Annotated in this window: 51 protein-coding genes and 2 pseudogenes (1 of these 53 only partly in view); 24 read left to right on the plus strand and 29 right to left on the minus strand. The window is 59.6% G+C overall.

Features of this window, described 5'->3' with window-relative positions; genetic code table 11:
* Positions 1-1,236: the 5' portion of an FAD-dependent oxidoreductase gene (locus ELQ88_RS22340; protein WP_138967796.1), read on the minus strand. 219 nt of this gene lie to the left of the window's left edge; only the first 1,236 of its 1,455 coding nucleotides appear in the window; it begins with the start codon at positions 1,234-1,236; the stop codon falls past the left edge of the window.
* A gap of 97 nt (positions 1,237-1,333) precedes the next feature.
* On the opposite strand from ELQ88_RS22340, the gene ELQ88_RS22345 reads away from it, so the two are divergent.
* Complete coding sequence (locus tag ELQ88_RS22345; protein WP_128873115.1) at positions 1,334-2,284, plus strand: LysR family transcriptional regulator; 951 nt, start codon at positions 1,334-1,336, stop codon at positions 2,282-2,284.
* A gap of 60 nt (positions 2,285-2,344) precedes the next feature.
* On the opposite strand, the gene ELQ88_RS22350 is transcribed toward ELQ88_RS22345, so the two are convergent.
* From ELQ88_RS22350 to ELQ88_RS22370, 5 genes are all read right to left on the minus strand, one after another.
* Complete coding sequence (locus tag ELQ88_RS22350; protein WP_138967798.1) at positions 2,345-3,304, minus strand: electron transfer flavoprotein subunit alpha/FixB family protein; 960 nt, start codon at positions 3,302-3,304, stop codon at positions 2,345-2,347.
* Positions 3,301-4,089: an electron transfer flavoprotein subunit beta gene (locus ELQ88_RS22355; RefSeq protein ID WP_138967800.1), complete on the minus strand. Its 789-nt coding sequence runs from the start codon at positions 4,087-4,089 to the stop codon at positions 3,301-3,303. Before ELQ88_RS22355 ends, ELQ88_RS22350 begins: the two co-directional genes overlap by 4 nt.
* Before the next feature lie 2 nt (positions 4,090-4,091).
* Complete coding sequence (locus ELQ88_RS22360; RefSeq protein WP_138967802.1) at positions 4,092-5,471, minus strand: FAD-dependent oxidoreductase; 1,380 nt, start codon at positions 5,469-5,471, stop codon at positions 4,092-4,094.
* Positions 5,468-6,292, minus strand: coding sequence for an aspartate/glutamate racemase family protein (locus tag ELQ88_RS22365; RefSeq protein ID WP_128873110.1), 825 nt, complete (start codon positions 6,290-6,292; stop codon positions 5,468-5,470). The genes ELQ88_RS22360 and ELQ88_RS22365 overlap by 4 nt, the downstream gene beginning before the upstream one ends.
* A gap of 228 nt (positions 6,293-6,520) precedes the next feature.
* On the minus strand, positions 6,521-7,477 hold the full coding sequence (locus ELQ88_RS22370) for a threonine dehydratase (protein WP_138967804.1): 957 nt from the start codon (positions 7,475-7,477) through the stop codon (positions 6,521-6,523).
* A gap of 96 nt (positions 7,478-7,573) precedes the next feature.
* Between ELQ88_RS22370 and ELQ88_RS22375 the strand changes: the two genes are divergently transcribed.
* Positions 7,574-8,401, plus strand: coding sequence for an AraC family transcriptional regulator (locus ELQ88_RS22375; protein ID WP_138969561.1), 828 nt, complete (start codon positions 7,574-7,576; stop codon positions 8,399-8,401).
* A 93-nt stretch (positions 8,402-8,494) separates the two neighbouring features.
* On the opposite strand, the gene ELQ88_RS22380 is transcribed toward ELQ88_RS22375, so the two are convergent.
* Together ELQ88_RS22380 and ELQ88_RS22385 are read right to left on the minus strand one after the other, a co-directional pair.
* Positions 8,495-8,935, minus strand: a complete 441-nt coding sequence (locus ELQ88_RS22380) for a CBS domain-containing protein (RefSeq protein WP_138967806.1) — start codon at positions 8,933-8,935, stop codon at positions 8,495-8,497.
* A 170-nt stretch (positions 8,936-9,105) separates the two neighbouring features.
* Positions 9,106-10,113 (minus strand): AraC family transcriptional regulator, encoded by a 1,008-nt coding sequence (locus tag ELQ88_RS22385; protein ID WP_138967808.1) that lies wholly within the window; start codon positions 10,111-10,113, stop codon positions 9,106-9,108.
* Positions 10,114-10,353: 240 nt separating this feature from the next.
* On the opposite strand from ELQ88_RS22385, the gene antA reads away from it, so the two are divergent.
* Genes antA through antC form a run of 3 tightly spaced genes read left to right on the plus strand, consistent with a single transcriptional unit; the run spans position 10,354 to position 13,279 of the window.
* Positions 10,354-11,739 (plus strand): anthranilate 1,2-dioxygenase large subunit, encoded by a 1,386-nt coding sequence (gene antA, locus ELQ88_RS22390; RefSeq protein WP_138967810.1) that lies wholly within the window; start codon positions 10,354-10,356, stop codon positions 11,737-11,739.
* A gap of 1 nt (position 11,740) precedes the next feature.
* Positions 11,741-12,229: an anthranilate 1,2-dioxygenase small subunit gene (gene antB, locus ELQ88_RS22395; RefSeq protein ID WP_138967812.1), complete on the plus strand. Its 489-nt coding sequence runs from the start codon at positions 11,741-11,743 to the stop codon at positions 12,227-12,229.
* Positions 12,230-12,247: 18 nt separating this feature from the next.
* Complete coding sequence (gene antC / locus ELQ88_RS22400) at positions 12,248-13,279, plus strand: anthranilate 1,2-dioxygenase electron transfer component AntC (protein WP_138967814.1); 1,032 nt, start codon at positions 12,248-12,250, stop codon at positions 13,277-13,279.
* Between the two features lie 93 nt (positions 13,280-13,372).
* Here antC and ELQ88_RS22405 read toward each other — a convergent pair whose 3' ends face one another.
* From ELQ88_RS22405 to ELQ88_RS22435, 7 genes are all read right to left on the minus strand, one after another.
* The gene (locus ELQ88_RS22405) at positions 13,373-14,920 is read right to left on the minus strand and encodes a PAS domain-containing methyl-accepting chemotaxis protein (protein ID WP_138967816.1); all 1,548 of its coding nucleotides are present in this window, start codon (positions 14,918-14,920) and stop codon (positions 13,373-13,375) included.
* Positions 14,921-15,019: 99 nt separating this feature from the next.
* Positions 15,020-15,961, minus strand: coding sequence for a transporter (locus ELQ88_RS22410; protein ID WP_138969562.1), 942 nt, complete (start codon positions 15,959-15,961; stop codon positions 15,020-15,022).
* A gap of 52 nt (positions 15,962-16,013) precedes the next feature.
* Positions 16,014-16,556 carry a flavin reductase family protein gene (locus tag ELQ88_RS22415; protein ID WP_138967818.1) on the minus strand — a complete coding sequence of 181 codons (543 nt, stop codon included), beginning with the start codon at positions 16,554-16,556 and terminating at the stop codon, positions 16,014-16,016.
* Positions 16,557-16,581: 25 nt separating this feature from the next.
* The gene (locus ELQ88_RS22420) at positions 16,582-17,820 is read right to left on the minus strand and encodes a styrene monooxygenase/indole monooxygenase family protein (RefSeq protein ID WP_138967820.1); all 1,239 of its coding nucleotides are present in this window, start codon (positions 17,818-17,820) and stop codon (positions 16,582-16,584) included.
* 79 nt (positions 17,821-17,899) lie between these two features.
* The gene (locus tag ELQ88_RS22425) at positions 17,900-18,685 is read right to left on the minus strand and encodes an SDR family oxidoreductase (protein WP_138967822.1); all 786 of its coding nucleotides are present in this window, start codon (positions 18,683-18,685) and stop codon (positions 17,900-17,902) included.
* Between the two features lie 10 nt (positions 18,686-18,695).
* A complete protein-coding gene (locus ELQ88_RS22430) occupies positions 18,696-19,940 on the minus strand; it encodes a dienelactone hydrolase family protein (protein WP_138967824.1) in 1,245 nt (414 codons plus the stop codon).
* 204 nt (positions 19,941-20,144) lie between these two features.
* Positions 20,145-20,855, minus strand: coding sequence for a lecithin retinol acyltransferase family protein (locus ELQ88_RS22435; protein ID WP_228761551.1), 711 nt, complete (start codon positions 20,853-20,855; stop codon positions 20,145-20,147).
* 239 nt (positions 20,856-21,094) lie between these two features.
* Here ELQ88_RS22435 and ELQ88_RS22440 point away from each other — a divergent pair, with 239 nt between their 5' ends.
* Entirely contained in the window at positions 21,095-22,123 is a 1,029-nt protein-coding gene (locus ELQ88_RS22440; protein ID WP_138967826.1) for an AraC family transcriptional regulator, read from the plus strand.
* Between the two features lie 20 nt (positions 22,124-22,143).
* On the opposite strand, the gene ELQ88_RS22445 is transcribed toward ELQ88_RS22440, so the two are convergent.
* From ELQ88_RS22445 to ELQ88_RS22460, 4 genes are all read right to left on the minus strand, one after another.
* Positions 22,144-23,235 (minus strand): GlxA family transcriptional regulator, encoded by a 1,092-nt coding sequence (locus tag ELQ88_RS22445; RefSeq protein ID WP_138967828.1) that lies wholly within the window; start codon positions 23,233-23,235, stop codon positions 22,144-22,146.
* Between the two features lie 315 nt (positions 23,236-23,550).
* Positions 23,551-24,867 carry an MFS transporter gene (locus ELQ88_RS22450; RefSeq protein WP_138967830.1) on the minus strand — a complete coding sequence of 439 codons (1,317 nt, stop codon included), beginning with the start codon at positions 24,865-24,867 and terminating at the stop codon, positions 23,551-23,553.
* A gap of 220 nt (positions 24,868-25,087) precedes the next feature.
* Positions 25,088-26,158 carry an Ldh family oxidoreductase gene (locus ELQ88_RS22455; protein WP_138969564.1) on the minus strand — a complete coding sequence of 357 codons (1,071 nt, stop codon included), beginning with the start codon at positions 26,156-26,158 and terminating at the stop codon, positions 25,088-25,090.
* 152 nt (positions 26,159-26,310) lie between these two features.
* Positions 26,311-27,258, minus strand: coding sequence for a LysR family transcriptional regulator (locus tag ELQ88_RS22460; RefSeq protein ID WP_138967832.1), 948 nt, complete (start codon positions 27,256-27,258; stop codon positions 26,311-26,313).
* A 101-nt stretch (positions 27,259-27,359) separates the two neighbouring features.
* On the opposite strand from ELQ88_RS22460, the gene ELQ88_RS22465 reads away from it, so the two are divergent.
* Entirely contained in the window at positions 27,360-28,676 is a 1,317-nt protein-coding gene (locus ELQ88_RS22465) for an L-fuconate dehydratase (RefSeq protein WP_138967834.1), read from the plus strand.
* A gap of 108 nt (positions 28,677-28,784) precedes the next feature.
* On the opposite strand, the gene ELQ88_RS22470 is transcribed toward ELQ88_RS22465, so the two are convergent.
* The gene (locus ELQ88_RS22470; RefSeq protein WP_228761553.1) at positions 28,785-29,480 is read right to left on the minus strand and encodes a tRNA (adenine(22)-N(1))-methyltransferase TrmK; all 696 of its coding nucleotides are present in this window, start codon (positions 29,478-29,480) and stop codon (positions 28,785-28,787) included.
* An 85-nt stretch (positions 29,481-29,565) separates the two neighbouring features.
* Between ELQ88_RS22470 and ELQ88_RS22475 the strand changes: the two genes are divergently transcribed.
* Positions 29,566-29,865 (plus strand): hypothetical protein, encoded by a 300-nt coding sequence (locus ELQ88_RS22475; RefSeq protein ID WP_128873095.1) that lies wholly within the window; start codon positions 29,566-29,568, stop codon positions 29,863-29,865.
* Between the two features lie 146 nt (positions 29,866-30,011).
* Complete coding sequence (locus ELQ88_RS22480) at positions 30,012-32,138, plus strand: TonB-dependent receptor (protein ID WP_138967838.1); 2,127 nt, start codon at positions 30,012-30,014, stop codon at positions 32,136-32,138.
* A gap of 97 nt (positions 32,139-32,235) precedes the next feature.
* Here the strand turns inward: ELQ88_RS22480 and ELQ88_RS22485 are convergent, their stop codons facing one another.
* Positions 32,236-32,889 carry a TetR/AcrR family transcriptional regulator gene (locus ELQ88_RS22485; protein WP_138967840.1) on the minus strand — a complete coding sequence of 218 codons (654 nt, stop codon included), beginning with the start codon at positions 32,887-32,889 and terminating at the stop codon, positions 32,236-32,238.
* A gap of 107 nt (positions 32,890-32,996) precedes the next feature.
* Between ELQ88_RS22485 and ELQ88_RS22490 the strand changes: the two genes are divergently transcribed.
* The 3 genes from ELQ88_RS22490 to ELQ88_RS22500 all read left to right on the plus strand — a co-directional run bounded on the left by ELQ88_RS22490 (position 32,997) and on the right by ELQ88_RS22500 (position 36,559).
* Positions 32,997-33,422, plus strand: a complete 426-nt coding sequence (locus ELQ88_RS22490) for a hypothetical protein (protein WP_138967842.1) — start codon at positions 32,997-32,999, stop codon at positions 33,420-33,422.
* A 164-nt stretch (positions 33,423-33,586) separates the two neighbouring features.
* Complete coding sequence (locus tag ELQ88_RS22495) at positions 33,587-34,651, plus strand: alpha/beta hydrolase (RefSeq protein WP_138967844.1); 1,065 nt, start codon at positions 33,587-33,589, stop codon at positions 34,649-34,651.
* 369 nt (positions 34,652-35,020) lie between these two features.
* Positions 35,021-36,559, plus strand: coding sequence for a sensor domain-containing diguanylate cyclase (locus ELQ88_RS22500; protein WP_138967846.1), 1,539 nt, complete (start codon positions 35,021-35,023; stop codon positions 36,557-36,559).
* Between the two features lie 74 nt (positions 36,560-36,633).
* Here ELQ88_RS22500 and ELQ88_RS22505 read toward each other — a convergent pair whose 3' ends face one another.
* Positions 36,634-37,716, minus strand: a complete 1,083-nt coding sequence (locus ELQ88_RS22505; RefSeq protein WP_128873086.1) for an AbrB family transcriptional regulator — start codon at positions 37,714-37,716, stop codon at positions 36,634-36,636.
* A 127-nt stretch (positions 37,717-37,843) separates the two neighbouring features.
* Between ELQ88_RS22505 and ELQ88_RS22510 the strand changes: the two genes are divergently transcribed.
* Positions 37,844-38,755 carry a LysR family transcriptional regulator gene (locus ELQ88_RS22510; protein WP_128873084.1) on the plus strand — a complete coding sequence of 304 codons (912 nt, stop codon included), beginning with the start codon at positions 37,844-37,846 and terminating at the stop codon, positions 38,753-38,755.
* A gap of 154 nt (positions 38,756-38,909) precedes the next feature.
* Here the strand turns inward: ELQ88_RS22510 and ELQ88_RS22515 are convergent, their stop codons facing one another.
* A complete protein-coding gene (locus tag ELQ88_RS22515) occupies positions 38,910-40,127 on the minus strand; it encodes an MFS transporter (protein WP_138967848.1) in 1,218 nt (405 codons plus the stop codon).
* A gap of 129 nt (positions 40,128-40,256) precedes the next feature.
* On the opposite strand from ELQ88_RS22515, the gene ELQ88_RS22520 reads away from it, so the two are divergent.
* The gene (locus ELQ88_RS22520) at positions 40,257-40,907 is read left to right on the plus strand and encodes a TetR/AcrR family transcriptional regulator (protein WP_138967850.1); all 651 of its coding nucleotides are present in this window, start codon (positions 40,257-40,259) and stop codon (positions 40,905-40,907) included.
* A 6-nt stretch (positions 40,908-40,913) separates the two neighbouring features.
* Here ELQ88_RS22520 and ELQ88_RS22525 read toward each other — a convergent pair whose 3' ends face one another.
* Positions 40,914-42,137 (minus strand): MFS transporter, encoded by a 1,224-nt coding sequence (locus ELQ88_RS22525; RefSeq protein ID WP_138967852.1) that lies wholly within the window; start codon positions 42,135-42,137, stop codon positions 40,914-40,916.
* A gap of 238 nt (positions 42,138-42,375) precedes the next feature.
* Between ELQ88_RS22525 and ELQ88_RS22530 the strand changes: the two genes are divergently transcribed.
* On the plus strand, positions 42,376-43,299 hold the full coding sequence (locus tag ELQ88_RS22530; RefSeq protein ID WP_138967854.1) for a LysR family transcriptional regulator: 924 nt from the start codon (positions 42,376-42,378) through the stop codon (positions 43,297-43,299).
* Positions 43,300-43,313: 14 nt separating this feature from the next.
* Here the strand turns inward: ELQ88_RS22530 and ELQ88_RS22535 are convergent, their stop codons facing one another.
* Positions 43,314-44,270, minus strand: coding sequence for an AraC family transcriptional regulator (locus ELQ88_RS22535; protein WP_138967856.1), 957 nt, complete (start codon positions 44,268-44,270; stop codon positions 43,314-43,316).
* Positions 44,271-44,468: 198 nt separating this feature from the next.
* Between ELQ88_RS22535 and ELQ88_RS22540 the strand changes: the two genes are divergently transcribed.
* Together ELQ88_RS22540 and ELQ88_RS22545 are read left to right on the plus strand one after the other, a co-directional pair.
* Positions 44,469-45,422 (plus strand): diiron oxygenase, encoded by a 954-nt coding sequence (locus ELQ88_RS22540; RefSeq protein WP_138967858.1) that lies wholly within the window; start codon positions 44,469-44,471, stop codon positions 45,420-45,422.
* Positions 45,423-45,503: 81 nt separating this feature from the next.
* Positions 45,504-45,938, plus strand: a complete 435-nt coding sequence (locus tag ELQ88_RS22545; RefSeq protein ID WP_138967860.1) for an MAPEG family protein — start codon at positions 45,504-45,506, stop codon at positions 45,936-45,938.
* On the opposite strand, the pseudogene ELQ88_RS34780 reads toward ELQ88_RS22545, so the two are convergent.
* Positions 45,914-46,120, minus strand: a pseudogene (locus tag ELQ88_RS34780) (NAD(P)-binding domain-containing protein); the annotation flags it as partial. The gene ELQ88_RS22545 and the pseudogene ELQ88_RS34780 sit on opposite strands and share 25 nt — an antisense overlap.
* Before the next feature lie 156 nt (positions 46,121-46,276).
* On the opposite strand from ELQ88_RS34780, the gene ELQ88_RS22555 reads away from it, so the two are divergent.
* The 7 genes and pseudogenes from ELQ88_RS22555 (at position 46,277) to ELQ88_RS22585 (ending at position 52,683) form a co-directional block, all read left to right on the plus strand.
* Positions 46,277-47,212: a LysR substrate-binding domain-containing protein gene (locus ELQ88_RS22555; RefSeq protein ID WP_121102046.1), complete on the plus strand. Its 936-nt coding sequence runs from the start codon at positions 46,277-46,279 to the stop codon at positions 47,210-47,212.
* A gap of 168 nt (positions 47,213-47,380) precedes the next feature.
* The gene (tcuA, locus tag ELQ88_RS22560; protein WP_138967862.1) at positions 47,381-48,835 is read left to right on the plus strand and encodes an FAD-dependent tricarballylate dehydrogenase TcuA; all 1,455 of its coding nucleotides are present in this window, start codon (positions 47,381-47,383) and stop codon (positions 48,833-48,835) included.
* On the plus strand, positions 48,822-49,979 hold the full coding sequence (gene tcuB / locus ELQ88_RS22565) for a tricarballylate utilization 4Fe-4S protein TcuB (RefSeq protein WP_138967864.1): 1,158 nt from the start codon (positions 48,822-48,824) through the stop codon (positions 49,977-49,979). The genes tcuA and tcuB overlap by 14 nt, the downstream gene beginning before the upstream one ends.
* Before the next feature lie 47 nt (positions 49,980-50,026).
* A complete protein-coding gene (locus ELQ88_RS22570; RefSeq protein WP_138967866.1) occupies positions 50,027-51,328 on the plus strand; it encodes an MFS transporter in 1,302 nt (433 codons plus the stop codon).
* Between the two features lie 202 nt (positions 51,329-51,530).
* Positions 51,531-51,935 (plus strand): DUF6632 domain-containing protein, encoded by a 405-nt coding sequence (locus tag ELQ88_RS22575; RefSeq protein WP_138967868.1) that lies wholly within the window; start codon positions 51,531-51,533, stop codon positions 51,933-51,935.
* A gap of 198 nt (positions 51,936-52,133) precedes the next feature.
* Positions 52,134-52,226 (plus strand): annotated as a pseudogene (locus tag ELQ88_RS22580) (twitching motility protein PilT); the annotation flags it as partial.
* A gap of 124 nt (positions 52,227-52,350) precedes the next feature.
* On the plus strand, positions 52,351-52,683 hold the full coding sequence (locus ELQ88_RS22585) for a hypothetical protein (RefSeq protein ID WP_138967870.1): 333 nt from the start codon (positions 52,351-52,353) through the stop codon (positions 52,681-52,683).
* A gap of 235 nt (positions 52,684-52,918) precedes the next feature.
* Here ELQ88_RS22585 and ELQ88_RS22590 read toward each other — a convergent pair whose 3' ends face one another.
* The 3 genes from ELQ88_RS22590 to ELQ88_RS22600 all read right to left on the minus strand — a co-directional run bounded on the left by ELQ88_RS22590 (position 52,919) and on the right by ELQ88_RS22600 (position 57,419).
* Entirely contained in the window at positions 52,919-54,145 is a 1,227-nt protein-coding gene (locus tag ELQ88_RS22590) for a carbohydrate porin (protein ID WP_138967872.1), read from the minus strand.
* A gap of 211 nt (positions 54,146-54,356) precedes the next feature.
* A complete protein-coding gene (gene pgi / locus ELQ88_RS22595) occupies positions 54,357-56,021 on the minus strand; it encodes a glucose-6-phosphate isomerase (protein WP_138967874.1) in 1,665 nt (554 codons plus the stop codon).
* Between the two features lie 393 nt (positions 56,022-56,414).
* Positions 56,415-57,419, minus strand: coding sequence for a LacI family DNA-binding transcriptional regulator (locus ELQ88_RS22600; RefSeq protein ID WP_138967876.1), 1,005 nt, complete (start codon positions 57,417-57,419; stop codon positions 56,415-56,417).
* Positions 57,420-57,671: the final 252 nt, after the last annotated feature.

Raw genomic sequence — 57,671 nt, forward strand, 5'->3', positions numbered from 1 at the left:
CGGGTAGGCGAAAAACGGGCCGGCATCCAACGGCAGCGCCCAGTTGCTTTTAGGCGGTTGCAGGCCCTCGGTAGCCACGCCATCGAGTTGCAACGGCTTGTAGTCCCCGGGGACACAGGCGGCGTTATAGCGGCTCACTGTGTCTTGCAAGGTGCTTGGGCAAACACCCAGCTTCGCGGCCAGCCCGGCCAGGGTCGCCCCTTCGATCGCGGCCTGATCGGTGCGGATCGCCAGGCGGTAGTTGGGGACGTCCTTGACCTTCTGATCGAGAATGACCCAGGCAATGCCTTCATCCTGCTGGTAGATCTGCCGCGTCACCCGTTCGTACCAGGCGTCCACCGTACCCGGTGCTTCGTCGGTGAAGCGCAGCCCCTGTTTGTTGATCAAAATGCCATAGGGGAACACGAAAATGGACGGCTCGGAGATACCCGAGCGCGGGTCCACGGGTTCGGCGTGATAGCTGCCGTAATCGCCACTGGCGGCGGCGCCGACGTCCAGCGCCATCTGGATGCCTTCACCCCGGTTGTAATAGGCGCCCTTGCACACCGGGCGCAAATACACCGAGCGCGGCCCCAGGTAGCGGCTGAGCATTTCCGTGTTGCCTTCAAAGCCGCCGCTGGCCAACACCACGGCACCGCGGAAAACCAGATCGCCCTGCAGACGTGAAAGGGCCCGGATGCCGAGCACCTTCGCATAACCTTCGGTCAATAATTCGCGCCCGGAGGTTTCATAGAAAAACTCTGCGCCCAGGGCCTCGGCTTTGGCCGCCAGGGCTTCGACGATGGCCTCGCCACCGCCGACCGGCAGCAACCGTGGCTGGGTGCTGGTCAGGAATTGGGTCGGCAGGAAATCGAACTTCACGCCGTGGCGCTTCAGCCATTCAATGGTGCCCGGCACTTGTTCGGCAAAGGTGCCGATCACACTGGCGTCCACGGAGCCCAGCGCGCGGGTCTGCGCCGACCAGTCAGCGCGATCGGCGAGGGTTTCGGCGACAAAATCCGGGTCCTGGTAATAGCCGGAATGCTCGGCCAGGAACTGGTCGAAATCGTCGGTCACCTCCGTATGGCTCTTCATTCGCAGATAGGCCTCGGTGAAGCGGCTCTGCCCGCCCCGCTCTTCTCGACTGGCCCGTTCCAGCACGGCCACGCGCAGGCCGCGCTCGGCGCCTGCCACTGCCGCCGACAGACCGGCGACACCGCAGCCCACCACAATCAGATCGAAGTTTAATTCAGCCATGGGTAGTTCCTCTCTTGGTGGCTGGTACTATAGAAATCGCTGCCCCTGGGTTCGAGCCTGACGCGGCTAATGGGCTATTAGAAAAAGGTGAAAACCGATGGACAGACTCTGGGCAATGCAGGTGTTCGTGCGCGTGGTGGAATGCGGCAGTTTCAGCCGCGCCGCCGAGTCGCTGGACATCGCCAATGCCACCGTGACCTCCAGCGTGCGCAAGCTGGAGGACTACCTGGGGGTGACGTTGTTATCGCGCAACACCCGTTCGTTGCGCTTGACCGACGACGGCGAAGGTTATTTCCAGCAGTGCAACCAGGTGCTGCAGCTGGTCAGCGACATGGAAGCCCAGGTTCGTCAGAAGAAAGGTGAGATCAGCGGACAGTTATGCATCGAGTCGCCGGCGGCGTTCGCCCGTGCGTTGCTGTGCCCGGCGCTACCGGCCTTTACGGCGCAGCACCCCGGCTTGTCCGTGGCGTTGCGCCAGACCGACCATGCCGAAGACCTGATTGCCACGGGCACCGACGTAGCGATCCGCATCGACTCGGTCAATGACGCCGACCTGGTCGCCCGTCCGCTGTATCAAGCGCACTACGTGGCTTGCGCCGCACCCGGCTTGCTCAAACGGATCGGCACGCCCGAACAGCCGCAGGACCTGCAGCCCAAGCACTGCCTGGGGATTTTCGGCGCCGGTCGCTACACCGTATCGGACTGGACCTTTGCCTGCGAGGGCGAGCAACACCAACTGACGCCCCGTGGCGACCTGCACTTCAACAGCACCGACGCGCTGATCCAGGCCGCCTTGGCCGAGCAAGGCGTCATCTATGTGCTGGACGTGTTCGTCAACGGGCTGATCCGCCGCGGCGAACTGGTGGAATTGTTTCCCGACTGGAGCACCGGCAGCCGCAGCTTTTACACGGTGACACCCAAAGCGCGCTTCATTGCGCCACGCACCCGTGCGTTCATCGATTTCATCCTCGCCACCCTGGATGCACAGCGCCGTCCTGCTTCGGGCGCGAGCATCGCGGTACGGCAAGGACGCCGCGGGCTGGTTTAGCGACCCGGTAACGGCTGAAGAATGCCAGTCACTTGCGTGAACTGGCATGTGCCCGGGGCCCTATCGCAACTCGTCCAGTAAAGCAGGCAGCAGCGTTTCCCAAGGGGCCACGATGCCCAGGCTGGCGACCTTGAAAATGTCCGCTTCGGGATCCTTGTTGATCGCCACGATACAGCTGTCCAGGCTGACCCCAGCCAGATGCTGCAGGGTGCCGGAGATACCTACCGCCAGGTAGACCCGCGGGCTGACGAACTTGCCTGATACGCCCACCTGACGCAGCACGGGCACCATGCCCGCATCCACCGCGGGCAGACTGCCGCCCAGTGTTCCGCCCAGGCTCAACGCCAGTTCCTCAAGCAACGCAAAGCCTTGTTCATTGACCCCTCTGCCACCGGACACCACCAGCTTGGCACCCTCCAGAGGCGGCAGGTGTTGGCCGCTGTCACGTTTCTCCAGGGTCAGCGCTCCGGGCAGGAGACCGTGCAGTTCGATGGTGAACACATCAGCGTCGGCTTGCGCATTCAACCGCGCACGACCTGCGCGCAAGCAGGCGAAGGCTGGCCCACGGGTGATCTCCAGGCAGAGGCGCATGCGCCCACCCCATGCCGCGCGTTCCGCCAGCAGCGTATCGCCGTCAAACCCCAGGGCCAGGCAGCGCCCCAACGCCTGGCCATCAAGACCATCGGCCAGCAGCGCCGCCAGCTCTTCGCCTTGGGGGCCGGGTGGCAGCAGCACCAACGGCACGTCGCCGCCCAACCGCGGAATCGCCCTCAGCGCTTCGCCGATCGCCGCGACCAGCACCTGGGGCTCGTCGCATTCACCTAACGCCGCCTGCACGCACTGATACACCTGTCGTGCCCCGGCCCGCATCGCGCACTCGGCATCCCGGGCACTGGGCTGGCTGCTGATCAGCACCGCCGCGAAGCCCTCGGCGCCACTGACCTGTTGCGCTGCGCCCAGTGCCGTTTCCAGCGCCTGAGCGCCCCAGGCTTGGGGAATGACCGTCAGAACTCTGCTCATGGATTGACCCCTTGCTCTTTTAACCAGCTGGACAACGCTTTGGCCTGCTGGCCGACATCCCCGTCCAACAGCCGACACTGCCCCAGACGAGGGATCACCGGCGCGGCGTGTAGCTGTGACAGGGTCATCCCCGTACGTACCGGGGCCGACGCAGCGACATGGGCAAAGGTCATGCGCTTGGCCTGCATGACGTTTTTCATCAGGGGGTGGCGCAGCTTGTTGCGCCGATCATTGGTCACACTCGCCACCAAGGGCTGATCGACCCGCAGCCACTCTTCACAGGTACCGCGCTCGCGCATCAGCCACAGTTGCTCGCCTTGCCATTGGCCGGACTGGGCCATGGCAAACTGCGGTCTGCCAATACTGCGTGCGAGCAATACCGCGATACTGCCTTCATCCAGATCACCTAGTTCACGCCCCACCAGCACCAGTTCGTGCCCGGCATAATCGCGCTCAATCAGCCCGGCCATCTGCGCGGCTGTCTGGCGGGCATCCCACAACTGGCAGGGTTGCAGCGCCAGGCATTGCAACGAATCGGGACGAAAAGCCGCGACACTGCGCAGCAGGTTTTCACTGTTGGCGCCGTCCAGCAACAACACATCGACCTGCGTCGTGGCGCACGCATCCCGCAGCTTCAGCGCGACTTCCAGCGCAGCCTCGTCGAACGGGCTGAGTACACGCCGGGGCGAGCCTTGCTCATCGATCGTCCCCTGGCTATTCAAACTGATGGGGTGCAACGGGAAGCGGATATCCGCGACGCCCGCCAACAGGACAAGAATCTTCATGGTCAACCCTCGCTCGCAGTGCCTGGCCGTGCGCCGGCCAAACGTCCGAACACAGCGGCCTTGCCCAGTGCCGACCCGGTCATATAGGCGGCGCCGTGAAAGCCACCGATCATCTCTCCCGCCGCCAGCAACCCCTCGATGGGCTCGCCGAACACATCGAGTACGCGCAAGTCCGTGTCGACGATCACGCCGCAGTAGGTACCGAACACCGCTGCCGTCGACGGGTAGGCATAAAAAGGCGGGCGCTCGAGGGTGCGCAGTTGGCCGTGATGATGCACCAGATGCCGTCGGCCGAATTCCGGTGGCTGCCCCTGGCGAACGGCATCGTTGTACGCGGCCACTTCGGCCAGCAACACGTCTTCAGGGACTTCGATCAGGCGCGCCAACTGTTCCAGCGTCTGCGCCTCGATGAACAGCCCCTCCTCCAGGCGCCGGGTGAAGTCGAGGATGCGTACCTGGTTGTCGCCACTGTCCATGATGTCCTGGTCCAGGATCTGGTAACCCACCCCGAATGCCTGTTGCATCACCGCATCGCCGAGCAATTTGTAGGACTGCGATTCGTCGACAAATCGCCGACCGTCCTGGTTCACCGCAATGGCGCCTTTGTAAACGGCCAGGCAAGCGTGGTGGTTGTGCTCGTCCATCGGGTGTTTACCGAACGTGCCCTTGATGTAGGGCAGGTCACGCACATCCGCGCCCAAGGCCCAGGCCATGCGCAGGCCGTCGCCTTCATTGCCTTCGCCACCGATGAACACCGCATTGTCGTATTGCGGGACAAAGCGGTGAATCAACTCACGGTCCTGGACAAAGCCACCGCTGGCCAACAACACCGCGCTGCGGGCCATGATGTGCTGCGGCTCGCCGTTGCGCTCGATCGAGGCCCCCGTCACCCGCCCGCCCTCATTGCGCAACAAGCGCCGGGCACGGCTGTGCAGCCAGACTTCGACCTTGCCCGTCGCGAGCGCGGCCAATTGCAGTTGACGCACCATGTCGGCCGGATCGACGTTGTGCACCCGGGGTACCGACTGCCCCGAGGCGGCCTCGATGACATCGGCAAACACCACCCCGTTGTCCTTGAGCCATTGATAGGTCTGCAGTTGGTGGTCGGTGTACAGCTTGACCAGGGACTCGTCGCATTCCCCCTTGCCCACATCGACCAGGTCATCGAACAGCCGCTGCGACGAGTCCTCAATCCCGTGGGAGCGCTGCAGATCGGTGCCGGCGAAGGCCAGGCAACCGCCGCTCATGGCCGACGAGCCACCGGTTTGCGCGGTTTTTTCCAGCACGACCACCTGCAAACCCGCCTGGGCTGCACTCAGGGCCGCGCAAAAACCCGCCAGCCCGCCACCGATGACCAGCAGGTCGCATTCGTAATGATTCATGGCTGTGCTCCCCCTTGCAGGAACGGGGTCAAGCCATAAAACTCGAATACCTCCCGCATCCGCTCAGGTGCCGGTTGAGCCGAGAAATAGCCACGGTTGCAAGTGCTGGTGCCATTGGCGCGGCGCAAGTCCACCATGGCTTCCGCTTGCTTGACCCAGGCGCCGAGCGAATCGAGAACCGGCACACCGTCGACTTCGTTGACGCCATGGGTGGCGAGCAACACGTTAAGCGGAGCTTCCCCGGGAATGATCACCTCGGCACCTTGCGCAATCAGGCCGCGTGCAGCGCTGCGAAAGCGCTCGATCAGCGCAGTGGGATCGGTGAAGGCTGCCAGGACGTCGGCAAACTGGAAGCCGACATGACGCACCCCGGTCAACCGCCCGGCAAGACCATGGCGCACGGCATTTTCAGTGATCTGCTCCGCCAGTTCGTTGATGAACACCAACACCCCGAAGGTACGACCCAGCATGCATGCGGTGAGCATCGCGGATTCGCCATACCCCACCACCGGTATATCCAGCAGGCTGCGAGTTTCCTTGAGCGCCGGTTCCGGCAGCGTGCTGATGGCGTACGCATCAAAACCCTGGTGCTGGGCATTGATGCCCGCCGCCATGAACTGAATGCCATGCAAGTACTGCAGCGCCGAATACTTGATGTCATCGCCGGGATAGTGATTGCGGTAGGTGCCTGGGCGCATCCCGTGCAGGTGGATTTCCGTGCCCGGGCGGGCAACCTTGCGAAAATGCGCGCGCAGCGCTTCGTCGTAAGCCCCCAGGTCGCTTAGAACCGTGAAACTCTGATGCCAGATACGGATGCTCATCGGTGTCCTCATTCATGAGCCAGGCCCCGGGCACCCAACCTTGCGGTCGACTTGCCTGGCCACCCTGGCGAATAGTTGATGAGGAATTATTAGCGCAGCGTCCCAGGGCTGAGTAGGCGCTGGGGTTGAACGGGCCTTTCAAGAAAACCGCAAGATCGCCTTGGAAGGATTGAGGCGTAAACACTTGCGACGCTCGTGCCGAAACACGAGCGCTTATGCTGGCATCGGTCACCGGATCACGTTCGCATACACCGCCCTGTCGACATTCCCGCCGGACAGAATGACCCCCACCCGCCTTCCCGCCATGGCTTCACGTTCCTGAATGAGCGCCGCCAGGGCCGCCGCACCCGCCCCTTCCGCCAGGTTGTGGGTATCGGTGTAATACACGCGCATGGCCTCGGCAATCTCGTCCTCGGTGACGGATACGATCCGCGCCGCCGCCGCACCGTAGATGGCGAAGGCTTCAGGAATCGGCTTACGTACGGCGAGGCCGTCGGCAAAGGTAGTCGCCGTCGCGGTTTCGCAAATCTCTCCCGCCTCAAAAGAAAGTTTTGCCGCTGCCGCCTCGGTGGAAACCACGCCCACCACTTGGGTATCCAGGCCCAGCGCGTCGCGCGCGGCGATCACCCCGCAAATCCCCGAGCCACAGCCGATCGGCACGTAGACGGTATGCAGGTCCGGCGCCGCCGTGAACAGCTCCAGCGCATACGTGGCCACGCCTTTGACCAATTCGGTGTGGAACGGCGGCACCAGGTAGAGGCCCTGCGCTTGCGCCAGGCGTGCGGCCTCTTCCCGGGCTTCATCGAAATCGCGACCCCACTCGACCACCTCGCCGCCGAAGCCGCGCATGGCATGGTTTTTTTCTAGCGAGTTGCCCTCCGGCACCACGATCAGCGCCCGCAAATCCAACGCCCGTGCCGCCAGCGCCAGGCTCTGGCCATGGTTGCCGCGGGTCGCGGTGACGATGCCCCTGGCGCTGGGGTGCGTGCGTTTGAGCCAGTGCATGAAGGTAATGCCGCCACGCACCTTGAAAGCCCCTGTGGGCGTATGGTTTTCATGCTTGACCCACACCGTGCACCCCAACCGTTCAGCCAGCAAAGGCCAAGGGTACTGGGCTGTAGCGGGCATGACCTGGTACACCTGGTGGGCGGCTTGTTCGATGTCGTCGCGAGTCAGTCTGTGCATGAGCACTCTCCCTGAGGTTTTGCCCAGTCTAGACGCGGTGCCCATGCCCCGGCTTTCAGAAAACCGACCTGACTTTTGTGCCCCGTCTTGACTACTATGGTGCTCATGAACCCTCGAAACCGCCTGACGCCATCGCCCCTGACCGAACCGGTCCGCCGTGTCGAGGCCGGGCCCTGGACGATCGAATTGTTGCCCGGCTCCGCCTACGCTGCCCGATATATCGCGACCCATGCGGCGATCGGCTTTGCCTTCGACAGCCAGCAAGGCCTGCACGCCATCGGCAGCGACCGAGTGCTGCCGTTCGTGGCCACACCGAACGGCCTGGCGTTTGTCCCTGCCGGGTGTGACGTGTTGTCCGAGTCGGCCGAAGGCGGTGAATACCTGCGGGTGGTGCGCGCTGACGGTCTGGTGTTGAGCGGGGAGCGGGCTTTCAACAATCGCATCGATCCGCAGGCCATCTGCCTTGCGCGGCAAATGCGCAACGCACTGTTGCACGCCTCGATGGATGACGATTGGGAAGCCTGGGCGCTCGCCTTGGCGGAACGGGCCATGGCGCAGCAAGCGTTGCCGGCGCCGCCCCAAGGCTCCATCACCGCCAGCCGCATGCGCCTGCTCGATGAATTCATTGACGCGGGGTTTGACGGTGCGCTGAGCGTGCAGGCAATGGCCGGACTGTTTGAATTGTCCGAAGGATTTTTCATGCGGGCCTTCAAGCACGCCACGGGCAAAAGCCCGCACAGTTACCTGATCGACCGCCGACTGGCCAAGGCCCGCGCCCTGCTGCGCGATTCGACAGCCAGCCTGTCCGAGATTGCCCTCACCTGCGGTTTCAACTCCCAGGCGCACATGGCGACAGCGTTCAAACAGCGGCTGGGTGTCAGCCCGGCGCAATTACGAAAAGGTTCGAGGCCCGTACAGGGCTGAGTTATCAGAGAGCAAGATAGTCATTGGCGCGGTCAGGCCAGGCAGATAACGCCTCGACCCCGGCGCTGGCCAGACCGTGTCGCTGGATCATAACTAATGGCCGCGAATATACCGTTCAAGTTGCGATATCAAGTCAGCTTGTTCTGCGACAGCTGACTTGACCAGATCACCTATCGATAGCAACCCAATCAGCTTTTCGTTTTCCACAACGGGCAGATGACGAAGATGGCTATCGGTCATAATCCCCATGCAAACTTCAATACTCTGAAGAGCATCCACCGTTATCACTGGCGAACTCATAATTTCCCTAACGGGTGTCCCCACCGATGAGCGCCCTTCCAGTACCATCTTTCGCGCGTAATCCCGTTCACTGATCACACCGATTACAACGCCGTTATCTACGACAGGTAGCGCACCAACGTTGCATTCAGCCATGGTCCTGACCGCCTCCAGAACCATCTGATCCGGTGCAATGGTATGAACGTCGTGGTGATAGTCGGGTTTTAAACGAAGCAGCTGCGCAACCGTCTTCATAATGATTCTCTCTTGTTTTTGTTTAATACAACGCCCGCCACCGGGCGCTTAAATCGAAAAAACAGAAAAACAGAAAACTCGCCAAACTAAAAACAGACAACAACAATCTATTTAAATAACGAATCAACACATTTAAAAGAGTAAGCCGCGCACACGACACTCACTTGAAATCAATGCTTCCGACTCCGCTCAACCGTCTTCGACGGCACTTCTAAAAATAATTTTTTGTAATCGGATGAAAAGCGTCCCAGGTGATTAAATCCCCAGCGCATTGCCACCGCAGTAATATTTTCGTTGGGGCCGCCTTCCAGCAACGCCTGCCTTACAGCCTCAAGCCGAAAACGCTTCAAATACAAAGTTGGCGTAAGGCCAAAGTATTTCTTGAAGTCATCATGGAGTTTGAAGCGCGACACGCCGACCGCCCGGCCCAATTCGTCCAAATCGACCTCATCGCTGGCATGCTCATGTATGAACTGTTTGGCTTTCAACAAATATTCAGGGCACCGACCTTGCGAAAGGCCAGCCAATTCGTTCGAGTAATTATTGGGTTGTGACAATATAAAACCCTTGATCAGCGCTTTTTCAATATCGCGAGCCATGGAAATATGAGCAAAAAAGTTACGCGCTTGATCCATCTCCATCAGCAGGTATTTGACCAGCCGCCACCAGGCTGCGGGCGCGCCCTCACTTGCACCTATTCTGGTTTCGAAGACAATCGGTTGTTGCGTAGGACGCTGCAGCAGTTCTTCCAACACCTGACGCATCGCTGCACATTTGATTGCAACCTGGATTTTTCGACAATTACCGGTAATGGACAGTTCTTGTTGATCGTACGGCGATACGATCAATCCGTTATCGCTATCGGACATCAGCAAGCCACTTGATTTTCGCAGTTCCTGTTCGCCACTGATGGGCAGGCTGATGCTATAGCTGTTGAGTACCGACGCATCGATATCGATAGTGACATCGGTACCATATTCGATATACCCAAGCACCGTGGACATCGACTTCAAGACATTTGCGGCATGTTGAAAGTGCACACGTTGTGGGTACGAAGCCTTGAGCTCGTGGGGACCGCAAATGTTCGCCATCCAGGCCTGCGCACTCTGCAGGTCATGACGCACGGCATGGATGTCTTGGAATTCAACATCGGTCCCCGCATGAGTTTGCAGATTCATCGCAGCACCACAATGGTTACGGATTGGCTACAACCGTACTGCCCGGGCCTCGGAATCGCTATCCGCATAATGCAAAAATGATCAAGAAAACGCACAAAAGCACCTCGTCGCAAGCCCTCGGGAAAAGCACGCCCCGCCCTCCTCGGAAACGGATAGATATCGCCTCGAATCCGGATAGATGCCCCCAGCGGAAAAGCTTTCAATCGGGTTGAGCCTAACACTACAAAAAGGGTGTACCTGATGAACAGCGCTAAAAGCATTACTCAGTGGCAGGACTATATTCAAGGTTGCCTTGATTTCCGGCCGACTGAAGGTATTTACCGCGTCGCCCGCGACATGTTCACCGAGCCGGAATTGTTCGACCTGGAGATGGAACTGATCTTCGAGAAGAACTGGATCTACGCCTGCCACGAGAGTGAAATCGCCAATCCCAATGACTTTCTGACCATACGTGCCGGTCGTCAGCCGATGATCATCACCCGCGATGGCAATAACCAACTCCATGCGCTGATCAATGCGTGCCAGCACCGTGGCGCGACCCTGACCCGCGTCAGCAAAGGCAATCAGTCGACCTTCACGTGTCCGTTCCACGCCTGGTGCTACAAAAGTGATGGCCGCCTGGTCAAGGTCAAGGCCCCGGGCGAATATCCGGAAGGCTTCGACAAGGCAACCCGCGGCCTGAAGAAAGCCCGGATCGACAGCTACAAAGGCTTCGTGTTCATTAGCCTGGACGTCAATGGCAGCGATTCGCTGGAAGACTACCTTGGCGATGCCAAAGTGTTCTTCGACATGATGGTCGCGCAGTCCCCTACAGGCGAGTTGGAAATACTGCCCGGCAAATCGACCTACAGCTACGACGGTAACTGGAAGCTGCAGCACGAAAACGGTCTGGACGGTTATCACGTCAGCACCGTGCACTACAACTATGTCTCCACGGTGCAACATCGCCAGCAAGTCAATACTGCCAATGGCGGCGTCTCCGACACACTGGACTACAGCAAACTGGGCGCGGGCGATGCAGAAACCGACGACGGCTGGTTCTCCTTCAAGAATGGCCACAGCCTCTTGTTCAGCGACATGCCTAATCCATCGGTGCGCGCCGGTTATGCCACCGTCATGCCGCGTCTGATTGAGGAATACGGCCAGCAGCGGGCCGAGTGGATGATGCACCGACTGCGCAACCTCAACATTTATCCAAGCCTGTTCTTCATGGATCAGATCAGCTCGCAGCTGCGTATCGTGCGCCCGGTGGCCTGGAACAAGACGGAGATCACCAGCCAGTGCATCGGCGTCAAGGGTGAATCCGACGCCGACCGGGAAAACCGGATTCGCCAGTTCGAGGACTTCTTCAATGTTTCAGGCATGGGAACCCCGGACGACCTGGTGGAGTTTCGCGAAGCCCAGCGTGGATTCCAGGCGCGCCTCGAGCGCTGGAACGAAGTGTCTCGCGGCAGTGAAAAATGGGTCGAAGGTCCCACACCTAACAGCGAAGTTCTGGGTATCAACCCGGTACTGACCGGCACCGAGTTCACCCATGAAGGGCTTTACATCAATCAGCACGGATCCTGGCAGCGCTTCCTTTTGCAAGGCCTGGAACAAAAAGCCCTGAAGTTGAAGGAGATGTGAAATGAGCGCACTACAGTATTCCATCGAACAATTTCTCTACCGCAAAGCCGAGCTGTGTGACCAACAGAACTGGGACGCCTATCTCGCCCTGTTTGATGAGCAGAGTGAATTCCACCTGCCGCAATGGGAGTCAGAGCATGTGTACACCACCGACCCCAAGCGCGGCATGTCGCTGATTTACTACTCGAACCGCTCCGGCCTGGAAGATCGCGTGTTTCGTTTGCGCACCGGTAAGTCGGCGGCTTCAACGCCGATGCCGCGCACCTTGCATCAAATCAGCAATGTGCGCATCAACGAGTTCGATAACGGGCTGCTTGAAGTCAAGGCAGCCTGGGTCACGCTCTTCACACGACAAGGGTTGTCCGAGCAGTTCTACGGCCATGTGACCTACCACCTCAAACCCGTCGCGGACAGCTGGAAGATCACTCGCAAGCACATCGTATTGCTCAACGACACCATCAACTCAGTGCTTGATTTCTATCACCTGTGAGCTGAGGAGCACGCTGTCATGAATCATAAAGTCGCTTTCAGCTTCGCCGACGGCAAGACCTCGTTCTTCGAGGTCAAGCCAAACGAGTTGCTGCTCGACGCCGCGCTACGCAATGGCGTAAACATCCCCCTGGACTGTCGCGAAGGTGTTTGCGGGACCTGCCAGGGGCGCTGCGAATCAGGCCAATACACTCAAGATTACGTCGATGACGAGGCCCTGTCTGAACAGGATCTGGCGCAACGCAAGATACTCTCGTGCCAGACCCGCGTGCAGTCGGATGCCTCGTTCTATTTCGACTTCGATTCGAGCTTGTGCAACGCGGGGGCCACCCGGTTATTGCAAGCGGTGATTACCGGTGTCGAGCAGGTTTCGGCCACCACGGCGATCCTGCATCTGGATGCTTGCGCCCACCCCCTGCAACTGGACTTTCTTCCAGGGCAATACGCTCGACTGCATGTACCCGGCACCGATGAGTGGCGCTCCTACTCATTTGCCAACCGACCCAACCCCGATAACCAGCTTCAGTTTCTCATCAGGCTGTTGCCTGATGGCGTGATGAGCAACTTCATCCGTGAGCATTGCCGCCCCGGAGAAGTGCTCGAGTTCGAAGCGCCTTTGGGTAGCTTTTATCTACGTCAAGTCAACAGGCCTCTCGTCCTGGTCGCAGGGGGTACCGGCCTGTCGGCCTTCCTCGGAATGCTAGACACCATCGCCGAAACAGGTGGTTGCGGTCACCCGATCCAACTGTTCTATGGCGTCACGCAGGATAATGACCTCTGCGAAACTCAACGCCTGGCTGATTATCGCGATCGCATCGCGAACTTTGATTATCACTTGGTGGTGTCGAAACCATCGGAAAACTGGACAGGAAAAACCGGCTGGATTCCAGATCACTTCGACCGCCAGTCGTTCGAAGCCAATCCATTCGACATCTACCTGTGCGGTCCCCCGCCGATGGTCGATGCGATTAAAACCTGGTTCAGCGACCAGAAGATCGAGCGGTTCCAGATGTATTACGAGAAATTCATCGAAAGCAATTCCAAGCATTGAGAGTGCATGAGGAATATCTGGTGCAAATCAGATATTCCTGTGCTTTTTTCTTTGTCCGCCGCTGCTGCCGATCAATATTCCGCCGTCGAACGCTCAACGATCGAAACGATCTGCCAGGAGCCGTAGCGCTTTGGCCTGAGCTAGCAGATCCTCACCAATCCGCTGACCGTCCAATGCCTTGTCAACGCTTTGCGTCGACAGCTCGGCCACTTGCATAACCTGTTGCGACAAGCTCTCGACCACTTGGGATTGTTGCTCCATGGCGGATGCGATCTGCATGCTCATGCCAGATATCTGGGTCAGTGAAAAACTCACTCCAACCAAATTGCCTTGGACTGATTCCACCTCACACGTACTGTTTCGCGCGAACTCCCGCCCCTCCTTGGTCAGTTGTACGGTACGTTCGGTGGCATTACGCAGTTGCAATAACAGCGGTTGGATCTGCTGTGTTGCTTCCTGCGTCCGGGTTGCCAGTTGCCGTACCTCGTCGGCAACGACACTGAACCCCCTGCCCGCTTCGCCGGCGCGAGCTGCTTCAATAGCCGCGTTCAGAGCCAGTAGATTAGTTTGTCCGGCAATCGAACTGATGATGTTGGTAATAGCGCCAATGGACTCGGTGGAGCTGGCCAGTTGTTGGACCGCCAGTGCAATATCCCCGACCGATGTGCTGAGCTGCTGCATCGCATCAAGGCTCTTGCCTGACAATTGTTCGCCATGATTGGCAAGTCGGGCAGCTTCCTGAGTGGCCAGATGGGTGGCCTGGACGTTACCGGCAACTTCCTGAATGGTGGCGCTCAATTCGCTGAGGGCGGTCACCGACAAGTCGGTTTCATCCCGTTGACGTTCGAGGCGCAGGGTTTCGCCCTGGATCAACCGGGCAAGCTCGACCACCTGCTGTTCTACGACGCCCCCGGTCGTCCCTATTCGTGATAATGCGCTTTGCAAACGACGTTCTTCGGCAACCAGGGCCATTTCCATCAACCCTGCAACACCCGGCGCGCTGCTGTAAATTTTCGCGGTCAAGCGATCGGTAAACGCTTTGGGATGCGCCACAAAAACCTGCTTGACGGCTCGGGTCTGCCGCCAATCCTGAATACCCGCCATAACGAGCGATCCAGCAACAATAAAAGCGCTCTGGGCCATATGGGAGTTCAGTTGCCAAAGGCCTGCCGACAACAGTAATCCGAGCGGCAGGCTCGGTAATGCAACGCCCACCAGTCGATGAATTTGACAGCTCCACTGCAGAACGCCGCCTCCAGATTTCAATCGCGAGTAGAGCTTTTCTGCACGCGCACATTGCGCTTGCGAGGGTGAGCTATAGACAGCTCCATATGCCTGAACTCCATCTTCGCCGAACACTGGTTTTATGTAGGCGTTCAACCAGTACGTTGAACCGTCCTTGCGCCTGTTCTTCAAAAGTCCCATCCAGGGTTTTCTCTGTTGCAGCGCGTTCCACAGGCTACTGAAGATATGTGCAGGCATATCAGGGTGCTTCAGAAGACTGCTTGACTGTTGCAACAGCTCCTTACTCGTATACCCGCTAAGTTTGATAAACGCTTCGCTACTGTGCGTAATGCGCCCCTGCAGGTCGGTACGACATATCAAAACGACATTGTCAGAAGAAGTAGGAGATGCAGGCATGGCTGAAGGTCCCAAAAAAAAAGAAAAAAAAGCCCGCCCCTAGGGGCAGGCAGAAGACCAAAGTAATCGATGCTATGGAGCACAATAACCATGGCAGTCTTAAAAGTGATGGACATACCGCACTTGCACACGACTACCTTCAGGACGGTTCTCGACGTCCTGTTCGAAGTACGCATTCACAAACACATGATCTTCCTTGGAAAAGCTATACATCGCCCCAGGCCCGATTGCCCATACCTTTTCACGACGGCCGGAGACCTCATGACCGTCAACTTTGGTATCGGTGATTTGCTTCAGCCAATAACCATTGATACCCAAACGCAGCTGCGGCGTCACCGCATACTCGGTAGCAAAGTTTGCGTGTAAAGCCTGGCCGGCTTGCATATCGTCGGCGCCACCAAACCCTGGGCCCGGATCATCGTTCTTGCCGTTGTACAGATAGTGAGCACGGACGGATGCCGTCCATTTTGGAGTAAACCAATAAGTGGCCGCCCAATAGGGATCAAACGACCAAGCGTTGGCGCCCGGGTTGATGTCATGTTTGCTGTCGTATTTGCCCGTCGGCAGGTTCACCTGCAGTTCAATGCGGTGCGCGAAACGCGGTCCATCGGGCCCCATGATTGGATCAAACTGAATCATCGGGCCCAAAAGCAGATCGCCTACGCCACTTTGAGCCTTCAGCGCCGCGTTATTAAGTCCGTCATCAACATCCATGCTCGTTACAAAAGGCAGCACGGCATTCATGCCCAGCGTCGCGTTGCCCAAGCGAAGGTCGGAAAAATAGCTGATTTGTGTCACCGCGACCTGATAATCCAACTGCTGCCTGGGCAAGCCCAGGGACTTGCCATTTTGATCGCGAAAACGATTGGCACTGTAATTCTGGAAGTATTCCTGAAAGTACCACCCCGCTCCCGCTGGCGGCGCGCCATCGAGAAAAGTGGTCAAACCCAGATTGACGACTGGCAGGTCATACGCCTGCGCGGTATCAATGCCAAAAAGGCCGGTGCCAAACACGCATACCGAAAGCAGCTTTCTTTTTATTGTCATGACGCTCTCCACTTACAGCAAGGCTAAAGGCGTTCAAGCCCCTGACTTATCGATTGACCCCGGGATGTTGCGCAGCCACTCGATACTGCCCGCCGTGAAACACCAGCGGCTCCCCTGCGCCGTGGCGGTAGTGTTCGATTTGTCCAAGGAATATCAAATGGTCACCGCCCTCATACTGAGTGACATTGCGGCAGACCAGTGTGGCAATCACGCCATCAAGCAGAGGCACTCCGGACTCTCCGGCCTTGAAGGCCACACCCGAAAACTTGTCTGGCGCAGGTCGCGCAAAACGTCCGGAAATATCGTGCTGATCTGCGCCCAGGACGTTGATCGCAAAATGCCCGCACGACAGGTAGTCCGGCAGACTCGGCGCGTTGCGGGCAATACTCCAAAGCACCAGTGGCGGATCGAGTGAAACCGACGAAAAGGAGTTGGCGGTCATGCCAACATTGCGTCCATCGTCGGTACGCGTGGTGATGACGGTCACGCCAGTGGCAAACTGCCCAAGCAGATTGCGCAACTCGCGCGGATCGCAGTCCTGCGCGTTGACAAGATCATGCTGGATGGATTCTGCGGTAAATGCATTCATGATGAACTCCTGGCTCGATGGCGGCTTATGCGGCCTGACGAGTCTTTTCCTGAATGAAGGCCTGGCAAGACTGGGCGTCGAACCACCAAGGGGCAAAGTCGCGTGGATCATCGAAGCCATTGGCGATGGCCGATGCCAGAGGTTTTGACTGGCTGGCGGCACCGAGCAGTTCAAGCAGGTGTTGAGGTGGTGGCGTCAGCATGGTGTTGGTCCACTTGACCACATGCTGCGCATAGCTCCAGTACTGCTCGAACGTGTCGTGCATCCAGAGAGGGCCAAAGTCTTGCGCCCCACGGGCGACAATCGCATCCAGGTAAACCTTGCTGCACTTGGCGGCATTGTTCGACCCCTGGCCGGTAATAGGATCATTGACCACCAGTGCGTCGGCCATGCCGAACACCTTGCGCCCCGAGGGCAGCGTCAGCACCGGTTTGCGCACCATTGGCGTGAATCGCCCGGACAAAAAGCCCTTGTCATCGGTCATTTCCACGGACCGGCAACGTTCGGCCTCCCAGGGTACGTAGCGATTGAGCAGTTCCAGGCTTTTCTCGAGATGTTGCTCGGCGGACGTGATCCCCTGCCAGCAATCCATCGGCCCGCCTGGAACCCCTTCGAAAACCATGATTTCGCAAGGACCGGTGGTCGTCAGGCAAGGGAACACAAAGTATTCGCCCACGCCCGGGATCAGGTTGAAGCTGACCCTGGAAAACGGCGACATCGGTGTCATGCCCTTCACGTAGGTCAATGACAGCGCCCGCTGTGGCTGCTGAAATTGCGTCCGTTCGGTATCTTTTTCGAACAGATTGACGATCTCGCCTTTGCCCGCAGCCAGCAGCACCAGGTCATGACTCGCCGACAACTGCTCCAACTCAGCCACACCTACATCCTGGATAACGACCTCGCCGCCACGCTTCGCGACTTCGTCCAGCCATACCGGCATTTTCAGACGTTGATCGACCGATTGAGCGTAGCGATCCAGCCGGGTACTCCAGCTGAACAGTGGCTCATTCGGGTTCTGTGGATCAGGCACTGCCAGACCGATACCTTCAACAGCCGGGCATTGGTCTTCCCAGAAGTTCAGCCCCAGATCGCGCTCGCTTTGCAGAGCGGTGTTGAACATGCACTGACTGGACATCACTTTACCGTTGCGAATGTCCTCGCCATTGCGATTAGTGGTCAGGGTCACGTGGTAGCCCTTGGCGAGCAAGCCCAAGGCAAGTTGCAGGCCGGCTTGGCCGGCTCCGACGATGGCGATTCGACGCATTGTTATTCTCCTGGTTATCGACGGTTACAGGTGCAGCATTCGGCAGTCGCCGAACAGGGTTTCTTGTGAGTGTTCTGCATTACTCGGCGAGTCGCGGTATCGCTGGCAGGTTCTGCTCCGGTCCCATGACCGAGTACCCCCCGTCGACGGCGTAATCCGCGCCTGTCACGAAGCTGGCGGCGGGTGAACACAGGAACGCCACCACGCTGGCCACCTCGGCGGGTTCGCCCAGGCGCCCCAACAGGTGATAAGAAGCGGCGACCGCATCGGCCTTTTCCCGATTGCCGCCACTGGCGTCGGCGATCACCCGCGACCAGGTCCAGCCAGGCGATACCGAATTGACGCGGATGCCGTCGGCTGCCAGGTCCATGGCCATGCAGCGAGTCAACTGCACCATGGCGGCTTTCGATACCGGGTAAAGCCAGCGCCCGGTCTGGGCGCATTTGGCCGAGATGGAAGCGAAATTCACGATTGCACCGCGGCGCGCCTTGAGGTCCTGATGCACCGCCTGAGTCAAGGCCACTGCAGAAACCAGGTTCACATCCAGTGCGTGCAACCAGTCCTGGCGCGTGGAGGCAAAGCCCTGGTCGCTGTACGTGCAGGCCAGGTTGATCAGGAGGTCGATGCCGCCGAAACGTGCTCGCACCTCTTCCACCGCATGGACAATAAGTTCGTCATCCGTCACATCGAGGTGAAAAAACTCCGCTCGCTCTCCGAGCCCGGCCGCCGCCTTGAGACCCGCTTCACGATCGATATCGAACAGCGCAACGCTCGCCCCTGCGTCCATCAATGCCTGGGCCACAGCGGAGCCGATCAGGGTCGCCCCGCCACTGATCACGGCGACTTTATTCTGTAGATGAGACATGGTTATCTCCTTAAACCGGCTTGTTGGCGCTGGAGGACCAACTCGGCATCAACGTATTGGAAGGCAGCGACTCGTCGAGCAGCTTTTGCGCAGTCACCACACCCGCCACCGGCAGCCCCGTCGGGTCAAGCAGGCCGATCTGAACCAGCACGCTGGCCTGATCCCAGTAGATATGTTCGTGATACAGCTTGGGACCGCGAAACTTGACGACACCCAGCATCGGAATCTCGACATGACGCCCGGTCGGCGCCACCCCTGGAAGCATCCAGTCGATCTCGGTGTCATGGGTAAAGCTCATGATGAATTCATCGACGATCTGCGATGCACCCACCGTGCGTGACAGCGGTGTCAGCGCCATGTCCTTGGGATTGCCATGGACGAAGTGATGCTGGTAGAAGCGGCTCAACTCTTTGGCACCCACGCCGCCAGTCATGGTCGGGATATGGTTGACGTAGGGTTCAGCGACCATGGTCGCCATGGTCGCCGGCACATCGCGAGTGTCGAACTCGTGACGCACGTGCTCGTCCCAGAGATCGGAAAGGTTGTAGTCCGGTCCCAGAACCCGACGTAATGCGGCGATGGTCCGTTCGTGAGCCAACAGCGCCGATGGCTTGTGATAGTGATGACCGTTGGGGCGAGCAAAGGCGTGATCAACACCCGGGTAAACGTAGAGTTCGACACCCGGTTTATTCTGCAAGGCCTTTTGAATCGCGGACCGAGCCTCGGCGGGACAGAACTGATCCTGTTCGGCCATATGGAGCACCAGGCGACCCTGTAGCCCTTCGATTTCCGACAAGGCGTTTTCAATACCCACACCGTAGTAACCGACGGCACAGGCCACTTCAGGCAACCGACAAGCCGCCAGGTAAGCCAACTTGCCGCCCAGGCAGTAACCCACGACACCCAGGTCACCCGCTATACATTGGGGCAAGGTCTCCAAGGCCTTCAGACTGGCGCGGATATCATCAATGCCCAGCGCCTCGTTGAAACCTTGGTAAAGCGCATAGGCACGGGCAAAATCTGCCTCGGTATAACCTAACTCGACACCTGGTTCCTGGCGCCAGTAGAGGTCCGGCACCAGCACCGTGTAACCTTCCTCGGCCAACAGGTCGGCGACTTCACGCATGGCCTGGTTAACGCCAAAGATTTCCTGACAGAGCACCACGCCCGGCCCGCGACTATCGACGGAGGTCGCCAGGTAAGCCTGGAAGTGACCACCGGACGCAACCGGCACGCTGACATATTGGCCTTTCATATCGAATCTCCAAGGGTTCAGGAACGTTGGGGATGATATTGGGCACCTTCGCCGGTGCCGACTATCCGCTGAATGCGATGCCTGTCCGTGGTATGCAGGAAGTTGCACAGACCAAAAACAAAAAAGAAAAACCACGGGGGGCGCCGTACGGGAGGCGAATAAAACCCGTGCAACACAATCGATCTGGAAGGTAAAAGCGAAGCACTAGGCGGTGGCGGTTCGTTGAAGCAGTCCCGGCAGGGCTTGCAGAAGCAGTCGCAGTACCGCGAAAGGATGAGCCGTAAAGTTGCGCACCTGGTCACTGCGGCTCTCGCCGTAAAGGCACCAGTTACAGAAGTGTTCGCAGTTGTTGGTCAGCAGCCGGTATTGATTTTCACCCACCCGGGACAGCGCTCGCCGGATGACTTCTTCGCGTTCGAATCTGACTTGCCGGGCACTCTCGACCCAGAGCCGTTGCCCGGACGCAAACCGTTGCAGTGTCTGAATTTCTACAGGTCCTGCATGCAAACCTGCACAGAGCCCTGAGTAGTGAACGACTCTGTACTCACCCAGGTAGATCCCATGGTGGTAGTAGCCGTTTCGTGAGGTGATGAGGTGGCTCCCAATGGCGACTTCTACTTCAGCCTCCCAATCCCAGTCCTGCCATTGGCTGGTAAGGAATTGCGCTGCAGGAGCGGATTTGCAGGAGATGTTCATCATGTCCGCCTTACTGGAAATGTGGATGAGCGCCGTGGTTGGCACTCCCACCTCAGTGAATTCACAAGCGTTAAGACGATATTGAACATCTGCACCGAACGGGACTATCCGCCAGGTGCTAAACCTGTCCATGGCATGCAGAAAGATCAATGATTCGCAAATGCCTTGCTTTTTCCTCGCGAAAAAACGCCGCACAACCCAGATAAAAACGTTGGACACCTAATGTTTACGGGGGAATCTAGGAATCAACGAATCATGCTTCGCAGCAGCCCCCAACACCTCAAAGCTGTGTGGCATGTCCATTGCTTGAACAGGTGGAAAGCCCCGGTGAGGGCACATAAAGAAACGGACATGCTTACAGGTTATCCGGTTAACGCAGCGACTATCCTTATCCTGCAAAACCTCGGTAACACTCCTGTGCGACATGCCTTGGAACCGTGCATGCAAGTGAGGCAACCATGGGCCTGAATCTCATCCCCGAGCGTGGCGGCAGTCTCTTTGACAGAGCTTCGCTGTTCACCCCTAAAAATCAGTTGTTTCTTCTCAATGACCTGGATGCGATTCGCGACGGCGTCAGCAGCGTCTTCAAAAAACACGAACTGCGCTGTATCCAGGAAACCGACCGCATCAGCGCGCGGATGCACCATGTCAGTCGTGGGCACTTGTCCCTGAACCGTCTGGAATATGGGGCCCGGGTAACCATCGATCCCGGTCGCCTTGAAGATTTCTTTTTGATCCAAGTGCCCATCAGCGGAAAGGCACGCATCATTTGTGGCGGGCACGACTTTATCTCCACGCCCGATAAAGCCTCGTTGATTTCACCCCACCTGCCGTTATCCATGTGCTGGGATGCCAATGCTCCCCAGCTGGCACTTCGAATAGAACGAAACGAGGTTGAGTACCATTGTGCGCAACACCTTGGACATGTGATGGACAGACCACTGGAGTTTCATCCGGAACTGGATCTGACCACCCCAAGCGGAAGCTATTTCCTTCAGCTGATTGGCATACTGGCAGAGGCCATTACATCGGACGAACATCCGCTCCACCATGCCCTGGTGCTCAAGCAATTCGAGTCAGTCCTGATCAATGCATTGGTCTATGGGCAACCCAACAATCTGCGAGATCAACTGGAGTGTGCCAGTAGACCAAAAGCACTCTTGCCCTACTTCGTAAAAAGGACCGAGGAGTATATGCGGGCCCATGCGAATGAACCGCTGAGCATCGAGCAACTGGCCGAGCACGCAGGAGTGAGCGTGCGTACATTGTTTGCAGGTTTCCGCGATTTTTGCGACACCACGCCCATGGCTTATCTGCGTAACCTGCGACTGGAGCAGGTGCATCTTGAGTTGAGCGCACAAAGTCATGACGCTTCGGTCACCGACATCGCATTCAAGTGGGGCTTTGCCCACTTGGGACGGTTTGCACAGGAATATAAAAAACGTTTTGGCGAGGCCCCTTCAACCACGCTCAGATTCCGACGCTGAACCCGGGACTCACAGTACGTTCAGGACTTCACAATCTTGATATTGGCGAATGTTGACTCAGCACGTGCCTGTTCCAGCAAACCCATCTGCCTGGACGATGGCAATGCCTGCCCGATCGGTCTAGCTGTCACTTGCGGTTGCGGTTGCGCCACCAGGCGCTCGTCGCTCGGTGGAATGCCGAAACACTCGCGATAGCACTTTGAGAAATGGGGTGTGGACACGAAGCCACACACCACCGACAACTCCACGATGGAGATCGACGTTTGCTTGAGCAACTGACGCGCGCGGATCAGGCGCAGCTTGAGGTAATACCGCGAAGGCGAGGATTTCAGGTATTTCTGAAACAACCGCTCCAGCTGTCGACGGGACAAGCCGACATAATTCGCCAGTTCATCGAGGTCAATCGGTTCTTCCAGATTGGCCTCCATCAAGGCGACGATTTCCTGCAACTTCGGTTGATGGGTACCGAGCATGTGCTTGAGGGGCACTCGCTGGTGATCCTGCTCGTTGCGGATTCGCTCATAGACAAACATGTCGGAGATGGCCGCTGACAGTTCATGACCATGATCGCGACTGATCAGGTGCAGCATCATGTCCAATGGCGCGGTGCCACCGGAGCTGGTGACGCGGTCCCGGTCGAGCGTAAACAAACTGGAACTGAGGTTCACTCGCGGAAAGGCTTCTTGCATGGCCGCCAGGAATTCCCAGTGCACGCTGCAATCGAAGCCATCGAGCAAGCCTGCCTGCGCCAAGGCCCAACTGCCTGTGCATACACCCCCCATCCGCTTCGAGCGCCGCGCCTGAGCTCGCAACCAGGTAATGTGTTCCCGGGTCACCGCACTTTGAATGCCCGTGCCACCGCAGACGATCACGGTATCGAGCAGCAGTGCGTCATCGATCGACGAATCCGCAGTGATCGGCATGCCGTCGCTGGCCCACACCTGCGCGCCCCCCAAGGTGAACGTGTGCCAACGGTACAGCTCTTGACCGGTCAACTGATTGGCCATTCGCAGGGGCTCTACAGCGGATGCCAGGGAGATCAAGGTGAATTGGTCCAGTAGCAGAAAACCAATGGTCTGGGGAGGAACGGCCCTGGGGGTGTCGTATGCCATCGGAAGTCAGCCTCGCAGCGATCGGTCACGCGTCTTCACACCGGGGCATGAAGTGACACGTCACCTTACGCGGCAGCTCTTCAATGCAAGTAGCCTGAGTGCGCCAGTTGCGAGTCTGATTTCGACATGCACTGGCGATCTTGATGGAAGCAGATTGATTGGCCGCGCGAGGTAAAGGCTGGATCAAAAGATCGCAGCCTCGCTTCGCTCGACGGCTCCAACGGGGGGATGGGCTCATCCGGGAGTCAGTGAATGCCCACGGTGAACGTCAGGCACCGCGTGGGCAGTGCCGGCGTCCGCCGTGACTTGAGGCTCTTACTCGGTCACACCAACGATGTGCTCGGGTACAGGCTCGGCATCGCTGATCGGCGCGTTGAGCAGCAGGTAGTACGCCAGGGCCGAACACAGCGCCACCACCGCGCTGATCATGAACGCGGTATTGAACGAACCCGAGTACTGGATGCTGAAGCCGGTGACGATCGGCGCGACGGAACCGGCGATGTAGCCGCCGAAGTTCTGGATCGAACCGAACGAGGCCACCCGGCGGCTGTCGACGATGGTGTTGACGATCATCCAGGCGGTGGCACTGGCCATGTTGATGCTGAACAGCGCCAGGCACAGCAGGATGATGCAACCGGTCAGGCCAGTGACGAACGACAGCGGCACGGTGAACAGCGCAGCCAGCACCAGGCCGGTGATCACGCCGAATTTGCGGCTGGCCAGGATGCTCATGCCACGGCGTACCAGCCTGTCGCAGAAGCGCCCGGCGACGATGGTGCCCACTGCGCCGAAGCCATAGGCCAGCGACACCAGCCACGCGGTCTTGTACAGGTTCATGCCATGCTCGCGCTCGAAGTAACCGGGCAGCCAGGTCAGGTGCAGCCACAGCATGTAGATCACGCCCATGAAGCCCAGGACCGCGCCCCAGGTGCTGCGGTGCTTGAACAGGTCGAGCCAGCCGGCAAAGTAGGAAACCTTCGGTGCCTTGGGGTCGGCCGCTTGCACGTGGGGACTTTTCTCGGTCGGCAACGGTTTGCCTTCAGCCGCGAGCTCGGCCAGGTACTGCGCCTTGCTCTTGTAGAAGGCCAGCCAGCACACGGCCAGGACGATACCGATCGCGCCGGTGATGATGAACATCCCGCGCCAGCCGAAGTTGACCATGAACAGCGTCAGCAAGGGCGGCGCCAGGCATGGGCCCAGGCAGGTTGACGACCAGACGATCCCGGTCGGCGTGCCGCGCTCGTTGGCATCGAACCATTCGGACAGGGCCTTGGCCGCCGAAGGGAACATCGGCGCCTCGCCAATTCCCAGCACCACGCGCAGGCCCATGAAGCCGGCGAAGCTGTTGACCATGCCGAACGTCGACTGAGCCACCGACCAGACCAGCAATGAAGCGCCCAGGGCGATCTTGCTGCCCAGGCGGTCGATGATCATGCCCATCGGTAATTGCGCAAAGGCGTAGGCAATGGAGAAGGCCGACAACAGAATGCCCATCTGCGAAGGGCTGATCATCATGTCCTTCTGGATCGAGGTATTGGCGATCGACAGCGCACTGCGGTCCAGGTAGTTGACGATGCCGATCAACAACAGGAATACAACGGTGATGTTTTGATACTTCTTCAGTGGTTTCATCTGATGGCCTTTATTATTGTTATTGCAGCGGTTTCAATACCGGGCCGATCCATCATCCGGTGCCACACTCATCCTTGGGCTCTACAAAACTATCCAGGCTGACACGCAACCCCTGTAGGAGCGAGCTTGCTCGCGAAAAACCGGAGGGCGCCGCGGGGCATCTGGTTTTACGCGTTATCGTTCACCACCTTCGCGAGCAAGCTCGCTCCTACAGGGCCTCCTACAGTTGAATGGGGTGAGCCAATGTCGGCTGCTGCAACTGCGCGGCGCACTGGTTGAGGTCATCGATCACCTTCTGCGACAGGCTCACGCCTTCGAGCAACGCTTGCTCGCGCAGCTTCAGGCCGGCCTGGCCCGGCAAGCGCACCGGGCGCTCGGGGTCCACCGGACGGCTGGCCCGGATCAGCTTGCTCAGGAACGAACTTTCGTCGGTGAAGGCGTCCAGCCCGCCGAAGAAACGCGGGTCAATCACCACCGCCGTGGCCGAGGCGCCCCACTGGTCCGGCGCGTCCTTGCGCCCATGGCCGGCCAACCCCGAGGTCAGGGCCTCGACCAGAATCGCCAGGGCAAAGCCCTTGTGGCCGAAGGCCTGGCCGCCCAGGGGCAGAATGCTGCCCGGCGGCGTGGTGAAGAAGTCGGCCGGATCATCGCTCAGCTGTCCCTCGTTGCTCATCAGCACCGGGTGCGGCAGTGGGCTGCCGGCCTCGCGGCACTGGCCGACCAGGCCCAGGGTCACGGTGGACATGCTCACATCCAGCAGGATCGGTTCGCCCCGGGTCGGGATGCCGGCGGCAATCGGGTTGGGCGTGTAGATCGGGTCGATCCCGCCATGGGCGCACACCAGTCCCACCGACGGGTCCGAGGAATAGACCATGGCCACCAGGCCGCGGTCAGTGAAAGGCTTCAAGTAAGCGGCCAGGCAACCGATGTGCGAGGCACGGCGCACCACGGCGATCCCTATGCCCTGCGCCGTGGCGCCCTTGGCCGCACAGTCCAGGGCGCGGCTGACACAATACGGGCCAAGCACATAGTGGCCGTCGAACAGCGCAGAGATACCGCTGTCCGAAACCTGCTCGAGCAACCCGGCACTGGCCTTGACCTGCCCCGTCAGCATGCCGCCGATATAGCGGCTCACCAGGTTGAGGCCGTGGGTGCGATGGCCCAGCAGTTCACCTTCGAGCAGCACCCGGGTCACCACTCGGGCGACCTCGGCATCGGCCCCGGCTGTTGCGAACAAATGCTCGACGAAGGTGGTGAGTGTTTGAGCGTCGTAACGGGTTGTGGCAATCAGGGACATGGGACCTCTCGGGCAGTACGGCAGACTTCTTGTTATGGCTCGCCCGTTCCGTGACGGGAGACTCTGCGATAACTGTAGGGAGCCCGCTTCAACATTCCCAATGAGATGATCCGATCAATCGATAACCGGGCGTTATCGAGTTGGCGCTATTGCCCGCGCAAATACTGCAGCAGCGTATTCAACGCCACCGACCTTGGCCGGGAACGCAAGGTCAGCAGGCCAATGTTGACCATGGAAATCGGCAGCTCGACCGGCAACACAGCGACCATGCCATAGCGCGCATAATGCTCGGCCACGTCATTGGGCACCACCGCGATCATGTCCGACGCCTCGAGCATCGCGGTGGTTGCGAGGATCGACGCGGTTTCGACAATGTCCAGCGATTGCACCATGCCGGCGGCCTGCAGCGCCGTTTCCACCCGGCGGCGCATGGGGCTGCCGATGGGGTGCAGGATCCAGGTCAATGCAATCAAGTCGGCCAACTGCAGTGGCGAGGAACCCGCCAACGGGTGACCCGCCCGGGCGATCACGCGCATCTGCTCGCCGTTGTCGAACAGCTCGATGTCCAGGTCCTGACTGTCGCTCTGGTCCGGCAAGCGCCCCAGCACCACATCGAAATCGCCGCGCAGCAAGGCCGGCAGCAAGGTATCGCTGGTACCCACCTCAATGGAAATCCGCACCTTGGGGTGATCGCGCTTGTACGCCAGCACCGCTTTGGTCAGCAGCCGGGGCACCGGCCCCATCACGCTGCCGACGCGCACCCGTCCCATGGCCCCGCGCTCCAGTTCCGCGATCTGCGCCTGGGCCTGCTCGAACTCATGCAGCGCGCCCTGGGCATAACGGATCATCACCTCGCCGTAAAGCGTGGGCTGCATGCCGCGGGGCAAGCGTTCGAACAGGCGCACGCCGAGGCGCTCCTCCAGTTGCTGCAACAGCAGGCTGGCGGCCGGTTGCGTGGTGTGCATCGCCGTGGCCGCCCGACGCAGGTTGCCGAACTCACCCAGGGCATTGAGCAAGGTGATTTGCCGGCTGGAAATTTTCAGCGCGCCAAAACTACGGGGTGGGAGCGTGGTGGCTGCTGGACCTTGAGACATATCAAATCCGGTATCGCTACTTAGGAAACCGTGATTATGCCTGTATCGCTCGGCGACCTACAGTCGAGCCTCCAACTGGTCATCGAGCACAAGAGCCCACCATGAGCATTCGAATCACCCAGCTGAGCGTTCGCGACATCCGTTTTCCCACTTCCCTGTCGCTGGACGGCTCCGATGCGATGAATAGCGCGCCGGACTATTCCGCGTCCTACGTCGTGCTGCACACCGACGCCCCTGGCGGCCTGGAAGGCCACGGCCTGACGTTCACCATCGGACGTGGCAACGAGATCTGCGTGGCGGCCGTGCAATCCCTGGCCCCGATGGTGGTCGGCCTGACCCTGGAAGAGATCGTGGCCGACATGGGCGCCTTCTGGCACACCATCACCGTGGGCGATAGCCAACTGCGCTGGCTGGGCCCGGAAAAAGGCGTGATCCACCTCGCCACCGCGGCCATCGTCAACGCCCTCTGGGACCTGTGGGCCAAGCACGAAGGCAAGCCCGTATGGAAATTGTTGGCCGACATGAGCCCGGAACAATTGGTGCGCTGCCTGGACTTCAGCTACGTCACCGACGTGCTGACCCCGGAAGAAGCCATCGCCCTGCTGCGCCGCCAGGTGCCGGGCAAGGCCCAGCGTGAAGCGCAGATGCTGCGCGAAGGCTACCCCGGCTACACCACCGCGCCGGGCTGGCTCGGCTACAGCGAAGACAAAATGCGCCAACTGGCCCGGGCCGCGGTCGCGGACGGCTGGACCCACATCAAGCAGAAAATCGGCGCCAACCTGGAAGACGATATCCGCCGCGCAACGATTTTGCGCGAAGAAATCGGCTGGGAACGGACCCTGATGATGGACGCCAACCAGGTCTGGGACGTCGATGAGTCGGTCGCGAACATGCGCCGCCTGGCCGCGTTCGAACCGTTGTGGATCGAAGAGCCGACCAGCCCCGACGACATCCTCGGCCATGCCAGCATCCGCCGGCGCATCGCACCGATCGGCGTCGCCAGCGGCGAGCATTGCCACAACCGGGTGATGTTCAAGCAGATGTTCCAGGCCGGTGCACTGGACTTCTGCCAGTTGGACGCGGCGCGCCTGGGCGGCCTGAACGAGGTGTTGATCGTGCTGCTGATGGCCGCCAAATTCAACGTGCCGGTCTGCCCCCATGGCGGTGGCGTCGGTCTGTGCGAGTACGTGCAGAACATCGCCCTGTTCGACTACATCGCCGTCTCGGCCTCGCTGCACAACCGGGTCCTCGAATACGTCGACCACCTGCACGAGCACTTCCTCGACCCGGTGGTGATCCGCCGCGGCCGCTACATGCCACCGCAGCGTGCGGGCTACAGCATCGAAATGACCGCTGAAACCCTGGAGCGTTACCAGTATCCCCACGGACAGGTGTGGCTCGATATCGCCGGCACTTGATCGTCACGGCCGCGACCGCCCAGACAAGGCTTCCAGCGCCCATTGTTCAGGAGCGCTGCAGGACCTTCCGTTCAGCGCTCATGGCTGTTCGTACACCCCCTGGCGGGCTCAAGCCAGCAGCTCGGTGATCCACCGGGCCTGCCGGGCGACCTCTTGCACCTTCTCCTCGGGCACGGCCTGCCGCGCCCGGTCGAAGTTACCCAGGGTCTTCTGCTTCTGGCGCAGCAGGCGTTGCCACTTGGCCAGGAACACCGGGTTGCGTGCCTGCATCTGCAGCGGGCCGAAGTACAGTTCCTCGGGGCTGTACACCACCGGCCCGGCGCGCTCGGCGACGATGATTTCGTAGTAGAAACGGTTTTCCCGCAGCAACTCTTCGCAGAGGATGCGGTAGCCATTGTCCATCAGCCATTGGCGCAGCGGCTGCTCGCCGCCGTTGGGCTGCAGGATCAGCCGCTCCCGGCCGCTCAGGCGCGCCTTGCCACTGTCCAGGATGTCGCGGATCGTTTCGCCGCCCATGCCGCAGACGCTGATCGCCGTGATCCCGTCTCCCGGCTCGATCGCCGCCAGGCCATGGGCCAGGCGCACGCTGATCCGCTGCTCCAGGCCGTTCTCGCGCACGGTGCGTTCGGCCGAGCGGAACGGCGTCAATGCCACCTCGCCGGCCACCGCCGTCGCTATCGCGCCACGGCGCATCAACGCCACCGGCAGGTAGCCGTGATCCGAGCCGATATCGGCCAGGCGCGCCCCGGCGGGCACCTGCGCCGCCACGCGCTCCAGGCGCATCGACAATGTCTGTTCGTTCAACTGCAGTTCCTTTTCACACGTACCGTCTAATCTGAGAGTATCCGACTGCACACACGCTGCCAGCCGCCTCATGCAGAAAAAGGCCATGATCGCAAAAACGGCACACCACTGCTCGTCTTGGGTCCTGCCCTCGCTGCTCGCCATCCACCTGGCGTTGCTGGCGGGATGTTCAGGCAAGGCGGCCACAGCTCGCTATCCGGCGTCGAGCCTGGGCTCCAACTGCTATGCCAAGGCGCTGCCCACGTCCGGCGAGGGCGGCCTCGCCTGGGGCGACACCTTGAGCGTGGCGCGCAAGAAATCCCTGAATAACTGCATTCGCTACGCCGGCCGATCCGGTGGCACGCCGGATACCTGCCAAGTGGTGTTGGCCGAATGCAGAAAATAGGCGTGTAGCAAACAGGCGTGCAAAAAATAGCAGCGCAGAAAATAGCGTGCGGAAATATTCGCTCACTTAAATTAAACATGTGTTTCCTTCGTTCTTCTCTACGTCGCAGTTCTTCACTGCCCGTTCCTGTCCGTCTGGAGTTCTCAATGCCCTCGCCCAAATCCTTGCCCGCTGCGCTGCTGGGGCTGGCCCTTGCCTGTCCCGCCCTGGCCGAGACCCGAGGCCTGGAGCTTGGACAAGTGCTGATCGGGGCCGAGGACCGCAGCGGTGAAGACGCCTCGATCGAGGACGCCAGGGCCCGGCTGGCCGAAGTGCCCGGCGGCACCAATGTGGTCGACCTGCGCCGCGCCCTGCAAGGCCGCGTGGCCAGCAACCAGGATGTGCTGGCCTATCAACCGGGGGTCTATGCCCAGTCTGCGGGCAACGAAGGGGTCAAGATCTCGATCCGCGGGTCGGGGATCAACCGGGCGCCGGGCGCCCATGCTTCAGGTGTGTACGCCATGCTCGACGGCCTGCCACTGACCGGCCCTGGCGGCACGCCTTATGAATTGCTGGAGCCGTTGTGGCTCGACCACGTGGAAGTGCTGCGCGGCGCCAACGGTTTCGACCGGGGCGCCCTGGCCTTGGGCGGGGCCATCGATTACGTCAGCCACACCGGCTACGACGCACCGCTGTTGCAGGTGCGCTACGCCATGGGCAGCCACGGTTATCAGCAGCGCCAGGTCAGCTCCGGGCAGGTGCTGGGTGACTTCGACTACTACGTGGCCACGACCGACGCGCGTGCCGACGGTTACCAGGACCACACCGCCAGCGACAGTCAGGGCTTCATCGCCAACTTCGGCTATCGCTTCAATTCGAACCTGGAAACCCGCTTCTACCTGCGTTATCGCCAGACCGACAACGACCTCGCCGGACGCGTGACCAAGCACTCCATCGAGCACGACCCACGGGCGGCCAACCCCGCCTACGTGGCGCGGGACGACAGCCGTGAGCAACCGGGCAGCACCTTCATCGGCAACAAGACCACCTACTACATCGACGACGATTCGAGTATCCAGACCGGCCTTGTCTACCACGACTACCCCATGGACCTGCGCGAGGGCCCCAACCGCTTGAAGGTGGCGTACACGGACGTCAGCGGCACCTTCGACTACAAGCGACGCGACACCCTCTGGGGCCTGGAAAGCCGGAGCACTGCGGGCCTGCGTGTCACCAGACACCTGCCCAATGCCGGCGCCAGCGAATCGGTGCGCATCCCCAGCGGCAACACCGCAGGTTATGCGCCGGGCACGCCCATGCGCAACTTCACCTACCAGGGTTCGGACACCGTCCTGCACCTGGGCAATGACCTGGAGATCGCCGACGACCTGTGGCTGACGACCGGCCTCGCCGCCATTTACACCCGCCGCGAAAGCGCCGTGACCTACCCGCAAGGCGGTGGCAAGACCAGCCTGAACGACTGGGACTACGCCCCGCGCCTGGGCCTGCGCTACCAACTGACACCGGAGCTGCAGCTGTTCGGCAACCTCAGCCGCTCGGTCGAAGCGCCACACCCCTGGTCGCTGATCTACAGCGCCGACCAACGCTTCCCGGCCGGTAGCGGCGCCGCCACAGGCACCCAGCGCGATCCGATCAAGTTGCAAAACCAGACCGCGACCACCCTGGAAATCGGCGGCCGCGGCGACAGCACAATCGGCCAATGGAGCCTGGCCTGGTACTACGCCCAGGTGCACCACGAATTGCTCTCGGTGCTGCCGGATGCCAACGCCATCACGCCCTACGAACTCAACGCCAGCCCCACCGTGCATCAGGGCGTGGAAGCCAGCCTGTCGAGCGACCTATGGTCACGGGACGACGGCGGCCAACTGAGCCTGCGCCAGAGCTATACCTTCAGTGACTTCCATTACCGCGACGACGACCGCTTCGGCGACAACCGCCTGCCAGGCCTGCCGATGCACTATTACCAGGGCGAACTGCGCTATGACTGGCCCCAGGGTTTCTTCGCTGCGCTCAATACCCAGTGGGTGTCCAAGGTCGCAGTTGATTACGCCAACAGCTACTACGCCGATCCCTACGCACTGTTCGGCGCGACCCTGGGCTACAACGCGCCCAAGGGCGACTGGCAGACCTGGCTGGATATGCGCAACCTGACCGACCGGCACTACGCGGGCACCGTCACGCCGGGCTATGACGACAAAGGCCTGGATGCGGCACGGTCCACGCCGGGCGAGGGGCTGGCGATGTATGTCGGGGTGTCGTGGAGCTTGCGCTGAGACTGGACGTACCGTCTGTAACAGCCGGTAATTCTACAGCCGGTCCGGGTGGCTGAAGGATTGCCGGGCGTCCCGGCCAGCGGCGTTTGAGCGAGGCCTAAGCGCCGCGCTTGCGCCGCGCCTGTGCATCTTCCGCCAACGCCTGACGCACCAGCGCCCGAGCCGCCCAGGCGGCGGTGTCGAGGGATTCTTCGATGCTCGCGCCACTGATGTCACGCACGGCGATCAACGCCTCGGTACCCATCACGATCGACAGCGCCTGCTTCAGGCGTTTGCGCGCCCGGGGCGACAGCACGTCTTTGAGCGAGTCGACGATCGGCTCGATATAGCTCATCCGTCGACCCGGTCGCAGGGGCTCGTGGGACTCGCTTTCGAGCCACACCGTCATGAACGAACGCTCCATCACGTGCAGGCCGATCTCGTCGTCGAGCAGCAACGTATTCAACGCATTCGCCGCCAGACCGATGCCCTTTACCGGATCCTCTCCCGGCCGCCAGAGGTTCTCCAGCGGCTGCATCTCACGATCGGCCGCCGTCTCGCTGATCAACGCCTCCATCGAGGGAAAGTAGCGATACGCCGTGGCGCGCGACACCTTCGCGCGCTCGGCCACTTGCGCCACGGTAGGGTTATGGCCCTCGTCGCGCATGGCCACGGCGGCATCGATCAGTGCCTGCCGGGTTCGCAGCTTCTGGTTGGCGCGAACCTGCGCATCGCCGTCCCGGACAGGCGGGCTTGACTTCGGGGTCGCCATGGAATAAATGATACTCCGTCTTGTAATGAGACATGAGTCTCATAATAGACACAACGGCGACCCGCAACAAGAGGCCGCCCATTATGAGCACGCATGAGGTGAATGCCATGAATCACACTCCCCGTTCACGAACCTGGTTTCGGCTCGCGGCCCTCTACTTTGCGCTTGGCGTGATGCTGGGTGTGGCGATGGGCGCGTCCGGCGACCACTCGCTCTTCGCGGTCCATGCCCATATCAATCTGTTGGGATGGGTGTCGATGGCACTGTTCGGCCTGATCGCCACACTGCACCCGTCAATCACCGAAGGGCGCACGGCTGCCGCACAGTTCTGGACCTACAACGTTGGCGTCCCGGTGATGCTCGGCGCCCTGACACTGCGCCTCAAGGGCTTGCCGTCCGTCGAGCCATTGATTGGCGTCGCCTCGATCCTCATTGGCTGCAGCGTGCTGCTGTTTGTGTGGCTGGTGTTCTCGCGCATCGGGGTCACGGCCAAGGGCTTGAGCGGCGCGACTGGTGAATCACGGCTGTCATGACCCGCTGTGTATCACAGTGTGTCTGACTGGCAGCTGGATACACAGGTTTGCACCCGGCCCGTGATTCGACACAGGCCGGATACGTCGCCGCGGTCAAATGCAACCCAGGTTTCAAAGGGATCACACAGACACCCTGGCCAACGGCTTGTAACGGAGACATCAGCATGAAAATGGCACTGCAGGATACAACCGGCAAAACCCGCCGCCGTCTGCTCGGCTCGTCGCTCCTCGCGTTCACCCTGTTCGGCGTTCTCGGTGCGGCGCAGGCGCAAACCACCACCGCCGCGCAGCCCGCCGCGACCAACGCCGGTGCCACCCATGCATCCCCCTCTCCGTTCGGCCCGTTGAAGCATGTCAATGCCGGGCTGCTGAACGTGGCGTACGCCGAAACAGGCCCGGCCGACGGGCCGGTGGTGATACTTCTGCACGGCTGGCCTTATGACATTCACAGCTATGACGAGGTCGCCCCCTTGCTGGCAGCCAAGGGCTATCGGGTGTTGATGCCCTATGCGCGGGGCTATGGCGACACGCAATTTCTCTCGGAGAAAACCCTGCGCAACGGCCAACCCGCTGCGCTGGCCAGTGACGTCATCGACTTCATGGATGCACTGAAGATCAAACAAGCCGTGCTCGGTGGCTATGATTGGGGCGCGCGTTCGGCCGACATCGTCTCGGCGTTGTGGCCGGAGCGGGTCAAGGCGCTGGTCTCGGTCAGCGGCTATCTGATCGGTAACCAGGCGGCCGGCAAGAACCCGCTGCCGCCCAAGGCTGAGTTGCAGTGGTGGTATCAGTTCTACTTCGCCACCGACCGCGGCCGCGCCGGGTACGAGAAAAACACCCACGACTTCGCCAAGCTAATCTGGCAGTTGGCGTCGCCGCAATGGGCCTTCGATGACACCACTTTCGAGCGCAGCGCCAAGGCGCTGGACAACCCCGACCATGTCGACATCACCGTCTTCAACTACCGCTGGCGCCTGGGCCTGGTCCAGGGCGAAAGCCGCTACGAGGCGCTCGAGCAGAAACTGGCCACGGCGCCGTCCATCAATGTGCCGACCATCACCCTGGAGGGCGATGCCAACGGCGCCCCGCACCCTGCCCCCGAGGATTACGCCAAGCGCTTCACCGGCAAATACGAGTTCCGGCTGATCAGCGGCGGCATCGGCCACAACCTGCCCCAGGAAGACCCGCAGGCGTTCGCCAAGGCGGTGATCGATGCGGATCACCTTTGAGGCCGGGTTGACGGCCGGATTTCCCTGAACATCACATCGCCGATACACCTCGCCCCCTGTAGGAGCTGTCGAGCGAAGCTCGGCTGCGATCTTTTGATCTTGCTCCCCTGCGATCCCAAGCAGACCAGGATCAAAAGATCGCAGCCTGCGGCAGCTCCTGCATTGACCGTGTCCGACGCCAATATGAATTGACCTCAATGGGGTGCCGCTCCTTGAGGCACTAACCACAGGCATTCATGTCCTACCCCTACCGCATTGATATCAGCCAGAATGGCGCCCAAGGTATCCGCACCTCGTGGAACGCGCTACCTGGGATCAAGCTGGACACCGCACAGGGTTAGTGCACATCAGTCGTAGAAGGACATGTAGATGCTCGGACGCAAACCACCAGAGTCAAAGTCAGACGGCCCCACTGAAACCTCCTCTGCGAAAGCGGGAGCGACCTTCCAGCTCATCGTGAGCTTTATGCTCGTGGTTATCCTGGCCTTCCTCGCCATTGAAGGTTGGCGGACCTGGCGCGACTATCGTGCCGCCTTTGCCTCTGCCCGCGACTCCGTGACCAACCTGGCGCGTGCAACCGCCCAGCATGCCGAAGACGCCATCCGGCAAGTCGATGTGCTGACCGCCGCGCTTGGTGAACGGGTGGAAGGCGATGGCTTGCAGAACATCAACGTCCCTCGCATCCACAAGCTTCTTGTCCAGCAATCGAAAATCATGCCGCAACTGCACGGGCTGTTTATTTACGGCGCTGACGGGCGGTGGATCGTCACGGACAAGGCCGTGACCCCAGACACCGTGAACAACGCCGACCGCGATTACTTCCAGTACCACCGCACTCACGCCGATCGCAACGTGCGCATCGGCGAGGTCGTCAGAAGCCGGTCCACCGACGATCTGATCATTCCCATCTCTCGCCGCTTGAACCATCCGGATGGCTCCTTCGCCGGCGTGCTGCTGGGGACGATCAAGGTCAGTTACTTCGTGGACTACTACGGCGATTTCAAAATTGATGATAAAGGCGCCCTGGTCCTGGCCATGCGCAGCGGAACCATCCTGGTGCGGCGTCCCTTCATCGCATCCGTCGTCGGCAAAAGCCTGGCGGACAGCGAGATTTTCCGACGCTATTTGCCCAATGCCCACGAGGGCGTCGCGGAAGTCAGAGCGATCACCGACGATACCGAGCGCCTGTACGCTTACCGGGCATTGAGCACCTATCCTCTGGTCGTGGAAGCCGGCCTCTCTCGTGAATCCATCACCGCACCCTGGCGCAGGGATCTACTGAAAACCGGATGGGTGCTGGTGTTCCTGACCGCGGTACTGGCGGTGTTCGGCCTGATCGTCCTGAGTCAGCTGCGCCAGAGAATGGTCATGGAAAGGGAGCTGCGTCATGCGCACCAGGCCATGCGAGACATGGCATTGACGGACAGCCTGACCGGGCTGGGCAATCGTCGACGCCTGGACACTGCACTGCAGGATCAGATTCGCTGGGCACAGCGTCATGGCTCGCCGCTGTCGTTGATCATGCTCGATGTCGACTACTTCAAGCGCTACAACGACAGGTACGGCCATGCCGCCGGCGATGACTGCCTGAGCGCGGTCGGCGGCGCGATCCAGCAAGTGGTCAAACGACCCGGGGATCTGGCCGCCCGGTACGGTGGCGAAGAATTTACCGTGCTGCTTCCCGACACGGACAGCGCGGGCGCACTGAAGGTTGCCCAGGATATCCTGCAGGCCATTCGCTCACTGAACATCGAGCACTCCGAGCACCCCTTGGGGACGGTCACGGCCAGCGCAGGCATTACCACCCGCCAGCCCAACATCGAAAACGTGACGCCGGGCAGCTTGCTGAAGTCGGCTGACGCGCAACTGTATCTAGCGAAGCACAGTGGGCGAAATTGCGTGATGTAGTGGTCGGTTGACACGCTACGTCACGCACACAATGTACCTCACCGCGCCCTCCAGAAAAGCGCCTTCCACCTGCCCTACCGGACCACTTCCCAACGACTCGCCAACCGAATGATCAAGCGCGCAAAATATGCGCCCGTCAGCAGCACCACGAACAACCGCAAAGTCTGCATTGCCAGCACCAGCCCGACATCGGAATGGGTGTCCACCGCAATGATCGCCATGGAATCCAGCCCGCCCGGGCTGGTGGCCAGGTAAACCGAGAGAAAATCCTTATCGAGCAGCGCTGCCAGCAAAAAGGCGGACAACGCACAGACTGCAATCATCACCACCGCGCCCAGGATCATCGCCGGCATCCGCCGCCAAACGTAAAAGATCGTCAGGCGATCAAAGCCCAGGCCCACGTAGCAACCAATCGCCCCGTAGGCCGTGGCAAGCAGCCAGCCAGGCAGGGTTATTTGCAACAAGCCGCTCATTTGCAAGACGGCCCCCAGCAGCAGAGGCATGAGCAGTGCGCCGGCCGGAAGGGCATTACCCAATGCGACGCCCGCCAGCAACGTGGCCAGGGTGAGCCCGACGTCCAACAGGTTGAAGTGTGGCAACGCGGCGCTGGCCGCATGCAATTCGCTGCGTCCGGTCGGTGCCCCCAGCCAATGGCTGACCAGCGCTCCGATCAGCACCACGCACACCACCCGCACGTACTGCATGGTGGCGACCACCCGTGAGTCGGCGCCGAAGTCTTCAGACATCGAGACCATCACCGAAGCAGCACCCGGCGCCACCCCCCAGGCCGCAGTACTGGCGGGGATACCGCCCAAGCGCACCATGGCAAGGCCGACCAGCGCACTGAGGCACACGGTCAGCATCGTTGCAAAAAGCATCATCGGCCAGGACTGGGCGAGTGAAGTGAGCACCGCCAGGGTCATGGAATGCGCGGCGAGAATACCCACGGCGCCCTGACCCAGTTTGAACGCATGGCGGTGCACACGAATGCTTGCACCGCACACCCCAAACCCGATAGCCACGAGCATCGGCCCTAAAAACTCCCCGGCGGGCACCTGCAGAAACTTCAACAACTGACCGCCTGCCCCCGCCAGCAGCACTAACGCAATCCATTGGACGGGAGGGGTATGGAGAAGTCGCCGTGGAAGAAAAGACAAAATCACGCTCCAAACGTGGAACGCCCCCGGAAGCGGTGGCGTGCTATCGACAGGGGCAATTATTGATAGCGGGTTCGATCAAGTCTATTTTCTAATAGTGATGAATTGATAACTGTGGGTTATAGGTATGGAACTGCGCGACCTCTTCTATTTTGAAACCATTGCCGCGCTGGGCCACCTGGGCAAGGCAGCAGAAAAACTCAACCGGAGCCAGCCGGCGCTGACCAAGAGCATTCAACGACTTGAAGAGTCATTGGGCGCCCGACTGTTCGAACGCGATGGCCGACGGATCAAACTCACGCCGGTGGGCGAGCTGCTGAAAGTGCGCGGCACGCAGTTGCAGCAGAGCATCGCTGAAACCCGGCGCGAAGTGCGCGATTTTGCCAGTGGGGTCATGGGCAACATCCGCCTGGGCTGCGCCGCATCCATGGCCGACATCCTGCTACCGCACCTGACCGGGGCGTTGCTTTCCCGCGCACCGGAAGTCACCTTGAACCTGGTCATCGGTCAGGACGATTTCTTGCGCGAAGGGCTGGTATCCGGCCGATTGGACATGGTGATCTGCCCGCAGTACGAAGCGGACCCGCTGCTCGATTCCCATGCCTTGTTCGATGATGAAGCAGTGGTGGTCGCCAGCCGGCATCATCCGCTATTCAATGCCAGCTATCAGATGCGCGACTTGTGCCAGTACCGCTGGGTGCTGCCAGCAACCACCGTGGCCGCACGGCGCTGGATCGACAATGCCTTTCAGGAGCGAGACCTGCCCCTGCCCCGGGTGCAGATCGAGACCACCTCGATTTCCCTGTTGCCGCGCCTGATCGGCGAAACCCACCTGCTGTGCTTCCTGGCCCGGGAGACCCTTGAAGACGTCAAAGGCGTGACGCACCTTCGAGAAGTGGCGCTCAAGGAAACCACGATGAACCGCACCATCGTCGTGTTCGTTCGCATGGGCGCCTATCTGTCGCCGAGCGCGCAATTGCTGCTGGCTATTTTAAAGAACGAAGGGGCGCCGTTTTTTACGGGCGTGCAGGCGGTATAGCGCTGACCCACCGCCTGACCTCAAACCTGTATGGCAGAAGCCGGCGCCTCCACTGCATTGAAGTCCTGCGGATAGCGCTGGGCAGAAACGGCACGGCCGGGTGAGCGGTCAATCTGCCGTTGCCTGAACGACGCTGCGTGCGCGGCTGGTTGATTCAGTGCCCCGCAACCGCAGGCCTGCCAGCCGCACGCGGGCCTGACTTGAAGCCGTGAGCCCGAGCCCCCCAGGCAATCGCAAAACCCACCCCCGCCAGTACCACCATTGCCCACGGAAAAGAGGCGACGCCCCAGTTGTCCAGCAATACCCCACCCACCACGCCACTCCCGGCAATCGCACTGTTCCAGGCCACCACATTCAACGACATCGCTACATCCGCCCCATCCCCCGCCGCATCCGCCAGCGCCGTTTGCAACAACGTCGCCGCCCCGCCGAAGCTCAACCCCCAAACCGCCACACCGATGCAGATCACCTCAGGCACGCTACCCAAAAAGCCAAACACCACAGAAACTGCCGCAAACGCCGCCAGGCTCACCAGCACAGTCTTGCGCAACAACGGCTCAACCAATTTGGCGGTCAGCCAAATGCCCATCAACGCGGCAATACCAAACACCAGCAACACCAGATCCACCCGATCCCCCAACCCCGCCGACGCCACGAACGGTGCGATGTAGGTGTAGAGAATGTTGTGTGCCAGCATCCAGCTGATCACCACCGCCAGCACCGGTCGCACGCCCGGCGTGGTCAGCACTGTGCGCAGCGACAGGCGTCGGTGCGCGGCCTGGGGTGGGTAGTCGGGGACTTTCACCAGCACCCAGGCGATCAGCACCAGAGTCAGGGCCGACATCAGGCCGAAGGCAGTGCGCCAACCCACCAGGTCACCCAGCCAGGTACCCAGGGGCACGCCCAGGGACAGGGCAATCGGCGTGCCGACCATGGCCAGCGCCAGTGCTTTGCCCTGTTGATGCGGCGCGACCATGCGGCGGGCGTAGCCGGCCAGCAGGCTCCAGGCCAGCCCCGCCGCGACGCCGGCGAAAAAACGCGCGACCAGGATCACGCCGTAGTGGGACGACAGCGCGGTGATGGAGTTGAACAGCAAGAAGCCGACGATGGTCAGCAGCAGCACGTTACGACGACGCCAGCCGCGGGTGGCGATGGTCATGGGGATGACCGCCAGCACCGAACCCAGGGCGTAGGCGGTGACCATCTGGCCGGCCATGGAAGGGGAAATCGCCAGGCCTTCGCTGATCAGCGGCAACAGGCCGGCGGGCAGGGTTTCGGTGACGATGCAGATGAAGCCGGTCATGGCCAGGGCGAGCAAGGCGCCGATGGGCAAGCGATCGGACGCTGCCGACAAGGTGATTGAGGGTGTCACGGGAGACTCCTTGAATGAGGATTTCAGACTTAAATACTGATCGGTATAGATGTTGCGGGCCGTTGTCACTCATTGTCAACGACTTATGTATCGATTAGTATTTATCTCGTCCTCCAGAGGAATCCTGCCATGGCGCAAATGGGCCGTCCCCGCACCTTCGACCGCGACCAAGCCGTGGAACAGGCCTTGCACCTGTTCTGGCAACACGGCTACGACGCCACCTCCCTCGCCCAGTTGAAAGCCGGCTTGGGGGGCGGGATTTCCGCGCCGAGTTTTTACGCCGCGTTCGGCTCCAAGGAAGCGTTGTTCGATGAGTGCGTGCAGCGTTACCTGGCGACTTTCGCCCGGGTCACCGAATGCCTGTGGGACGAGCGCCTGCCGCCACGCCAGGCGATCGAGACCGCGCTGCGCCAATCGGCGCGCATGCAGTGTGAAGACGGCCATCCCAAAGGCTGCATGGTGGCCCTCGGCGTGATGAGCGCGCCCAGCCCGGAGAATGCCCGGGTGACCGACGCCCTGACCCGGTCCCGCGCCCGCACTCGCGCGGGGATTCTGGCGTGTGTCGAGCGAGGTATCCGTAGCGGTGAGTTACCGGACACTGTGCACGCCCCCGCGATGGCTACGGTGTTCGACAGTTTCCTGCAGGGGATTTCCATCCTCGCCCGGGATAACACGCCGCATGAGATCATCGATGCGGCCATCACCCAGGTCCTGCTGACGTGGGACATTGCAGCCGCTACCGGACCGTCACCTGAGGCGAGGCACAGTGCGGTGCAATGACGGTGTTCAGTCACCAATGCCGTGCACGCCACCCGAAGCCCGCAACGGAGGCAAACCCGTCCGCGAGACCAACAGTGCAAGCACGGCAGCCACCAGAAGAAATACGCCACTTGCGATGAACGTCGCCTGGTAACCGGCGCCGTCATAGAGCAACCCGCCCACCGTCGCGCCGAGGGTGATTGCCAACTGAATCACCGCCACCATCAGACCGCCGCCGGTTTCGGCATCTCGTGGCAGCGTGCGTGACAGCCAAGTGAACCAGCCCACAGGCGCGCACGTAGCAATCAGGCCCCATACCCCCAGCAAAAAGGCGGTCGCCCACATCGAACTGCCGAAGACGAGTAAAGCCGCAGCAATCACCGCCATCAAAAACGGAATGATCATCAGCACTCGATAAAGGCTTCTGGTCAATACCGAGCCGATTACCATCGTGCCCAGCAATCCGGCCATTCCGATGATCAGCAAAAGCAGGGAGAGTCCAGGCACATCAACGCGGGTCACCGACTCCAGAAACGGACGCAGATAGGTGAACAACGCGAACTGCCCCATAAACAGAAATGCCACGGCTGCCATGCCCAGCGAGACCTTGGCGTTACCTAACAGCCGAAACACTGCAAGTGCAGATCCAGGTTCATTTTGAGCAGGCATTTTCGGCAAGGTAAATGCTTGCCAACAGAGCGCCACAGCGGCAAGCGGAACCACGCAGAAGAACGCACCCCGCCAGCCGATCAGCCCGCCCATGTAGCTGCCAATGGGTGCTGCGACCGCCGTGGCCAGAGCGGTACCGCCCTGGATCAACGCGATCGCTTTAGGCACAAAACTCTCTGGGGCAATCCGCATCATGACGGCGGTCGACATTGACCAACTGCCACCAATAGCGATCCCCAAAATGGCCCGACCGACCATCAGTGTCGAGTAGTCCGGGGCAAAGGCGACGAGTGTGCCAGAGGCAATCATCAAAGCCGTCAGGAACAGCAAAACGGGCCTTCGGTCGAGCCGGCGAATGACTGAAGAGATGAACAGACTGGTGACGACCGCGAACAGTCCGGAAATTGAAATCGCTTGTCCGGCCTGCCCCTCCGTCAGCGCGAGATCGGTCGCAAGCGGTGTGAGCAAGCTCACCGGCAGAAACTCCGAAGTCACCAGGGCGAAGGCGCACAGCGACATCGCCAGGACGGCTCCCCATACCTGTCGGTTCGCTGCTTGAATAGGTAAGGCGGTGCTGCTCATCTGACTTTCTCCAATACGTAAAGCGCCAACGCCTGCGAAGCACGCAAGGCATCGGAATCGGCATGTGGGCACGTAGGGTGATGAATGATCCGGAGCTCGGAGCTGTCGAGCCGGATTAAATGGAATGTGATTACCGCTGAGGCTGGCGCTATTCTCCGGGAATACGTCATGCTTGATAATCTAATGAAAGCTTTTTGAAGTTATAAGCACAGCTAATCAATTTATCCAGGCCGCCTTGATGCCACGACATAATCTGAACGACCTTCTGGCCTTTGTAACAGTCGCCAGGGAAGGCAGCTTTACCCGGGCGGCAGCCCACCTGGGTGTCACGCAGTCCGCGCTGAGCCAGACTGTTTCCGGGCTTGAAAAGCGGCTGAAGATTCGGCTGCTGACGCGCACCACTCGCAGCGTTTCGCCGACCAGCGCGGGTGAACGCCTGATGCACGCCATTGGTCATCGTTTCGACGAGATCGAGGCCGAGCTGGACGCTTTGACCGAGCTTCGTGACAAGCCTGCCGGCACGGTACGCATCACCTGCGGCGATTTTGTCCTGAAGACAATCCTGCTGCCGCGACTCACGCCTTTGCTCCTTGAATACCCCGATATCAAGGTTGAGTTTGATATCAACTACGGCTTCCGAGACATCGTTGCTGACCGCTTCGATGCGGGCATCAGATTTGGCGACACCGTCGATAAGGATATGATCGCCGTTCCCATCGGGCCCGACGTACGGATGGCTGCAGCGGCATCACCCGCCTATTTCGCACGCAACCCTGTGCCAAAGAAGCCGCAGGATCTGCTTGATCACAGTTGCATCGACATACGCTATCCAACCCTTGGCGGACTTGATGCATGGGAATTCGAAAAGCGCGGGCGCAAGGTCAAGGTGCGTGTCGGTGGCCAGGTCATTGTGAACACCAGCGCACACGTGCCGGCTGCGGCAGTCAACGGCTTGGGCATCGCCTATTTGCCGGAGGAAGAATTTGCCCCGCACATTGAGGATGGCCGCCTGGTACGGGTACTGGAAGACTGGTGCCCGTTGTTCTCGGGTTATCACCTGTACTACCCCAGCCGCCGTTTGCCTGCTCCGGCCTTTTCGCTTGTTCTGAAGGCGCTTCGAGGCGAGGCTTTTTTTTACGATCAGATCGATCCGCCTGCTTGAGACAGCGGACTTTCTCACACTGATTGCCTGCGCCAACTGCCCGGTGACACACCAAACTGGCGCTTGAATGCCCGACTGAACGCCGCTTCGGATTCGTAACCCACTGCAAAGCCGATTTGCGCCACATTACCGCGACCTTCGCGCAGCTGTTGAGCCGCCACGTGCATGCGCCAGAAGGTCAGGTATTGCATCGGTGGCTGGCCGACCAGGGTGGTGAATCGCTCCGCGAACACCGAGCGTGACATGCCCGCTTCAAGCGCCAGGGCTTCTGCCGTCCAGCCCTCGGTTGGACGAGCATGGAGCAGCGCCAGTGCGCGCCCGATGTGCGGATCCCGCAAGCCCGCCAGCCACCCGCGCCGCTCGGGCGGGAGGCTCGCGACATATTGGCTGACGGCTTCGACGAACAGCAATTCGGAGAGCTTGGCGATGACCGTTGTGGAGCCGACGCGCCCCGCCGCGATCTGACTGATTGCGAAACGGAATGAGCTTTCAATCCAGGCGCCCGAAGCCGTCGCGCGCACGTCAAGTTTCAATAAGGCTGGCAGCGACGACAGTAACGGGCTGAAGGGTATTTCCGAGCCGAGGAACCCGCACAATAACTGCGTGGCCTCGCCGCCCCCGCCGTACTTGATTCGTGAAATGCCGCCGACTTCCGGGCGTTGAATAACGTCGCGCCCCGGCATGGGCGCAAGGCTCAGGTCGCTGCCAAAGGAGTGAGCGTCATTGCGCGGCAGCAGAATGAGTTCGCCGGCCCGCACCTCGACGCTGGCACCACCGTCGATGCGTAATTGCATGTGCCCCGCGGTGACAAAATGCGACGCGATGACATGCCGGGGGGCCGTCAGGAACGGCTTGCAATCATCCGCGGACAGTCTGCCGTTGATGCACCAGGGCGCAGTGAATTCGGCCTCGAGGAATACCCCTCCAGACAGCCGAATCACCCGCAACACATCAGAAAACGCATCCAACACCGGCCAGCCCTCCCTTCCGGAGTCTGGAGCATGTAATCAAGCGTATGGAGCATTCTTCGCCTGACCTGCGAGGCCTAGATTAGCACCAACGCGGACTCGCTGATCGAAGCTCTCACCGGAGTTTTCACCCCCGCTCAGTGGATTCGACGTTAACCGTAATGACCCCTCCCAACTCGACCAGGGAAGCAGGAGATCGATATGAACAGCATCGCTACCGTACCCGGCTCAGACTCGGGCAACGCCGCCCGATACGCGCAAATCGTCCGATCGTCGAAGAAAACGGAATGGCAGATCGATCGCGATCTGCTGCAGGACCGGCGTTTCGATTTCTCGCGCAAATTCTTGCCCGACGGCCTGTCGCGGATCGACGGCCTGACCTTTCTCACCGCGGACGAGGCGCGCCTGTTCAGTCAGATTCAGGGCCGAACCTATGCCTATATGTTTGGCCTGGTCGAGCGGTTTATCAGTGCCAAAATGCTCGACCAAGGTCGGGCCCATGTCTTTGATGATCAACTCGCACTTGAAGCGCTGGTGCGCTTTTCCAATGACGAGATCAAGCACCAGGAGATGTTCCGGCGCATAGAGACGATGATGGGTGCGCAATTGCCTGCGGGATATCGTCAAGTGGCCGATCCAAACGACGTGGCGCGCGCGGTACTGGCGGCCAGCAGCTGGTCGGTGCTGGCGCTGACCTGTCATATCGAACTGTTTGTGCAAACGCACTACAGGCACAGCATCGCCCCGCGCGAGGAGTTGTGCCCACTGTTCAAGGATGTTTTCAGATTTCACTGGATGGATGAAAGCCGGCACGTCGTGCTGGATGAACTGGAGTGGAAAGCCGAGCACGGGAAACTCTCGCCAGCCGAGCACGACCAGGCCGTGAACGATCTGATTGCGCTGGTGGCGGCCGTCGACGCCATCCTGCAGGCACAATCGGCAGCCGATGCCGAGTACTTCATTGGCAATGGCTCACGCCCGTTCAGCGTCGATGAGACGGCGCAGATCAAAGCCTCGGTACTGAGCGCCTACCGCTGGCAATACATTGTCTCGGGCGTGCAGCATCCACACTTTGGCCGGCTGCTGACGGGCATGACCACCCCTGCGCAGATGTCGAGGATTCAGACCGCACTGCAACCCATCATGAACCAATGACCGACAGCGGCGACCGGCCCCGCGTCGGTCGCGCGACTTGTGCAATGACGTGTTGAACATGATTGATCGAGGATGGCGGCCATGACGATACCGATGTGGATGCTGCTTGGATTTGCGACCTGGACGTTGCTGCTGTTGATGGCGACCGTCGGGGTGTACCGCTGGGTCAGAATCCTGTTCTCGAGTGTGCCGATTGGCTCCTTCCGCAGCGATCAGCTCGAAGGCGAGGACTGGTACCGGCGCGGAACCCGAGCGCACGCGAACTGTGTGGAAAACCTGCCTGTCTTTGGCGCCATCGTGCTGGTGATATCAGCCCTTGGTGTCGACGTCCCGGCAGTCAGCTATTTGTCCATCATGGTCCTGGCCGCTCGCGTGTGCCAGTCGCTGGTGCACGTCTGCCATGTGCAAACCGATGGGTTCGTGGCGGTTCGGTTTGCGTTCTTTTGCGTGCAGTTGGTGGGTTTTCTCGTGCTCATTGTCATCGCCGCGGGTTACGGCGCAGGCATGCTTGGATAGCAGGATGAATCCTGGTCTGGTCCTGCAAATCGGGAGACGCCGTAGGCATTGGTCACATCGATGATGGTCTTTCCCTTCCAGGTCGGCAGCACCTTCGCGACATCCGCGTGCGACTCGAAACGGACAGCCAGAAAGACGATGTCCGCCTTGACCGCCTCCGCCAGTTTTTTGGGAAACAGTCTTGATGAGAGCTTTGGGTCAACTGCTACCGGTCCTCGACAAAGCGCACGCGCTCAACGGTCAACCAAAACCTGCGACAATGCTGCCTCTTCGGGCGTCGTAACATGCGTGGCAAACGTTCAGGTATTTGAATAACAAATTCGCGGGGAGCAGCCACATTGGAATTGAGACAACTGCGCTATTTCGTAAAAATCATCGAGCTTGGCAGCCTGGGGCGTGCGGCACTTGAACTGGACGTGGGTGTGTCAGCCCTCAGTCAGCAAATCTCCAAGCTGGAAAGCGAACTGTGCACCCGCCTCCTGAATCGAACCTCTACCGGCGTGACGCCCACGAGCGCCGGTTTTGCGTTTTTACACCATGCCCAATTGACGCTACGCCAGGCGGAAAACGCAATCATGGCCGCCCATCGCGGGCGAATGAGCGGTTATGTCAGTGTCGGCTTACCACCGACTACCGCGACGGTGCTCGCGTTGCCGTTGATCAACGCAATGCGTGCGCGTTATCCGGACATACAACTGCATTTGGTGGAAATGCTTTCCGGCCACTTGGCGGCGCAGCTCAACGCACGGCAAATTGACCTGGCCATACTGTTCCAGCTCGAAGGGGGTAAACGCTGGAGCGTGACTCCGCTGCTGGATGAAAAGCTGTTTGTCATTGCCTCGCCCAGCCTGCCTCAAGCGCCTTCTGGTGACAGCGTGCAGTTAGCCGACCTCGGCGGCCTGCCGCTGGTGATGCCCAGCGCGCAACATGGATTGCGCTCGGCATTGATGAGCGCGTTCGAGCGGGTCGGGCTGACACCCAATGTCATTATGGAAGTCGACGGTCTCGCTGTTTTGATGAACGCCGTTCGGGCCGGTCATGCGGCAACGATACAACCGGGGGCGGCCGCTGCATTGAAAGACGGGTCCGGACTTTCACTGATCAGGATTGCCGATCCCCATGTGGGCCGGCGTAATCTGCTGGCGACGCTGGCTGATGATGAACTCTCTCCGGCGGCGCTGGCAACGCGGTTGGTCATCGTCGATGTGGCGCGACAGTTGGTCGTCGACAAACAGTGGCCTGGAGCTACGTGGATAGAAGGGGTAGACGCGTAACCCGCCTTTAACCCCGGACACATAAGTCTCTCCTGACGACAAAGCCTTTAGAAAAACTAAACACCCCGCGTCAAAAGCAGCCTTTCGGCCACTCCCTCCCCGCCCTATCGTTCTCCCCACTCGCAAGGAGCACTTCGTTCCCGCTTCCTTGCCAATCGAGGAGCGATAATGATCGATGTCTTAATCATAGGGGGTGGCAACGCTGCCTTGTGCGCCGCTTTGATGGCGCGAGAAGCGGGCGCCAGCGTGATGCTGCTGGAAGCCTCTCCGAAAATCTGGCGCGGTGGCAACTCCCAACACACCCGTAACCTGCGGTGCATGCACGACGAACCGCAGGACGTGCTGATCGAAGCCTATCCGGAAGAAGAATACTGGCAAGACCTGTTGAAGGTTACCGGTGGCCTCACGGATGAAAAGCTTGCACGCATTGCCATTCGGGCATCGTCTTCTTGCCGCGATTGGATGCGTTCGCACGGCGTGCATTTTCAGCCACCGCTGTCCGGCGCGCTGCACGTGGCGCGGACCAATGCTTTTTTTATGGGCGGCGGCAAAGCGCTGGTCAATGCGTATTTCCGCAGCGCCGAGCGCCTGGGTGTAAAAGTTCGCTACAACACGCAAGTGACCGACATCGAGTTGGATGAGGGGAAATTCGTCGCCGCCCATGTGGGCGAACATGAGGTCGATGGTCAGCGTTTCGCCGCAGAACGCATTGAAGCCCGGGCCTGCGTGTTGGCGGCCGGCGGCTTCGAATCCAACCGTGAATGGCTGCGCGAAGCCTGGGGTCAGAATGAACGCGGTGAATGGCCATCGGACAATTTCCTGATCCGGGGCACCCGATTCAACACCGGCATTTTGCTACGGCGCATGCTCGACCTTGGCGCCGATGTGATCGGCGATCCGACGCAAGCACACATGGTCGCGATTGATGCCCGCGCGCCACTCTACGACGGCGGCATCTGCACCCGAATCGACTGCGTATCGCTGGGTGTGGTGGTCAATCGTGACGGCGAACGCTTCTACGACGAAGGTGAGGATTTCTGGCCAAAACGTTATGCGATCTGGGGGCGTCTGGTGGCCGGACAACCCGGTCAGCAGGCGTATTCGATCATCGATCAACAAGCCATCGGCCGCTTCATGCCGCCGGTCTTTCCCGGCACCACCGCCAATACTCTGCAAGACCTTGCCCGCCAGTTGAAGCTGCCTCAAGAAAAATTCGTCAAGACCGTCGAGGACTACAACAGCGCCTGCCGCGTTGGCACGTTCGATCACACGGCGTTGGACGACTGCCACACCCAAGGACTGTCGCCCGCCAAAACCCATTGGGCGCGACCATTGGTGAAACCACCTTTCTACGCCTACCCGCTAAAACCGGGTGTCACGTTCACCTACCTCGGCCTCGCCACCGACGAAACCGCTGCCGTGCATTTCAACGGCAAAGCGAGCCCCAACCTGTTCGTCGCGGGAGAAATGATGGCCGGCAATGTTCTGGGCAAGGGCTACACCGCCGGCATCGGCATGGCCATCGGTACCGCGTTTGGCCGCATTGCCGGTGTGCAGGCGGCCGCTTCGGTGGGCTTTGGCGTTTCATCTGCAAACACGGAGTCTCGATATGCAACTGTTTGATCCCCAAGCGTCGGGCGGGTTGATCCCGGTGTTGAATCTTGACGAAAGTGAAGTCCAGCGGCAGATGACCATCTGCAATGCCTGCCGTTATTGCGAAGGCTTCTGCGCGGTATTTCCGGCGATGACCCGGCGCTTGGAATTCACTCAGGCCGACATCCATTACCTGGCGAACTTGTGCCATAACTGCGGCGCGTGCCTGCACGCCTGTCAGTACGCCGCCCCACACGAATTCGACGTCAACATCCCCAAAGCCATGGCCAAAGTGCGCCTGGATACTTACGCCGAATACGCCTGGCCGCAAGTGATGGGCAGGTTGTATCAGCGCAACGGCCTGACCCTGGCGCTGGCTTCCGGTGGGGGACTGGCTTTGTTTTTATGCCTGACCCTGATGCTCATGGGCAACCTGTTCACGGCCATTCCCGGGGGCGACTTCTACAAGATTTTCCCGCATAACACCCTGGCGCTGATGTTCGGCTCAGTGTTCGGCTTTGCGGTACTTGCCCTGACCATGGGGGTACGGCGCTTCTGGCGCAACGTGTCACCGGTCGCAGCGCCACTGCCGTTGAAAACGTCCGCTGCATTGGAGGCTACGGCCAACGTCGCGAAGCTCAAATACCTGGACGGCGGCCATGGCGAAGGCTGCAACAACGCCGACGATCAATTCACCTTGTGGCGACGCCGATTCCACCACCTCACCTTCTACGGCTTCATGTTGTGCTTCGCCGCCACCGGTGTCGCCACGCTCTTTCACTATCTGCTGAAGTGGTCGGCGCCTTATCCGATCTTCAGCTTGCCGGTGATGTTGGGTATTGCCGGTGGCATTGGCCTGCTGATCGGCCCGGCGGGTCTCCTTTGGCTGAACCTGCGTCGCAACCCTGCGCACGGCGATGAGAACCAAAAACCCATGGATCGCGGCTTCATCGCGCTGCTGTTTCTGGTCAGCGCAAGCGGCCTGGCGCTACTGGCTTTGCGTGAAACCAGCGCCTTGGGCTTGATGTTGGCTATCCATCTCGGCCTGGTCATGGCGTTTTTCCTGACCATGCCCTACAGCAAATTCGCCCATGGAATATTCCGCAGCGCAGCGCTGCTCAAACACGCCATCGAGAAGCGTCAACCCAACCCGATCAACGCCGGCAGCGACTGACGGTTAAAACACTCATTCCAAAAACAATAGTGAGCATAACGGTAGCCATGATGAAAACGACAACGGCAACAACCCAAGCAAAGGGGTCCAAATTAGGCGCCATTTTGCGGGTCACCAGCGGTAACTTTCTCGAGCAGTTCGACTTCTTTCTGTTCGGGTTCTACGCGACCTACATCTCTCGGACTTTCTTTCCCGCCACCAGCGAGTTTGCCTCGCTGATGATGACCTTCGCGGTATTCGGCTCCGGATTCCTGATGCGTCCGTTAGGCGCCATTGTGCTGGGGGCGTACATCGACAAGGTGGGCCGTCGCAAGGGACTGATCGTAACGCTGTCGATCATGGCCGCCGGTACCGTATTGATCGCCCTGGTGCCGGGCTATGCCGCCATCGGCGTGGCGGCACCGATTCTGGTGTTGTTGGGCAGGCTGCTACAGGGCTTCTCCGCCGGCGCGGAAATGGGCGGTGTTTCCGTGTACCTGGCGGAAATTTCCACCCCTGGTCACACCGGTTTCTACACCAGTTGGCAATCGGCCAGCCAACAGGTGGCGATCGTCGTCGCGGCCGCGTTGGGCTACACGATCAATGCCACGATGCAAGCCGCTGAAATCGCCGATTGGGGCTGGCGTATTCCGTTCTTCATTGGCTGCGTGATCATCCCGTTCATTTTCATTATTCGCCGCTCACTGGAAGAAACCGCTGCCTTCACTGCCCGCAGCCATCGTCCAACAACTCGCGAAGTTTTTCGCTCGATGCGTGACAACTGGCGCACCGTACTGGCGGGCGGCTTACTGGCGTCCATGACCACCACCACGTTCTACCTGATTACGGTCTACACACCGACATTTGGCAGGACAGTACTGAACCTGAGCACCACCGACAGCCTGGTGGTCACATTGCTGGTCGGCATCAGCAACTTTATCTGGCTGCCTATCGGCGGCGCCCTCTCCGACCGCATTGGCCGTCGGCCATTGTTGCTGGCGATATCGTTGCTGTGCATCTTCACCGCCTATCCCGCCATGCACTGGCTGGCAGAGGCGGCGAGTTTCGAACGACTGCTCACTGTTCTGCTGTACTTCTCATTCTTCTTTGGCATTTACAACGGCGCCATGGTCGCGGCACTGACCGAAGTCATGCCACAGAACGTGCGGGTAGTCGGGTTTTCACTGGCCTTCAGTTTGGCCACCGCGGTGTTTGGCGGTTTTACCCCGGCAATCTCGACGCTGCTTGTCCAGGCCACGGGCGACAAGGCATCACCTGCCTACTGGCTGATGTTCGCGGCGGTGTGCGGGTTCACGGCGACGACGATTCTGTATCGTCGGCAAAAACCTTTGGCAGTCAGAACCGTTTAGTTCCTCGATCGCCGACGCTGACCACGCGTTGATCCACGGCGGGAACCGAATTAGAGTGGCATGAGGTCGATTACAGCCTTTCGTCAGGGCAGTAATCGGCCTAAAGACCCCATTAATGGGCATAGACAGATTTTTCGAATAATTTCTCAATAGGTGGCCCTTGGGGGGTCAATTTAGCGTCAGGCCCAAAGAGGAGTCCGCCATGACCGTAGTCGATCGCCTCAGGTATTTGCGCGTCGTTCTGGTTTTGGCTGGCCTCGCGTGCCTTGCTCTCTATCCACTTATGTTGTTCTGGCCGTCCGGCTGGGCCTGGCACGTCGGTCACTCGGACTACCCGATGATGATCGTTGGCATCTACGCCACACTTGGCGTGTTCTTGATCCTGGCCGCACGTGATCCATTAGCCAATCTGAGCCTGATCTGGTTCACCGTGTGGTCTAGCGCCGTACACGGAGGAATCATGGCCGTCCAGACGGTCACCCAGCCGGGGCAAATGGGGCACCTGGCAGGTGACGTGCCGGCGCTCTTCATCGTGGCGGTTGCCTTGGCCATCTTGACGCCCCGCTCGCAATTGGCCGCTCGGCCCCGGACACACAATAGGGCCTGAGAGCAGGTTTGACTGGCAGGATCGGGAGGAAAATCGCGTTTCTACGCAATTTTTTGCGTCTGCAGATCAACCAATGCCGACTAATTTTACCTAGCAACGCAGTCTTCAAGACTGTGCCCGCGTTTTTTCACAGCCTGGGGCGTTTCCGCCTGTCACGCCTGACCGGTTTGGGTCCGATAGCTGTCCATACTATTCAACATGACCAGCGCAACCTTCCGCTTCTACCAGGAGCTCAACAGTTTCCTGCCGGCCGAACGGCGGTGGCAGTCCTTTACCTGCGAGTGCGCGCGCTTCGTCGCCGATGCGCACCTGATTACGGGGGACTTCCTTCAAGTGGAGGAAACTCGCTACTGGAGAAACTCGTCATGCTGATAGAATCGTACCTGCTACTCATAACACCCCTCCGAGAATTGGCATGAACCCAGAATTAACTGAAGAAGAAATGCGCCGGGCCCTGTTCGGTGCCGACGAGCCGGCTGCGCAGGAAGATGCGCCTGTCGTGCAAAAGCCTGTTGCGGATGCCGTGATCACGCCGCCGGCGAAGGTTGCAGAGAAAAAGAAGGTCGCGAAAGCCTTTACACCCAGGCTGAGAGTCACGCTTCGGGTGGGTAATGAATTTGAAGGCAAGATGCACGAGATAGTCCATGAGGCCGATACGTTGAGTACCCTCCTGGCTGAGCAGGAAGCGACCAAGGCGGCCAGGAAAAAATTCCGCTTTGTGGAAGTGGTGTCGATCCAGTCGATGTAGGTGGATGTTCAATCAGCTGCACTCGACCCAATCAGCCTGTATGCGTTGCAGTGGGAAGACATGGCTCTACGTCGACACCCTACAAGCTCACCGGCAGCCTTGAAAGGCTCACACTCTTTCAGGCGCTTCCAATCCGTGCCGCAGTCGAAAACCAGCCAGCAGGACGAAAACCTGGTCCGCTATTTCGCCGATTGATTCCAAATCCGGACCCATAGCGGACGGTCATTCCGGCAATTTATTTCCACCAATACTCGACCTGAACCCCTACGTTGGAACCGTGCAGGTCGGTGCCAAACGCACCGGTATCAGACAGGGCCGATCCCGGAGATTGCAGGCCGGCGGCGCGTTGCGCAGCCTTGTTCCAGGTGGCGTAGGTGTAATACAGACGAATTTCCGGCCGGTCCCAGAATCCCGGTCCCTTTGGTGACCAAGTCGGCGCGATGGTGTACTTGGTGAGTTTTCGGGTACCGTCCGCGGCTTCAACCTGGTCGCGCCCAACTTCGGTGATCAACTTGAACTGATCCGAAAACGCATAAATTGGCCGAACACCCATGGATAACCAGTTCTGATCATCACCCTCAGGGCGCGTGTCTTTTTGATAGACCAGCTCAACCTGACCACTGAAGGCAGGGGTCATTTGCCAATCGAAGAACTCCACGATCCGCCAGCTCTTGTTGCTCTCATCCAATGTGGAATCACCGGTGTAGCTCAATGCGGTGCCCGGCCCCCGGCCGTATTGAATCGCGAACTTATTGACTCCGCCAAGAAACGCGACCTGCTTGTGCTGGGCGACCACCGACCAGCCCTGATGAGCATCCTCGCGGCTCGGCTTGTCCAGATAACTGGCGCCCAGCTGAACCTCGCCACCGGGATTGGTGTTGAATCCGCTGACGGTTACATCATGCCGGGTAACAAAATCCTTTTGGAAGACATTGTCCTTGCGTGACAACACGTAGCTGTATTTCAGATCTCCCAATGCGACCTGATCGAAGCCAAAGCCCGTTGAACTTTGGTTCCAGTAGAAGTAGTCGGAAATATTGATGTCGTTTCGGTTGTAGTAACGACGGCCCGCCCAGAAAGAACCGCCATTCAATGCCGGCATCTTGCTCCACTCTGCGTAGAGCTGACTCATTCGCGTATAGCCGTGTTCTCCGTCAAATTTCGGCTCATGGCCATACTCGTTGTAAAACTGCGCCATGCCCTCCACGCTAACCACCGAGCCGTCGTCCAGTGAAAGCAGATCCTGGCGCAAATCCAGCTCCAGATATTGCTCACATTCGTTGCCAAGACGATATTTGGATTGTGCGCCGGGCAGCTGAAAACACGACTGTTTCCCTCCTTGAGTCGAATCCCCTACCCCGGTTCGGAAATAACCACTGAAATCGGCTGAATACGCATCGACAGGTAAAACACCGACAGCAAAGGACGCACCCAGAACTGCACTGAGAGTCTTGACGTTCATTTATGACACCTTTCGTTTTTATAGTTGTTGGATAAGGCTGATAATACGAGTTAGTACTTTTTATACGCGTGCGCAGCTAACGCTGCACACAGACGCCCGGACGGAATTCCAAGTTAAACCAAACAGAAAACACACCACCTTATGTTGACTAAAACATTAGAAAACCAGGCGGTGCGAGTGCGAAGTAATAACGGCACAACTTAAGTAGTTTCTAACCCCGATGACGTCCCCTGAAGAAATCTATCAACCCCTGTGTCGAGGAATCATCTGCCGGTTCCGCGTCATAGCGAGTCAGCAGGTTGTAAACGCTGTTGCCCAGTTCCTTGCCCAGCTCCACGCCCCATTGATCAAACGAATTGACTCCCCAGATGACACCCTGGACAAAGACCTTATGTTCATAAAGCGCAATCAGCGCCCCCAGGCTATGTGGATTGATGACTTCAAGCGCGACTGTATTACTGGGCCGGTTACCGGGGATTACCTTATGCGGCGCCAGCCGTTCAATCTCACTGGATGACAGGCCTTTGGCTTTCAGTTCTGCCTCGGCTTCACCACGGGTTTTACCGCGCATCAGCGCCTGGCTTTGAGACAAGCAATTGGCGTACAGCCATTCCTGATGGTCAGCCACTGGATTATGGCTGACCACCGGTACAATGAAATCAGCCGGAATCAGAGGCGTGCCTTGATGCAGCAACTGATGGTAAGCGTGCTGTCCGTTACATCCCACGCCGCCCCAGATGACCGGGCCAGTGGTGTAGGAAACCGGCGTGCCGTCAAGACGGACACTTTTACCATTGGATTCCATGTCCATCTGCTGCAAATGCTTTACGAAGTTGCGAAGGTTGTGGTCATAGGGCAAGAACGCATAACTTTGCGCCCCCCAAAAGTTGTGATACCAAACCCCGAGTACCGCTAAAAGAACGGGAAGGTTCTGTTCCAGCGGTTCATTCAGAAAATGCTGATCCATCGCGTAGGCGCCGGACAGCAGTTCCTTGAAGTTAGCGATGCCAATGGCCAGCGCAATTGGCAGTCCGATTGCCGACCAGAGTGAATAACGACCCCCGACCCAGTCCCACATGGGGAAAATGTTGGCTTCACGGATGCCGAAATCCAGCGCGGCCTGGCGATTACTGGTCACGGCAATGAAATGGCGATACAGCTTCTCTTCCGTCCCGCCCTTGGCCAGGTACCAGCTTCGACACGCGTGCGCGTTCTTCAAGGTTTCCAGAGTCCCGAAGGTTTTGCTGGAGATGATGAACAGCGTTGTTTCCACGTTCAGATCGGCTGTCACCTCTCGAAACTCATTGCCGTCGATGTTAGCCAGGTAATGGCACCGCACCCCATGCCGAGCGAAAGGCGCCAGGGCTTCAGAGACCAGCTCCGGGCCCAGAAATGAGCCGCCGATACCAATGTTCACGACATCAGTGATGACCTTGTCGTTGTAACCACGCCAAAGGTGGCTATGGATACGACTCACCACGTCGGTCATCTGCGCCAGGGCACTATGCACATCGCGCATCAGGTTGCGGCCATCGACCATCAACGGCTCCCCCACTGGACGCCGCAGCGCGGTATGCAGCACAGGACGCCCCTCGGAACAGTTGATTTTTTCTCCACTGAACATGGCGTGCGCGGCCTGTTCCACGCCTGCCTCACGCGCGAGGTTGACAAGCAGTGAGCGCGTCTGGTGAGTGATCAGGTTTTTGGAGTAATCCAGAAACAGCCCGCAGCCTGCCAGGGAAAAATCCTGAAAGCGTTGACTGTCATCCCGGAAAGCATCGCGCATACTGAAATTGTTCATGCTCTCCCGATGGTCGAGCAGGTTGCGCCATGCCGGCAATGCAGTCACATCACTCGCTTTGTTGTAGTTATTCATGCTCAGTCTCTCTTTTCCAATCCGGCTTGCGCCGTCTGAACCAACGATTCCAATCGGGTTGTTTTATACTTCGCGAACGCACAAGTGCCCGGCAGCCGTATGCGCTACAGTGTCTGATTACTCTGTATTATCGGACTTCGTTCCAAGAGATCGGAATTCACCAACGCGATCTAAATAGACCCAATCTCAATAACCGAACCATCAAAACCTGAAAAAAAACCGAACACCGGTCACTCAATAAAAAAGGTGAACTTATGCAAATGTGCACGACAAATGGAAAACGAGGTACTGGCCGCTTACTTTAAAAGTTCATTCAGGCGGTCAGACGTGGAAATAATCGGAATAATTCACGCCCGCAACCGCCAGTTCATCAGGATCAATCCCTGAGCACAATTATTTGGGAAAGCCGCAAGAGTCCCGCTGAATTAAAGAGGGTTTCAATCGAAGCGTCTGACGGCGCCCCTCAGGTTGCTTGATACGCTTCAAGAGAAGCTTCACCGCCTGGGTTCCCAATTCCTCGAGAGGTTGCGCCATAACGGTCAATCGGGGGCTAAAAGCATCCGCCCAGTCGAAGTCGTCAAAGCCGACCAGCGCGATGTCCTTTGGCACTTCAAGACCTGCTGCACGAAGAGCGTGCATCGCACCGATGGTCATCAGATTGTTGGCAGTCATGATGGCGGTCGGCGGGTGCTCCAGCGCCAGCAAACGGCGAGTGGCTTCCATGGCCGGCGCAATCGCCGATTCACCACAGCAAACCAATTGCTCGTCGTAGGCAATTCCAGCCTCAGCCAAGGCCGAACGGTAGCCGTCAATTCGCTCAAGAGAAGAAGACTGGGTCAATCGTCCGGAGACCATCCCGATACGCCGATGTCCAAGTTTAATCAAATGTGCAATCAACTCTTGAGAGGATTGCTTGTTCTCTACCCCCACCTGATCGAAAGACGTCGACAGCAGCCGATCGATGAGAACCGTGGGTATGTTGTTGGCCTTCAAGTAATTGAAAACTCTATTTTCCGGATCATACTCCGAGGCCAGTACAATGCCGTCGACCCGTCTTTCATGCAGTGCCTTGACCGCTTTGAGCTCTTGCTCCGGATCTTTTTGCGTATTGACCAGTATCATCATCAAACCGCTTTTCGCACAGGCCGCTTCGATGGCACGTACTGTTTCACTGAAGTAATAGTTTGACAGCGTAGCGATCGCGACCCCTATGGCCCCTGAAGAGGAACGGGCCAGGGACCGTGCGAGCGAGTTTCGAATATAGCCTACGGCCTCTACAGCCTGATTCACGTTACGAACGGTGTCCGGATGTACTTTGCGAGTACCGTTGAGCACATGGGATACCGTAGACATTGATACGTTTGCGGCCCGCGCGACATCACTCATCTTTGCGCCCACTGTGTACCACTCCTTTCTCACGTGAATTCATGGATAGCGCCGGGCTCATGCCCGGCACCAAGCCATTGTAAAGCTCACGGCGAGAAAATGTGTCGCAAGCTCCGGGAATCGATGCCGGGACAGGCGTGCGATGTCGGGGCGAACCCAGCGAGGTGCGCTGTACACCGACAGCGGGCAAGGCGAGATGATGGACTGCGCTATGCAGCATGGCCGGGCACTCCTTTTTATTATTTTTGGCGATCCCCTGGCGAA

The organism is Pseudomonas sp. MPC6 (assembly GCF_006094435.1).
Taxonomy (GTDB): domain Bacteria; phylum Pseudomonadota; class Gammaproteobacteria; order Pseudomonadales; family Pseudomonadaceae; genus Aquipseudomonas.

Coding starts and splice junctions, on each gene's coding strand:
- antB (WP_138967812.1), top strand. CDS start 11,741: ATGAGCGCACTACAGTATTCCATCGAACAATTTCTCTACCGCAAAGCC.
- ELQ88_RS22525 (WP_138967852.1), bottom strand. CDS start 42,137: ATGAGCAGCACCGCCTTACCTATTCAAGCAGCGAACCGACAGGTATGG.
- ELQ88_RS22345 (WP_128873115.1), top strand. CDS start 1,334: ATGGACAGACTCTGGGCAATGCAGGTGTTCGTGCGCGTGGTGGAATGC.
- ELQ88_RS22520 (WP_138967850.1), top strand. CDS start 40,257: ATGGCGCAAATGGGCCGTCCCCGCACCTTCGACCGCGACCAAGCCGTG.
- ELQ88_RS22370 (WP_138967804.1), bottom strand. CDS start 7,477: ATGCACAGACTGACTCGCGACGACATCGAACAAGCCGCCCACCAGGTG.
- ELQ88_RS22440 (WP_138967826.1), top strand. CDS start 21,095: ATGGGCCTGAATCTCATCCCCGAGCGTGGCGGCAGTCTCTTTGACAGA.
- ELQ88_RS22530 (WP_138967854.1), top strand. CDS start 42,376: ATGCCACGACATAATCTGAACGACCTTCTGGCCTTTGTAACAGTCGCC.
- ELQ88_RS22405 (WP_138967816.1), bottom strand. CDS start 14,920: ATGCCTGCATCTCCTACTTCTTCTGACAATGTCGTTTTGATATGTCGT.
- ELQ88_RS22420 (WP_138967820.1), bottom strand. CDS start 17,820: ATGCGTCGAATCGCCATCGTCGGAGCCGGCCAAGCCGGCCTGCAACTT.
- ELQ88_RS22375 (WP_138969561.1), top strand. CDS start 7,574: ATGGTGCTCATGAACCCTCGAAACCGCCTGACGCCATCGCCCCTGACC.
- ELQ88_RS22490 (WP_138967842.1), top strand. CDS start 32,997: ATGAATCACACTCCCCGTTCACGAACCTGGTTTCGGCTCGCGGCCCTC.
- ELQ88_RS22385 (WP_138967808.1), bottom strand. CDS start 10,113: ATGAATCTGCAAACTCATGCGGGGACCGATGTTGAATTCCAAGACATC.
- ELQ88_RS22365 (WP_128873110.1), bottom strand. CDS start 6,292: ATGAGCATCCGTATCTGGCATCAGAGTTTCACGGTTCTAAGCGACCTG.
- ELQ88_RS22585 (WP_138967870.1), top strand. CDS start 52,351: ATGAACCCAGAATTAACTGAAGAAGAAATGCGCCGGGCCCTGTTCGGT.
- ELQ88_RS22445 (WP_138967828.1), bottom strand. CDS start 23,235: ATGGCATACGACACCCCCAGGGCCGTTCCTCCCCAGACCATTGGTTTT.
- ELQ88_RS22475 (WP_128873095.1), top strand. CDS start 29,566: ATGATCGCAAAAACGGCACACCACTGCTCGTCTTGGGTCCTGCCCTCG.
- tcuA (WP_138967862.1), top strand. CDS start 47,381: ATGATCGATGTCTTAATCATAGGGGGTGGCAACGCTGCCTTGTGCGCC.
- ELQ88_RS22415 (WP_138967818.1), bottom strand. CDS start 16,556: ATGAATGCATTTACCGCAGAATCCATCCAGCATGATCTTGTCAACGCG.
- antC (WP_138967814.1), top strand. CDS start 12,248: ATGAATCATAAAGTCGCTTTCAGCTTCGCCGACGGCAAGACCTCGTTC.
- antA (WP_138967810.1), top strand. CDS start 10,354: ATGAACAGCGCTAAAAGCATTACTCAGTGGCAGGACTATATTCAAGGT.
- ELQ88_RS22450 (WP_138967830.1), bottom strand. CDS start 24,867: ATGAAACCACTGAAGAAGTATCAAAACATCACCGTTGTATTCCTGTTG.
- ELQ88_RS22575 (WP_138967868.1), top strand. CDS start 51,531: ATGACCGTAGTCGATCGCCTCAGGTATTTGCGCGTCGTTCTGGTTTTG.
- ELQ88_RS22360 (WP_138967802.1), bottom strand. CDS start 5,471: ATGAATCATTACGAATGCGACCTGCTGGTCATCGGTGGCGGGCTGGCG.
- ELQ88_RS22590 (WP_138967872.1), bottom strand. CDS start 54,145: ATGAACGTCAAGACTCTCAGTGCAGTTCTGGGTGCGTCCTTTGCTGTC.
- ELQ88_RS22465 (WP_138967834.1), top strand. CDS start 27,360: ATGAGCATTCGAATCACCCAGCTGAGCGTTCGCGACATCCGTTTTCCC.
- pgi (WP_138967874.1), bottom strand. CDS start 56,021: ATGAATAACTACAACAAAGCGAGTGATGTGACTGCATTGCCGGCATGG.
- ELQ88_RS22485 (WP_138967840.1), bottom strand. CDS start 32,889: ATGGCGACCCCGAAGTCAAGCCCGCCTGTCCGGGACGGCGATGCGCAG.
- ELQ88_RS22460 (WP_138967832.1), bottom strand. CDS start 27,258: ATGTCTCAAGGTCCAGCAGCCACCACGCTCCCACCCCGTAGTTTTGGC.
- ELQ88_RS22425 (WP_138967822.1), bottom strand. CDS start 18,685: ATGTCTCATCTACAGAATAAAGTCGCCGTGATCAGTGGCGGGGCGACC.
- ELQ88_RS22480 (WP_138967838.1), top strand. CDS start 30,012: ATGCCCTCGCCCAAATCCTTGCCCGCTGCGCTGCTGGGGCTGGCCCTT.
- tcuB (WP_138967864.1), top strand. CDS start 48,822: ATGCAACTGTTTGATCCCCAAGCGTCGGGCGGGTTGATCCCGGTGTTG.
- ELQ88_RS22430 (WP_138967824.1), bottom strand. CDS start 19,940: ATGAAAGGCCAATATGTCAGCGTGCCGGTTGCGTCCGGTGGTCACTTC.
- ELQ88_RS22350 (WP_138967798.1), bottom strand. CDS start 3,304: ATGAGCAGAGTTCTGACGGTCATTCCCCAAGCCTGGGGCGCTCAGGCG.
- ELQ88_RS22355 (WP_138967800.1), bottom strand. CDS start 4,089: ATGAAGATTCTTGTCCTGTTGGCGGGCGTCGCGGATATCCGCTTCCCG.
- ELQ88_RS22380 (WP_138967806.1), bottom strand. CDS start 8,935: ATGAAGACGGTTGCGCAGCTGCTTCGTTTAAAACCCGACTATCACCAC.
- ELQ88_RS22570 (WP_138967866.1), top strand. CDS start 50,027: ATGATGAAAACGACAACGGCAACAACCCAAGCAAAGGGGTCCAAATTA.
- ELQ88_RS22500 (WP_138967846.1), top strand. CDS start 35,021: ATGCTCGGACGCAAACCACCAGAGTCAAAGTCAGACGGCCCCACTGAA.
- ELQ88_RS22540 (WP_138967858.1), top strand. CDS start 44,469: ATGAACAGCATCGCTACCGTACCCGGCTCAGACTCGGGCAACGCCGCC.
- ELQ88_RS22510 (WP_128873084.1), top strand. CDS start 37,844: ATGGAACTGCGCGACCTCTTCTATTTTGAAACCATTGCCGCGCTGGGC.
- ELQ88_RS22495 (WP_138967844.1), top strand. CDS start 33,587: ATGAAAATGGCACTGCAGGATACAACCGGCAAAACCCGCCGCCGTCTG.
- ELQ88_RS22545 (WP_138967860.1), top strand. CDS start 45,504: ATGACGATACCGATGTGGATGCTGCTTGGATTTGCGACCTGGACGTTG.